Genomic DNA, 57,671 nt, shown 5'->3' on the forward strand with positions numbered 1-57,671 from the left:
CATCGTCGCAGTTGAACTGTACAAGCCAGGCTTGGCAAAGCTCATGGGCTCCGTAGTCCGCAACGAAATCAACAATGTCCGCATGGTTCGCGGCGACGGCATTGAAGTACTCAACCGCATGATCAAAGATGAATCCCTTGATGGCATCCGCGTGTACTTCCCTGATCCTTGGCCAAAGGCTCGTCACAACAAGCGTCGCATCATCCAATCTGGCCCATTGAACCTTTTCGCTAAAAAGCTCAAGCCAGGCGGAGTGCTCCATGTTGCCACCGACCACGCTGATTACGCAGAATGGATCAATGAGCTTGTTCAAGTTGAGCCACTTCTGGAGTACAAGGGTTGGCCATGGGAAGAATGCCCACAGCTGACAGACCGCCAGGTGATCACCAAGTTCGAAGGCAAGGGCCTCGAAAAAGATCACGTAATCAATGAATACTTGTGGCAGAAGGTGCAAGGCTAATGTCTGATGTGCATGAAGTCATCCACAGTTACCACCCCACTGATAAAGAGGGGCCAGAAAGCATTCTTCTAGTGTGGGATGCTCCCAACCTAGATATGGGTTTGGGCGCCATCCTCGGCGGTCGACCAACTGCCGCCTATCGCCCTCGCTTTGATGCAATTGGCCGTTGGCTTCTTGCACGTGCAGGACGTCGTGCACACGAACTTGGCCGCCACATTGAGCCTGAAGCTACCGTGTTCGCCAACATCACCCCAGGTGGTTCTGATGTTGTGCGCCCATGGGTAGAAGCACTGAGAAATGTTGGTTTCGCAGTGTTCGCCAAGCCAAAAATTGGTGAGTCTTCCGATGTCGATCCTGACATGATTGACCACATCCGCAGGCGCTATGAAGAAGGCGTCCTGCGAGGTGTCATCGTTGCTAGTGCTGATGGGCAAAACTTCCGAGAAACCCTTGAGCAGCTAGTTGCAGAAGGCATTCCTGCCACTGTCATTGGCTTCCACGAGCATGCTTCATGGGCTGTTGCCCACAGCACGATTGAGTTCGTCGATCTGGAAGAAATCCCCGGAGTCTTCCGTGAGCCACTTCCTCGTGTCAGCCTGGATAATCTGCCAGATGGTGGCGCATGGCTGCAGCCATTCCGCCCTCTGACTGCTCTGTTGTCCAACCGCCACAATTCCCAGGAGTAATCCACCCGTGTTTTCTAAATGGGGCCATTTTGCATACACCTATAGGCGTATTGTTCCGTTAGTTGTCATCGCCGCCATTTTGGCGTTGTTTGTCGTTTTCGGCCCCAAATTGGGCGAGCGCATGAGCCAGGAAGGCTGGGATGACCCTGGCTCTTCCTCGACCGCTGCGGCAACCATTGAGATGGAAAACTTTGGGCGTGACAACGATGGCGATGTGATCATGTTGTTCACAGCACCTGAGGGAACTTCCTTTGATGATCCGGAAGTGTTTAGCAATATTTCCGGTTTCCTTGATGGAGTTCTGAACAGCAATCCTGATGAAGTTAGTCATATCAACAGCTACTTTGATACCAGGAATCAAAATCTTCTCAGTGCAGATCGCACCCAGACTTTCGCAGCTTTGGGGCTGAAAGGCGACGGTGAGCAAACGCTTAAAGATTTCCGCACCATTGAAGATCAGCTCACTCCCGAGAACCTTGCCAGCGGCATCACCGTTAAAGTTGGTGGAGCAACTGCGGTAGCCGATGCTCTTGATGAAGGTATGGCTGGTGACATTGCACGCGCAGAAGTCTTTGCGCTGCCATTCGTTGCGATCTTGTTGCTCATCGTCTTCGGCTCAGTTGTCGCTGCAGCAATGCCACTGATCGTGGGCATTTTGTCCATTCTGGGTTCTTTGGGCATCCTCGCTATTCTTGCTGGATTCTTCCAGGTCAACGTCTTTGCACAATCAGTTGTCACCTTGCTGGGTTTGGGTCTGGCCATTGACTATGGCCTGTTTATGGTCTCGCGTTTCCGTGAGGAAATGGACAAGGGCACACCGATCGAACAAGCTGTTGCTACTACCACTGCTACTGCAGGAAAAACCGTAGTGTTTTCTGCTGCCATGGTTGCAGTAGCGCTGTCCGGACTGTTTGTATTCCCACAGGCTTTCCTCAAATCAGTTGCCTTCGGTGCGATCTCTGCTGTTGCTTTAGCAGCGCTGATGTCAGTGACTGTTCTGCCTTCCCTGTTCGGATTATTGGGCAAGAATATTGATAAGTGGAGCCTGCGTCGCACAGCACGTACAGCTCGCCGTTTGGAAGACACCATTTGGTACCGAGTACCAGCGTGGGCAATGCGCCATTCAAAGGCTGTCACTGTCGGCGTTGTACTGCTGCTGCTTGCTCTCACAGTGCCACTGACCGGAGTGAAATTCGGCGGCATCAACGAGACTTATCTGCCACCAAATAATGACACGCGTGTCGCACAAGAAAGCTTCGACGACGCTTTCCCGTCCTTCCGCACCGAACCAATCAAGCTTGTAGTCACCGGGGCAACAAACAACGATCTGATCGATATCTACGTCCAAGCTAACGAGGTCGAAGGACTCACCGATCGCTTTACTGCCGGCGCCACCACCGAAGATGGCACCACGGTATTATCCGCAGGCATTCAAGATCGCTCCCTCAATGAGCAGGTCGTTGAACAGCTTCGTGCAATCTCCGTGCCAGAAGGCGTGGAGGTACACATTGGTGGCACTCCAGCCATGGAGATCGAATCCATCGAAGCACTCTTCGACAAGTTGCCGTGGATGGCTATCTACATTGTGTTGGCAACATTTATCCTCATGGCGTTGGTATTTGGTTCCGTGATTTTGCCAGCAAAGGCCATCATCATGACCATCTTGGGTATGGGAGCCACACTTGGCATCCTCACCTTGATGTTCGTTGATGGATTTGGTGCCAGCGCGTTGAACTTCTCCCCTGGCCCATTGATGAGCCCAGTCCTCGTGCTGATCATGGCTATTATTTACGGCCTGTCCACCGACTATGAAGTATTCCTAGTTTCTCGCATGGTGGAAGCCCGCGATAAGGGCGACTCAACAGATGACGCCATCAAATACGGCACTGCCCACACCGGTTCTATCATTACCGCTGCTGCGTTGATTATGATTGTGGTCTGTGGTGCCTTCGGTTTCTCTGAAATTGTGATGATGAAATACATCGCCTTCGGAATGATCGCAGCGTTGATCCTCGATGCAACCATCATCCGCATGCTGCTGGTTCCAGCAGTTATGCATCTGCTGCGCGAAGATAACTGGTGGGCACCTGGCTTTATCAAGAAGGCTTATTCAGTAATGGGCCATGGTTCTGAAGTTACTGAAGCACCTGCTGTTACTCCAGTTCCTGCTCATGCTGCAGCGTCTGTGCCAGCACCAACCACAACGCCTTCAGCTCATACTGCAGCACCTGCATTTGCTGCGGTTCCTGAAGCAGAAGAAGCTCCAAAGCCGACCACACGTCGCCTTAATGATGATGAGGAAGTTACCGTGCATGAAGCTGTCGTCGCAGGCGATACTATTGCTTCCCGCGGTGGCATGAGCACTCAGGAGAACCGGGATCTCGTGTCCTTTGTGGAGCTCAAGGCCCGCATTGAACAGCGCAAGCTTAAGGATCTCGACTAAATCCATGCGAGGATTTTTCAAAAACCCCTGGGTTCGCTGGACTTTGTCCCTAGCGATTCTAGGGGTGATCCTGTTTTTTCTGCGGGATCAACTGGAATTCCTCAAAATGGGCATCCAACAAATCCGCAATGTCAGCCCCGTCGGCATCGTGTTGACCATGTTGGCTCTCATCTTTTCTTTTGTCGCCATGGCGAAAGTCATGCAAATTATGCTCAGAGCTGGTGATACTCCAGCCATGCTCAAGGCCACCACTGCTTTGACATTCGCATCTAATTCCTGGTCTGCAACACTTCCTGGCGGACCTGCATTTTCGGCAATTTTGACCTACAAAGTGCAGCGCAGCTGGGGTGCAAGCACAATGCTGTGTTCTTGGTTTTTCTTGCTGTCCAGTGCGCTATCCACTGTTTGGCTCGTCGCACTCGGTGTAATCGCGGTGTTTTTTATGGGTGCTTCGCTTAATTTATGGTCCCTTATCGCTACTTTCGCCCTCATGGTTGGTCTGTCTGGAACGGTGTATTGGGCAGCCAATCACCCTGATGTCTTGAACGGCTGGGTGCGCAAGCTGGCTAAAAACCGGGAGGGGGGAATCGTCGAAAAGCTGCTTGAAAATATTGAGCAACTCCGCTCAGTCACCCTCAGCGGGCCGCAATTCGCGGCCAGCGCGGCGTGGTCCTTGGGCAATAGGCTTTTCGACGCTTTCTCCCTCTGGTTATGCATCTGGGCCGTGACGGGCACCGCCCCACTTTTGGAAGCCACACCCAACAACACCACCATCGCAGGTGTGTTGTTGGCGTATACAACCGCAAAAATCGCAGGCTCACTCCAAGCCACACCAGGTGGCATTGGCCCCATCGAAGCCGCCTATATCGCAGCTTTAGTAGCCACCGGCATGACTGCAGTCGAGGCCTCCGGAGCGGTCATTATTTACCGATTGTGCTCATTTATCATCATGGCGATTGTCGGATGGGTCATCTATTTTATCTACTTCACCCCCAAGGGCCTCAAGGCCAATGAATCCTTGGATGAAGAACACGATACGATTAAGTCAGACTCTAACCGTTAAGTCCGCAATCGAAAGGCCAGATACGTGAACCGCTGGATGTCCTTGCTGTGTGATTCCATCGCCATCGGCCTCTTCGCACTTTTTGCCCGCATTGCGCACCAAAGCGCAGATATGCCTTTAACTGTGCAGGGCTGGTTTTTCACATGGCTGCCATTCCTCGCTGGTGTGTTCATCGCCTACTTGGTTGTTATTCTTCCGGCAAAGCTTCCCAGTGAACGTATCCGACCAGCAGGTCTCATCGTGTGGGCGCTAGCTGTAGTTGTTGGCCTTATTATTTGGGGTTTCAACAACGGCGAGGTTCCGCATTGGTCCTTCATGATTGTTGCGACCACTGCTTCTGCTATTTTGCTGTTGGGCTGGCGTGCACTGGTCAAAGTAACCATGCGTTAGCGCACTAACCAAACCACAGTGCCCACGGAGCTCGAAATAGCGCTCCGTGGGCACTCTCATTTGGTTATCCGGCTTCAAAACCGGTCACAGGTGCCCACGGATCAGGTTTTCAGCTGCCGTGGGCACTGTCATTTGGTTTGGTTAAAAACCTCACTCAAAGCCCGAAAAAAGTACCCTTCAAGAATCGCTCCTAAGCGATCTCCAGCACTGCACCTATAATAAACACTCATTCTGAAAATCTGAGGCCTTAAACAACCATATACAAAAGAGTGCCACCAGAACTTAAATCAGCTCTAGTGGCACTTAGTTATCCTTAAGCTTTAGTAGCTTAAAAGGCCCTGCAGGTAAGGAAGAATCACACCGAAAATTTCAACGCCTAGCAAAATTGAAATGACAGTTTCCATTGTTGTCTCCTCTAATAAATGATTGAACGGCTATTACATTGGCATAATGGTGTGCTTCTTGCCCAGGTCTTTCACTGACTTTGTTTCCAGCTGGCGGACTGCACGGCGAAGCACCAAACGGGTTTCTGCAGGCTCAATCATGGCATCGATATAACCACGTTCCGCAGCAACATAAGGGCTGGTCATGTTTTCATCATAGAAATCCATGAACAACTTCTTCATGTATTCACGCTGCTCTGGTGGAGCTGCTTCGAGCTGCTTGCCTTGGATCATGACAACTGCAGCAGCTGCACCCATCACGGCGATCTGTGCAGTTGGCCATGCGAAGTTGAGGTCACCGGTGAGGTTCTTAGAACCCATCACTGCATATGCTCCGCCGTAGGCCTTGCGCACGATCAGGGAAATCTTCGGAACTGTTGATTCAACCACAGCAAAGGCAAGCTTTGCACCGCGGTGGATCAAGCCAGCCTTTTCTTGGTCTACTCCTGGGAGGTAGCCCGGGGTATCCACGATGAAGATGATTGGAATATTGTAAGCATCGCAGATACGGATGAAGCGAGCACCCTTGTCTGCGGCATCGGCATCGATGCAGCCTGCTTTGTCCATTGGCTGGTTGGCCACCACGCCTACTGATTTACCATCGACGCGAGCGAAAGTGGTGATGAGGTTTGGTGCGAACTCAGCTTGGATTTCCAGGAGGTTGGCATCATCGAAAAGTTTGGACAGCAGATCAAGCATGTCGTAGCCCTGGTTGGTGTCATCCGGCATGAAGGAGTTCAGCGCTTCATCATAAGCGATCTCTTCATCAGTCGGTGCAGCGAACACTGGAGCTGGATCATTGCAGGTCAATGGTAAGAAATCGAGCAGATCCTTGACCATGTTCAAGGCCTCTTCTTCGGAAGAAGCCAAGTAGGAGATGTTGCCGTTTTGCATCTGCTGTGCGCCGCCACCGAGATCAGCAGAAGTAATCTGCTCGCCGGTAACTTCCTTAATCACGGCAGGTCCGGTGACATACATTTCAGTTTCACCATCAACGCCAATGACAAAGTCAGTGGTCACAGGAGCGTACACGGCGCCGCCTGCAGATTTACCAAGCATGATGGAAATCTGTGGGCTGCGGCCAGATAGCGGCAGCTGACGGCGCGCAATCTCCGAGTACATTGCCAAAGAAGTCACGGCGTCTTGGATGCGAGCTCCGCCAGAATCCTGAATACCGATGACTGGGCAACCAATACGGATCGCCATGTCCATGACTTCACTGACTTTACGGCCGAAAGTCTGGCCCACGGAACCGCCATAGACAGACTTATCGTGAGCATAGATGGCAACCGGACGGCCTTCGATACGTCCGTAACCAGTCACCACACCGTCAGAATAAGGTGCATCAGGTTCATCAGGGGTGCGACCCAAAGCGCCGATTTCCACGAAGGTTCCGGCATCAAGCAGCGCGTCGATACGCTGGCGAGGAGTGGTTCTACCTTCCTCGTCGCGTTTCTTACGTGAGCGCTCACTACCTGGATCTTTCGCAATTTCCAGGCGTGCGCGCAGGTCCGCAAGCTTCTCTGCAGTAGTGGTGTTACTCAACTTCCGTCAGCTCTCCGTTACTAATTCTTCCGAGAAATCTCATCAATGCGGCGGCTCAAGTGAGCGCCAACTGTGCCAATTTCTGGTTCATCGACAACTGCCAGGTGATCGCCATTCAGTTGAACAACTTCCAAATTGTTGACAATTCCAGACCATCCACCATCTGGATCAATCTTGGCATAGTTTGGTTCAAGTTCGATAGCTCCATCATGCATGCGCTCTGCGCGGAACAAAATAACAGGAGATTCGACGTTGGCCCAATCAGCAAAATTAAGTTTAGCCAGGATACGGTTGTCTACAAAAGAGGCACGTTGGTGTTCCAGCACGCCAGCGGACAATCCATGCTCAGAGGCATCGGTGTTGGCCAGGAAATCAGTCATCATGGACAGCATTCCGTCTTCACCAATGGTATCGAGGATTTCAAAAGGAACCTCGAAATCAAGACCATAGGTCTTCTTGGCGAAATCTGCGTAGCGGGTCCAACGAGCGCGGGTTTCCTCTGCAGTATCAGGAGCTGGCTCAGATGGCTGCACGGTATCAAGAAGAGCCACAGTGGCAACCTCTACTTCAGAGCCAACCAACTGGTGTGCAACTTCGAAAGCAACTGCGCCGCCGAAGCTCCAACCGCCCAACACAACTGGGAATCCATCGGAGTACTGCTTGATGTCATCAACATACGCTGCAGCACGGTCCGCCAGATCGCCTTCGAGGCGCTCGACACCGAATACAGGAACATCCTGTGGAAGTCGGCGCATCAGTGGCTGGTACACCACGGAGGATCCACCTGCTGGGTGGAACATGAACACAGCTGGCTTGGTGGAGCCTGCTTCACGTGCACGCAGCACACGAATGTTGCCCTGCACTTCAGTTTCCAGACCTTCACGCACCATGTCAGATAGTGGCTCTAGGGTCTCTGCTGCCAGCACCTGTTCCGTGCTGATTGCAATGCCAGAGCGCCCAGTCAAGCGCTCCGCAATAGCAGTTGCGGTATCGACATCGATTTTTGGCAGCTTGCTGGTGATGCCAGCAGCGGCAGCACCGGTCAAGCCTGCCCAAGTACCAAAGACCATGCGCTCGGATGCATCGCGTGGAGCAATGCCAACGCCCTGAGCTTCTACGACTTGTTCCGAAGAAGCCTGCTCAGAAGCAGCCTGCGCAGCAGGAGCCTTATCCGAAGAAACCGCAGCTTCCACTGCCGCCTCGACTGGCTGCTGTGGGGTGGCGTCGATAAGCGTCTCAGTGGAACGTTCTGCAACGAGATCCTGCACCAGGATCACAACATCAGCAACGGATGCATCGCGGAGTGCTTGCACCTGAAGTGGTGGGATCTGGAAATCATTCTCGATGCGGTTTTTGATACGCATACCCATGAGGGAGTCGAGGCCGAGATCGATCAGTGGGAGTTCGCGTGGCAGGTCATCCACGTCGTAGCCCATTGCTTCAGAGACGATGGCACGCATGCGCTCTTCCACAGTTTCCACGGCAGGATCCCAGCGGACTGCTTCCACATCAAGTGGCAGGTCGGAACGAGGATCTGGCTGATCGCCGAAATCTTGGGAGCCATAACCTGGTCCCTCGAATGCAGGGGTGGCAGCGAAACCTGGGTTGGCTGCGAAACCTTCAGCAACAAGAATGCTGGTGGTTCCGATGATCTTGTAGACGGACAAGCTCAAACCGCCCAAGCTGCGCGTAACGATCGTGGTGATCTCACCGCTTGGTGGCAACATATCGCGTTCATCAACAGCATCAACAGATGCACCTGGGGTGACAGCCATGGCGGCTGCTTCCATGATCGCAACGGCAGATGGAGCCAATTCTGCTGCGGTGCTAAATGCCACAGTGTTATTTGGCAGGTTCACGCGGAAGCCTGGCAGATCCAAGGATGCGCCAGAAGATGGACGTGCGGAAGTCCAGAAACGCTGATGCTTCCAGGTGATGTGTGGCGGATCGATGGTTTCGCCCTCGCCATACAGCTTGGAGAAATCAACTGTTTCGCCGTTCACGTACAGCTTGGCCATGAGATCGCGAAGAGATTCCGCTTCAGAGACCTTGCGCTTGAGGCTAAACAGCAACTGCGCATCTGGCTTGCCCACGGTAAACGCCGTGTTCATCATGCCCATCAGTGCGACAGGGTTCGGGGAGATTTCCACCAAGGTGTTGTGGCCCGCTGCGAAAGCAGCTTCGGTGGAGTCCTGGAAGAACACAGACTGGCGGGTGCAGCGCAGCATATAGTCAGCATCATGCACGACAGAGCCAACTGGGTAGGTAACGCCCTTGTCCACAGAGCTGAACAGTGGGATCTGCAGTGGCTGTGGCTCGATACCTGCGATTTCTCCGGCGAGTTCACCGAGCAGTGGTTCCACGGCTGAGGTGTGGCCAGCGCCCTTGACGTTAAGCAGGCGGGCGAATTTCTCTTCTGCTTCCAGCTTTTCGACGAACTGCACCACAGCATCGCGTGGTCCGCCGACGGTGGTCATGCCTGGGCCTGCATAAACAGCAGGCTCAATGCCCTGGTACTCAGGGTTTTCTGCAATGAACTTGTCCAGATCAGCTGCAGCGAACTCCACCACTGCCATCGCACCCAGTTGATCTTCTGGCAGGGACTTTTCGCCCTCGCCCATCAAACGAGAACGGTGGCTGGCGATCAGCATGGTGTCCCGGTCGCTGAGACCACCTGCTGCGTAGGCAGCTGCAATTTCGCCCATGGACATGCCCATGACAGCAGCTGGCTTCACGCCGAAGCTGGCCAAAAGATCAGTGAGAGCAATCTGGATGGCGGTGATTGCTACCTGAGCGGTCTCGGTGTCATAGGTCTGCTCATCGTCCAAAACCAGATCCATGATGGACCAGCCGGACTCAAACTTGACCATTTCATCGAGTTCTTCAATGCGCTCACGGAATTGTGGCGAGATGGAGCACAGCTCCTTGATCATGAGGCGGTGCTGGGAGCCAAATCCAGAGTAGACGAAGACAGGACCGAGTGCGGCTGGGGAATCAGCTGCGGAAATACCGATGCTGACCTTGCCTTCTGCCACTTGGCGAAGGCGCTTGACAGCTTCTTCGATGGTGTTTGCGAGCACCACGGCGCGGGAGCGACCATGGTTGCGGCCTGCGAGCGCGCGGGCCACTGGGGTCAGATCCGCATCTTTGCGGCCTTCCAAGAAGTCAGCCAAATCGGCAGCTGCTTGTCGACGCCTGGATGGCAGGTGTCCGGAGATAGGCAGGACAACCTGCTGGTCTGGAAGCTGCGCAGCCTGTGGCGCACGAGTGTCATAATCATCCGCGTTGAACTCAGAAACCACCACGTGTGCATTGGTTCCGCCGAAGCCGAAACCGGAGACACCAGCGACCGGGCGACCATTGTATTCTGGCCATTCGCGTGGATCTTCCACAACTTCCAAACGCTCTGCATCGAAATCGATATAGCGGTTTGGTCCCGCGAAGTTCACGGTTGGTGGAAGGGTCTTGTTTTTGATAGACAGCAGCACCTTGATGATGCCGGCAATACCTGCAGCAGATTCGGTGTGACCGAAGTTGGTCTTTGCAGAACCTAACAGAGTTGGCGTTGCTTCATCTCGGCCATAACCAAGAACAGCACCCAATGCGGTTGCTTCGATTGGATCACCCAGGATGGTGCCGGTGCCGTGGGCCTCGACATAATCCACAGTGGTCGGATCAACCTGTGCATCTGCATAAGCGCGCTGCAACACATCGATCTGTGCTTCAGGGTTTGGTGCAGTCAGGCCATTGGAGTGTCCATCAGAGTTCACTGCGGAACCCTTGATTACGCCAAGGATATTGTCGCCGTCACGGACAGCATCATCAACGCGCTTCAGCACAATGACGCCAGCTCCATCGGAACGCACAAAGCCGTCTGCATCATCAGAGAACGCGTGGATCTTGCCGGTTGGGCTGATCACGCCGAGTTCAGCGAACGCGGTGGTCACAAATGGGGACGCCAAAATATTGACACCACCGGCGATAGCATGATCGGCTTCACCGTTGCGCAAAGCGCGCACAGCCTGGTGTACTGCGACAAGAGAAGAAGAACATGCAGTATCGACGTTGACGGAAGGTCCGCGGAAATCGAAAGCATAGTTGATGCGGTTAGCCACGATCGCGCTGGAGGTACCAGTTAGGGCATAAGGGTGAGCTTCTGCTGGATCAGCGGCGATCATCATGCCGTAATCGCTGTTTGAAGAACCAATAAAAACGCCTACGGATTCACCACGCAAAGCACTTGGTGCGATACGAGCGTATTCCAAAGCTTCCCAGGTCAGCTCCAGCAAAATACGCTGCTGCGGATCCATGTTGGCAGCCTCAAGTGGAGACAAGCCGAAGAATTCTGCGTCAAAGCTCGCGATATCTGAAAGGTAGCCACCGATGGTAGAAAACTCTTCCATCTTGCGTGACATAATTTCATCGCCTGAGTACTCAGACCAACGACCGATTGGAAGATCGGAGATGCCGTCCCTGCCTTCAACAAGCAGTTTCCACATCTCATCCAGGTTTTCGGCACCTGGGAATCGAGCTGCCATACCGACAACGGCAATATCGTGGGTTCCAGGTGCATCGCTAAGCGCAGTGAAGTTCACGTTGCGTTGCACTGGTGCACGGCGTGGCTCGCCATCGATGAGGCGCTGCGCCAAACCACGAATCGTAGGGTATTCGTATGCAATGGTGGCATCCAGAGTGATATCTAGAAGGTTTTCTAGTTCACCTGAGAGCACAACCACATCGCGGGAGGAGAGGCCAAAGGTCTCCATGGCCTTGTCGTCCGTCACTTCTTCTACAGGAAGACCAGTGGTGCGGACAACCCAATCACGGAGCCAGGTGCGAACCTGTTCAACGGTCATTTTCTGATCCGACGATTGGCTCTGTTCCATATTTAGGCCTCAGCCTTTCAGCTCGATTAATTCTTCAACTTAAACTCTTAAACTATTTTCCCTAACTCACAAGTGTTTACACTGCAAGAAATAGAAAAATAGACATCCAGACGTCTATCGCCGCTTGGCTTAAGAATGTTTCATCCCCAGCCCAGAGGCTATATTTATCCGGCTATTAGGCACACCTTTTGTGCTTATAGTTAAGTGCACTAGCTTACAAGGCAAAAGCCCCTGATGGAATTCATCAAGGGCTTAAGCTGACACATGTTTAACTTATTGCGCTAATTCTTGAATGTAATTGCGCTGGTTCACACGTCGTGCAATCTTTCCGGAAGAAGATCGTGCGATCTCATCTGGTGCCAAAATGCGAATTTCTTCTGGTACAACACCATGAGCAGTTCCCACTGCGCTGCGGATTGTTTCCACAGCAGCAGCATCGTCTGCTACATCAGCAGTACTATCGCGCTCTGCCAAAATGATGAGCTTTTCAATATCATCACCAGGAATAGCAAATGCAGCTACGGAATCCGCACGGATATGCGCCGATGCATCCTGCACGGTGTATTCAATGTCCTGTGGGTAGTGGTTACGTCCAGCGACAACGATGAGATCCTTCAGACGGCCGGTGATGTAGAGCTCGTTGTCCACGATTACCCCGAGGTCACCGGTAGCCATCCAGTAGTTATCATCAGCAGCACCTTCGGCGCGGGAGTTCTCTTCCAAACGGTTCTTCAAGCGGTTACGGAAGGTCTCAGCGGTATCTTCTTCACGGTCGAGGTAACCAGCAGCGGTGTTTTCACCGTGTGTCCAGATCTCACCGATCTGGCCATCAGCAAGCTCTGATCCACTTTCAGCATCCACAATAACCATCTGCTGAGGGGTGACAACCTGGCCGTTGGACACAAATGCCACAGCGCTCTCAGCACCCTTTTCTACAAACGAGACGCGGTTTTCAGCCAAAGCTTCGCGGTCGAAGTAGGAGATCAAAGGACGGTTCTCAGTCTGAGGGGTAGAAACCAGAAGGGATGCTTCTGCCAGACCATAAGAAGGACGCAAGGTCTGAACCGGCAACCCGTATGGCTCGAAAGCTTCACGGAATGTGGTCAGTGCCTTTTCAGTAACAGGCTCGGAACCAATGATGATGGCATCCAGTGCAGAAAGATCCAGAGTCTCTTCTTCTGTTGGCTTTGCGTAACGTGCAGCAAGCTCAAGTGCGAAGTTAGGGACAACGGTATAAACATTGACGTCTTCTTCACGGCGGTTCAGCTGCTTAATCCAACGGGAAGGCTGCTGTACGAAATCACGTGGGTTCATGAACTCATTGTCCAAGCCCAGCATGGTGACAAAGGCAGCCAAGATGATGCCCATATCGTGGTGCAGTGGCAACCAAGAAACCAGACGCATCGGAGTCTTGAGCTGTGCGCCGCTGAAGATCTGAAGCACATTGGTGAGGATGGAACGGTTGGTCAGCACCACACCGGCTGGGGTTCGGGTGGAACCGGAGGTGTACTGAAGGAAAGCAGTCAGATCGATCGGTGCAGACTGACGCAGGGCAGCTAGACGCCTACCAGCCTCAGACAGCATCGGGTTCTCATAAGAATCCGCAAGGGAATCCGGCAAAGAATCTACAGAGAGAATACGTGGGCGCTGCGCAGCAGGAAGGCTAGAGAAGTGCTTGCGCACAGCGCCTGCGGACTTCGCGTTGGTAAGCACAACAACTGGCTCGCTGTCTGCGAAAACAGCGTTGAGGTGGTCTGCGTGGCCTGGCTCATTTGGATCGTACAGTGGCACAGGAACCATGCCAGCGTAGATGGCGCCGAGGAAGCTGAAGATGTACTCCGGGCTGTTGTTAGCCAAAATAGCAGCGCGATCACCGATGGTGGCTACCTGTTGCAAGCGACCAGCGACAGACTTAATTCGAGTATCAATCTCATTGCGGGTGTACTGAATCAGCTTGCCTTCACGGTCTTCTGAGTAATCCCAGAAGTGCATGCGTGGCTCATCTCCACCACCTTCTGCAATGTCAGCCTGGTACATAAACTCACCCATGGCCGCCAAGGTGAGGAATGGAGGAAGGTTAATCTCTCCATTTTCATCAAAGAATGAACCAATCGCCTTATCTAAATCCATGTGAACCCCTCTTTTTTCGTTAATGACTACCCTGCCCATCGCCGAAGATGAACATTTTATTACTTTTGCAAACTAACACTACTTGAGCATCTAGCTCTTACTCCAACAAAACCTTAAGGGGCATCGCCGTTTAGGCGAGCCCCTCGGGCTGAATATCCGCCCTTTAAACCGCAACCTGAAAAGTTCAGGTTGCGGGAGGGAGACGTCGAAAAGCGAAAAAAGATTAGCCGTTGTCGATGAGATCGATCGCCCAGTCCACAATCCACGCATTGGTGGTTGTACCTGGGAAAACATCTGGGTTGGTGGCATATTGCGCATGCACACCATTGGCAGAAACCATAGCCAATGCACGGTCTAGAGCATTGCCCACATTCACCGGCGCATCACAGATGGCATCATTGGGCGCGCAAATATCTTGCACGCGATCATTAAGCTCACCAAAACCACCGACACGTCCGCCACGCATGGTTGCGCCTGGAACAATCGGCTGGACCAGCAAATTCAGCGGCTGCAGTGCAACTTCAGCACCAATGCCATCGACAAAGGTGCCCGGATACTGGCCCACACCAGGTTCCCGGCGGCCGTCTGCAACCAGGGCGACACCCCTGATGCGATCAGCCGGAATCGCTCCCTGACCTGAGCCAATCTGCGCAGCCAAATCACCGGCGATCACAGCACCCTGGGAAAAACCAACGATAATGAACTCCGTAGCAGGGCACTCATTGTGCATGCTCACAAGCTCATTAGTCATCTTCGAGATGCCCTCATTGCGCGAATCATCATAGGACATTTCATGCTGCGCATTGATATTGCGGAACTGTGCGGTATACGGCAATGTCCACACCTTGACATCATCGGCGGGGTAACGCTCCTGCAGTGGCTGCGTGATCGACAACATGAACGACCACGGATTCGCGGTCGGATTGATCGGATCATCATTGGCTGCTGATTCCCAGGTACCCGGCGCGGATAAGAACTCCACGGCTGGGCACCAATCAGGCTGCGCAGGCGGCTCCGTAGTTCCAGTTGGCTCGCCAGGCTTGCCAATGAAATCGGAATCATCTGATGTGTTCACATACTGCACAACGCCCACGCCAATTAAGACAAGGACGATCAATACAGCAATAACGGTGATGGTTTTCCTCATCGGTTAACAATACGTCCGATCCGCGGATTCCTTTAGCAGCGTCGAAATCTCTGCAGCCTGTTCTTCCTTCACAGTTGTGCGCCCTTGCACGATGAGCTGGCCTGCAACCGCATCGACGGTGACGTTTTGGTCCTTGTTTTCCGAAGCGCAATAGTTCTGCGCCGTCGCAATCAGTTGGTCCTCCACGCCTGCGATGTCAATCTTTTGCTCCCGCACCGCATCTAGGAACGCTTGCGCTTCCGCGCTGCGTTCCACATTTGCCTCAGGTAGGCCGTCGATTTCCTCGGCCGCCCCGTCCCGGGCTGTGCTGCCATTGCTTTGCGACGCATGACTGCTGCGTTCGGAAGACCTTGCGGTACTAGTTGACTCTGTAGTTTTTACCTCAGAGGGAACAGTTGTGCGTTCAGTGCTATCACCTTCAACGGTGACACCTCCGCACGCGGCAAGGCTAAAACACAGCAGTCCGGAAGCAAGAGCTGCATAGATGCGCTTCACTATTAGCGAGACTCCTCAATACGGCCATTGACCTGACGGATGGTGCCGTGCTGGAAATCAATGGTCTGTCCGCCAGCCCTGATCGCAGACTGGTCTGATGTTGGGTAGCCGTACTCGCCCTGTTCCCAGCCCTTTGCGCCCCACGCGTTGAAGATATCGCCGTGCAGGATCAAATGAGCTCCGGTGGAACCGGACCAGTAGATGTTGCCCTTTTCAAATTCCTGGAATGCACCACCATTGATGAGCTTTTCATTGCCAGTTGGGAAGCCAAGCTGAGCGAAGACGCCGTCTTCTGCCAACTTCTTGGAGATCTCACCACGAACCCAGTAGGACTTCTGATCAGAGGTACGGAAGACGTAGCCGCCCTGGAACTGCTGACGCAATCCACCGTTGTATTCAACCGCTGCACCGGTTGGGTAACCGAGGCTGCCGTTTTCGAAGTTCTGGGTGCCCCACGCTGCGATCATATCGCCTGGGATCTCCCAAGGGCCGGTGGTAGCAGTCCAGTAGATGGAGCCGTTCTCGAAGGTGACAAAGCGTCCCTTGCCGTCTGCGGTCTTCATCTCCTTGGAGGTTGGATAACCCAACCAGGAGTCAGGTCCGCCCAGCTCAGAGTAACGAGCGTTGATGCGACCAACCAGGCCATGAGCACCAGTGTTAGCGGACCAGTATGCGCGACCATTAGCAAAGTCCTGAGCCTTACCACCGGTAACATCGTATTCGTTAGTCAGGCAATTACCCATTGCGCCATCAGCAACGGCAGCAGCAATCGCACCGATTGGAGCACACTCAGTGCCACGATCTTCGGTGCTCATGCCCAAGGAATTCGCAATATGAGGGAATGCCTGGGTCATTTCAAACTGCCAATACTCCCATGAGTGCACACCAGATGGGCGGAAGCTGGACACAACATCCACGCCTGCCTGGTTTGCAGAGTTCACGAAAGTCTGGGAGGTCATGCGGGAAATAACTTCCAGGCCAACACCTGCAGCATTCGCAGGTCCGATGGCAAGGGAACCCTCCTTACCGAAATCATCTGCGCCGTTACCAGCAGAGACATAGACAGTCTTGCCCTTGAGCTTGCCGACATTGCCCTTCGGATCATTTTCGTGCCAACGCTCAGAACCAGCAGGTCCCCACATGGAGTTCACGTTGTATCCACCCGCATCTGCCAAAGCTGCAGAAATAGCGATTGGCATACCAGTTGAAGTGGTATCCAAGTAGCCGGAGAAGGAGCCCACAAACTTAAACATCTCTGGGTAGTGAGTTGCGATATTAACCGCAGCAGTACCGCCCATGGAGATACCAGTGATGGCACGATCCGTGTTAGAGCGGAAGCCCTTGTCCAGGATTGGTGCGAGTTCCTTAGTTAGGAAGCTCTCCCACTTGTAGTTCTTACCGTTATCTGGCTCGTTCCAATCAGAGTAGAAGGAGCTTTCGCCACCAACCGGCAAAACAACGATGGCGTTCTTGTCTGCATAGTACTGCTCAATGTTGGTCTCAATGGTCCAACCGCTCTGCTGTTCAATAGCACGCAGACCATCAAGTGCCCAGATCTCAGGGAATTCACGGTTTGGAGCGGAGTACCAATCACGAGGAAGCAGCAGCTGCACCTTGATTGGCTTTTCTGGCATCGCTGCAGACTGGATGGTCAAGATGACATGCTTGGAAGTTGCCCACTCAGCGCTGATCACGCGCACGCCCTCAGGCAGTCCGCTGATCTCTGGGTAGGTGACCTCTCCTGCAGGGAGCTCTTCAACGCGAGGCTTCAGGTAGTCAGTGAGTCCATCGGTGATGCCACCAATGATGGCATCCGAAGACATGTTGCTGGACTGTGCCATTGCCACGGGTGCAGCAAGGGACATGCTCAATGCAATTGCTGTTGGAACGGCGCCAGCTGCAATCCAGAGGGAACGGCGCCTGGACTTAGCCCTGGCCTTGGTGGAACGAGATGCGGTGTCGCGCATGAAGTTTTCCTTCTCATTTTGATTTTTTCAGATATTACGCAAAGCCCACCATGCATCAAGTCCGTTCCGAAAGTTCCCCGCTTCCGGCCCTGACAAACGCAACCTGGGCTATGCCTTGAGAGTCTTCAGTTCTTTACAGTCTGTCGCGATCTTAGACCAGAAAGTTACACAAGTGGGCATGTAATTCTTCTGATGCAGGTGACAACTCCAGAATGCCCTCAATCTTAAGTACAACTTTAGGGTTTTTTCAATGCCACACCGGGACTACTGGGGGTTATTTGGGGTCATTGAGGGGGCTAGTGGCGATATCTGCCCAGATTGGCGCATATTGGCGCGTTAAATCTGGAAAAACATCCTGAATTTAACTAACTACTAAAATCTGGGCGACTAAAAACCGGCGCTCAGCTTTAGGGTGTTTCGGAAAATATTGAGGTGATGCGGGCGCTCGGTTTCGAGCCAGGGTTCTGCCGGTTTGAGCTATGAGATTAAGACAATAGGCCACCTGCAAGACCCCTGTAACAGATGCTCATTTACCTGTCATGCGCTGGTCAATTATTGTGCAATCTCCAAAAATTAATGAGATGAAATGTGGCCTATTACCCCCATTTTGCCCCTATTGGTATCCCCATTAAAGTCTTTAGATAGCACTTACATATCCGTTCGAACCGTTAGGAAAACACTTAATGGATATCCTCCATCTCTTATGGGTGGTCCTCGGCATTGGCCTCATGTTGTTGTTAAACATCAAGTGGAAAATCAATGCCATGCTGGCCCTTCTGCTAGCAGCACTGCTCATTGGTGTCCTTGAAGGCTTCCCACTCATGGACCTGCTAGACACCATCCAAACAGGTTTCGGATCTACGCTCGGTTCACTAGCCATCATTGTTGTCTTCGGCGCAGTGATCGGAAAGCTCCTTGTGGATTCCGGCGCAGCTGCACAAATCGCAGACACCTTGATCAGAAAAATGGGCGTCGGCAAAGTAAAAATTGCCATGGTCATTGCAGGTACCGTCTTCGGTCTTGCCATGTTCTACGAAGTTGCCTTCATCATCTTGGCACCACTGATCATTGCTGTTGCAGTGGAAGCCAAGGTTCCGTTCATGAAGATTGCCATCCCGGCAGTCGCAGCAACCACCACCGCGCACTCACTCTTCCCACCTCAACCAGGCCCAGTGGCATTGGTTGATTCTTATGGTGCCGACATCGGAATGGTCTACATCCTCGGTATCATCGTTGCGATCCCAACCATCGCTGTTACCGGCTGGCTGCTTCCACGCTTCCTCGGAAACCTCGATTACCCAGTGCCAAAACTGCTGCGCACCGAAGATCCAGTTCCTGAAGAAGAGCGCCCTTCCTTCGCTATCTCCATGTTCGTTCCTTTGATTCCTGCAATCCTCATGATTGCCGCAACCATCTTGAACATCTGGCTGACTGAAGGCAGCCTGGCGTACTCAATCGTGAACTTCCTCGGATCTTCCGTGGTATCTGTCTCTGTTGCAATGCTTGCCGCTTTCTACTTCTTTGCTATCCGCCCTAAGCGCGGAATCGACTGGGCAATGGAAAACTTCGAAGGTGCCATCAAATCTATCGCCATGGTGGTCCTCATTATTGGTGCTGGTGGAGCACTCAAGCAGGTCATCATTGACACCGGCATTGGTGATTACATCGGCAGCCTCATGAGCGCTACATCCCTATCTCCATACCTCATGGCATGGCTTATTACTGTGCTGATTCGCTTGGCTACCGGCCAGGGTGTTGTTTCTGCGATTACAGCTGCCGGCATCATCTCTGGTGCGCTCATGGATCCATCCGGAGTACTTGTGGGCGTCAACCCAGCACTCCTTGTCCTTGCTACCGCTGCGGGTTCCAACACCCTCACCCACGTCAATGACGCTTCCTTCTGGCTGTTCAAGGGCTACTTTGATCTTTCTGTCAAGGACACCCTCAAGACATGGGGCCTCCTTCAGCTCTGTAACTCTCTAGTTGGCCTCGCCGTCATCATGCTGCTCAGCATCTTCATCGGCTAGTTTTAGGCTATTTGCCAAACCTTTTCAAGGCACCCTCTAGTTCTCTGTGGATAACTGCGTGACTTACGCAGTGAATCTGTGGATAACCCAGGGGGTGCCTTGTGTTATTTCCAGAACCGCGATTATCTGGAATTCAGACAACCGAGGGGAGACACGCTATGCAGGAGATTCACTCCATCATGGATGAGCTCATCGCTGACCCCTCCGCCGCTGCCTTCAAAAAGACACTCCCCTTCGCCCAACTCTTAGAACAACTGCTCAACAAAAAAGCACTTTTCGACGCCGCCCTCGCCAAATCCGCCGAGCGCGCAGATGCCGGACGCATCATCGGCAAAACATCCGCCCTCGACGCACTGGCAAAATTACTAGATATCTCAAAATCCGAAGCCTATAAACGCGTTCAACGAGGCGAAGAGCATTACGGAAATCCCAGCCCAGAGCTTTCTGAAGAAGAACTAGAAAAAGAAACTCCTGCGCAGAAAGAAGCCCGAGAAACACGAGAACAACAAGACAAAGTTGAGCAAGCTGAAGCCAATCGCATTGCCCACAATCATGTGATCTCAGCTGAAAAACAAGACGCCATCCGCTATGAACTAGAAAAACTCAATGACAACACCTCGCTGTCCAAAGCGACCCTACGCAAACTCGCCATGAAGGAAGCCACCACAAGATCTGTGGAAGATCTCAGGAATTGGACACGCAACAAAGTAATCCGCATCAATCCAAGCGCCAAGGATCCCCTAGCAGCTGTGAAGAAACGTTCTTTAAGCATCGGACGCCAAGACCACGATGGCGGTGCTCGCGCTTCCCTCTATCTCGATGGCAAAGGCCTAGCTTTACTGAAATCACTCATGGCCAAAGCCAAACCAGGACATTTACTGAACGATCCAGACAAAGAAGATATAAGAACCAAACAACAGCGCCAATACGATGCGTTCGCCGAAATTCTCCACCGCGCCCATGCAGATCTTCTTCCCGGGCGCGCAGGAGTGGGAACGATCCTAGTGTCGCTCTCGGCAAAAGACATCGCAAACATCGAAGCTTCTGTCCCTGATCACCGCTACCCCACCAATACCGGAATAAAACTGACTCCCACAGAAATTCTCCGGTTGGGCTCAGCAAAATATGACTTTGGTGCAGTCCTAGATGCTGATTCTGGGCGCCCGCTCCACTTAGCCCGCACCCAACGCACCGCATCCCTCTACCAACGTCTTGCACTCTTCGCCTCTGAGCTTGTGTGCACACGCGAGGGCTGCGACTCCCCTTTTTCAGAAAACGAAATACACCACATTAGATCCTGGTTAGAAGGCGGGCCAACGGATATAGAAAATATCACCAATATCTGTTTCCACGATCATGGCAGTAACAATGATCAACGAGACGGAAAAGACAATATGGGATATATGGACATTGATCCGGTGACTGGGAGAGTGGGCTACCAGCCTGGTGATAGGCGAAAACCCATGCGCTTTAATAATTCTGCTGCCGCAGCAGAATCAGGAGGAGCCCAGGCCCGAGTCTAACTCCCAGAACTAGTCCTGCCATAAATAAAAGCCCGCTGCTTTGTGAGCAGCGGGCTTAAATATGTGGTTTTACCAAGCGTTCATAACGTTAAGAACACGATCCTTGGTCTTATGCAGCTGAGAGTTGAACTGGCCCCAACCGTGAATACCATAAGCAGGATAATCCACAGCTGGATTCAGGCCCTGGAGACGAGCCTTCATTTCCCAAGTTCTGGTGGACGTCATTGCTACGAATTCCAGTACAGAACCAGTCATGCGGTGGTCAATGCGAACACCATCGTCTTGTGGGCTCCACAGGCCGGAAGCTGCAGAGACATAGACGTCAGAGTTAGCCAAGCCACCCATGTTCCAGAATGGATCATTTTCGAAACGGCGTGGATTAATAATCGATCCGTACATGGCGTTCACATTGAAACCACCAGTGTCCAGCATGGCTAGACGCAGCATTGTCTGCATACCTGGCGCCGTGGTGTTCAAGTAGCCGGACCAAGACATAGCCTGGCGGAACTGGCCTGGGTGCTTTGCGCCGAGGTTCAACGCAGCGGTGCCGCCCATGGACAGACCAGCAACGGAGTTGTTATTACGAGCAACACCGAAATGGTGCTCTAGGTAGGCAGGGAGTTCCTGAGTCAGGAAAGTCTCCCACATGTAGGTAACAGGATTCGAGGAGGACAGTGATGCCTGTGAATTCCAGTCCGCGTAGAAAGAACCTGCTCCACCAACTGGCATCACCAAAGTGATGTTGTGTGGTGCGTAGAGCGCAGCCGCGTTAGTATCGACGAGCCATGCGCTTGAATGATCAGTCGCACGCATGCCATCAAGCAAGTACAAAGCGGCGTTGCCACCACGCTGCGCAGGCTGAATCTGCACAGGAATGTTGCGGCCCATTGCTGCAGACCACACATCACAGCGCTGAACCCAGTACCCAGCGCCATCCCAGTCACATGCTCCGGAGTTGTCCGGGCGCAGCCAATCGCGGTTAGCGGCTTCGGCGGTGCCTGTGCCAACAACCATGAGGGCTGCCGCGGTGGCAAGTGCCACTACAAGGGCGACGAGTTTACGGCTTACCTCGCCAGCTCGTGTAAATACGGACATAATTCTCCTCCGGCAAACATTAATATAAATCCAGCTGCGGCACAGACCGCTGATACCTTCTAGATGCGTATCTTATTTTTCCGCCCATACGTTACCAAGTCGTGATCCTCTTGGGTAGTTATCAAAGGCCAATGATTTATGAATACGCGTTTACTGAGAGCTATATAAGGGTTCCCCGCGAGGTTCATCAAGGTTAATTTCCCCTGGCCACGCAATAGTTTGCAAGCCATCTTGAAACTCTGCCGGAGTGGCATCAAATTCTTTCAAAAGATCTTCAGGATCATCAGAAATTTCCAATGTACGACCGGTAGTAAGCGCATATTTAATATTGTCAACAAAGCGATGGTAAGTCATTGGCTCACGATATGTTTGGAAAAGATGAACCAATTCCGGATGCCTCAACGCTTGGCGTGCTTGATAGGTTTTCTCTGCATCAAGCCAACCTGGAGTAAAAGCTAATGGTGTGGCAGATTCTGCAACTTGCCATTCCAAATCCATTAATTTGTCATGGCCGATCCTGCCGCCTTCAATGCGTGGCTGTCGAGCAGCAAGTGGGGTTGCCAAACCAATAAGGTCAGTCACTCGCACATTAAGTGGCGCATTCATTGAAGTCATGCCGAGATTAACGTGGAATACCGTGGCCGGAATATTGACCAGATCTCCGGAATCAATTCCTTCCACTCGGGGAGTTGTGATCCACGAATAAGCATCGCCATCGGCAGTCAAAATATTCAATTGCTGCCCTGTGGGAGCGGCCAAGGTCTGATCACGCATTACTTCTGCATAATCATTCATTGAGTCCACGGTCAGAAAATCTTCTGCGTATAGCGGAGGATGGTCTTTGTCGCGGTTGGTGAAATCAATCCAGAAATCGCGTTCATCGACAACATGCTGTCCGGTATTTTCCCACTGGTGGCCTTGTACGAAAATTACGGTTGACCAAATCCATGTGGAAAACACAAGGGCCAGTGCGACGAAATCCTGCCATCCGCGGTCAACCACGCTGATAGGAACCACTGACACAGGCAACAATATTGCAAACAGTGGAAGCAACAACATGCGTCCGTGCATGAAGTCTCCACCAACTCGGATGACATACAGGAAATGTACTAATGCGCAGATCACGAGCAGCGTAATCGCCATACCAGGGGTGCGCAGCCCCAGCCTTCCTTGAGGAAAAGCCAGGTGCTTATCCATTTTCCATACAACCAACGCGCCCGCTGCCAACAATAAAGCTAAACCGAGCCACAAGTTATACGGACCAGTGAAGTCTTCGACATACTCCCAGCCGGTTCCCCACACTGCATCAGAAGCGGACTTAGCCACTGCAGTATGAGGCACCAGCAGCCCGTAATAGCCCATGCGGAAAATTTGATACGCAGCTGGGACAGGCAAAGCTACAGCAAGAATTCCAAAAGCTACACGCCACTTTGCGGCTGTAAGCAACAATAAAATTCCGGTTAGGCCACCATACATTGCCAACTCAGGGCGAATGAGCCAGCTTAATCCTGACCAAAAAGCCAGCACGTAGGTGATGGCTCCTGCATTAAACCGATCTTTCGATTGCGGTCCGGAGGTAGCCCACAGAACCAAGAGCAGCCATTGAATCGCGATCCACATCAACGATAAGCCCCACTCCAAGCCAGAAGTGGAGAAATCGCGTGCGGGAGAAAGGCTGAAATATCCAATTACGCCGGCGGGAAGCAGAACAACCATACGTTTGCGATATAAATGCGCAGTGCCCAAGACACCAATGATGGAGGCGGCAGTAGTAAACAGGAGAGCAAGCCACAGTGCGATATCTTCTAGCCTATAGTCAGTCACCAGTGCAACGAGATAGATACAGTACTGCCACAAGGTGGAAGTATTTGCTTCGACTCGTTCGCCGGCATTGAATACTGGGCCATTTCCGGCAAGCAAATTCCGCACAGTGCGAAGAACAATTAAGCCATCATCGCTGATCCATTTACGTGTCCAACCTGCCCAAAAAGCGAAAATACCAGCAGTAAGTGCCGCTAAAAACGTGGTAATTAGAGTGTAATTAGGACCAGTTTTTTTACCGGTAGTTCCACCGGTTGTTCCAGTTGTTTGACGAGGTGGTTCCATTGTGTCTACAGACTCTGGATCAGGATGATTACCGGGTTCAAACTCCGGACGCTGGGGGCTAAACGTCATGAGGCCACATGGTATCACCGCATGTGGCCTCAAACGTTAATGGACATGCTGGTCAGAGCATGTCCATTAGGAAATAATTAAAACATTGGCATGATGTACACAGCCATCACGATGCAGAATACCCACGCTAGTGCGAGTACCTGCAAAACCTTATCGCTCAGGGCTACTTCATCAGGGGCGCCACCGTCACCGGTATCCACGCCTGCGGCATAGCGCAAGATAGCAATGGTGAACGGAACCATAGAGATTTGGTACCACGGTCCGGCATCGGTGGACTGCTGGGAAAGATCAAATCCCCAAAGTGCATAAGACATAACTACGGCAGTCGCGGCCAGGGTCCATACGAAGCGCAAGTACGTCGGAGTGTAGCTTTCCAACGATTTACGAATCTTCGCTCCAGTACGCTCGTGCAGGAGAATTTCTGCATAGCGTTTGCCAGATGCCATGAATAGTGAGCCGAAGGCTGCAACCAGAAGGAACCACTGCGACAATTCGATTCCTGCTGCCACGCCACCGGCCATTGCACGAAGCATGAAGCCGGAAGACACCAGCGCAATATCGATCACAGGCATGTGCTTCCAACCGAAGCAATAGCCCAGCTGCAGCACAATATAGACACCGATGACAGAAGCAAGCGCAACACCATCAGTGGCAAGGAAAGATAATCCAATTGCCAGCGCAATGAGCACAACGGCCATGCCGTATGCCATTCCTACTGGCAGCACTCCGGCAGCAATAGGGCGGAATCGCTTCGTCGGGTGTGCCCTATCGGCTTCCACGTCACGGGCATCGTTGACCAAATAAATAGCAGATGCACCGAAGCAGAAAACAACGAATGCAAGAACGACATCGATAAGCGTGCGCTCATTAAAGATTGCGTCAGCGCCGGCAGCAAGCGGTGCTGCCAGAACTAGAACGTTTTTAACCCACTGTTTAGGACGCAATGCCTTGATCATGCCATCGCCAAGGTTCTTTGGCGGCTGGCGCTTCTTATTATCTTCAATCGCCGCGGTGTGTGGCTCTGATGTTAAGAAGTTTTGGGTATCGCGGTGATGGTCAGCGGCGTGTTCGCTCACTTCGTAGCCCTTTCAATCTTATGGACGGCCTCTGCTGTTGCAGCACCCAGTAATGCGCCAGCAAGCACATCAGTTGGGTAATGCACGCCAAGCACCATTCGGGATAATGCCATGATAGGAATTCCTAGCAATGGCAGGGGTGACTTGGTGATGTGTGCAAGATAAACCATGGTGGCGGTTGTTGAGGTCGCATGTGAAGAAGGAAAGCTTAGCTTCGAGGGAGTGCCCACACCAATCCTGATGGCATCATCATGTGGCCGTGCTCGACGGATAATGCGCTTGATGATCACAGATGCTGCGTGACTGGCCAAAGCTGCAATGAACAATCCAGACCAAGAACGGCGTCGCTTTTTATCCAATACTGCGCCACTTGCACCAAGTGCCATCCAACCGGCAGCGTGTTCGCCCACAAGGCTCAAGCTCCGCGCCGTAGGCAAAATACCTGGCGCATCCATAAGTTGACCCTGGATGTTAACCAGAATCTGAACTTCTTTACTGCTCATCAAAGACCTTTCCCCAGGCTTCTCGGCTGACAAGCTCAGAATGGGCATTGCGGTAGGTGTGACTGAGCTCGTCGAAACGCTCTGCTACTTGCTTCTGCAGCGCGCGTGCTTCTTTGCCCAGTTCTTTAGCTTTATCGCGGTCGCGCTTACGATAAACCACGCCACGTCCATCGGCGGTGGTGACAGTTGCACCATCAACTCGAGACAGGCTAAACCAACGTGCTTCAATCGGTGCGAAGTTCGCCTGTGGAACCTCGTGGTGGGAAGAATCCTCCTTGGACAGTGAGTGCTTCAAGCCCTTTGCCAGCCACAGCGCCTTTTTCAGAGGAGCGAGACGTCCACCGATGTCCTTAGTTGGCACACCTGGAGTGCCAGTAGCGCTAGGCAACTCAGTAGCGCTAGGCAACACAACAGCATCTGAGTAAGTTTTACGGATCGCTGCAATGCGTGGCAATGAGGTATCCAGAATAGAGAAGAGCTGATCTGGACCTGCAAGGAAGTCCTTCATTGCTTCGTTTTGAATTGCCACAGTGGAATATTCCAGGCACAGGAGATGCTTAAACGTAGCCTTCTGCATTGAGCGAACAATGCCATCGGCGTTTCCTTGGTGATACATTGCTGCAACTACAAGGCGGTTACGCAGGTGGAAATATGCCTGCCAATCAATGGCATCATCTTTGTCAGACCAGGCCATATGCCAAATCGCAATTCCAGGCCAGGTGGCAGTTGGGAAACCTGCTTTGCGTGCACGCAGGCCGTATTCAGCATCGTCCCACTTAATAAAGAGTGGAAGTGGCTGTCCAATTTGTTCTGCAACCACGCGTGGGATCATGCACATCCACCAGCCGTTGAAATCAACGTCGATGCGGCGGTGCAGGTCGCGGGAGTTTGGCGCATCTGGCTTATCGTCAAACTGTCCACGGTCATGCAGTGGGTGTGCGGAGAAATCATGGTCGTAGTGCACATGAGGTGCAGCTGTCCACATGAAATCATGTCCGCCAACAACTTCACCCATGGTGTGTAGGTGGCTGCGTTCTTGCAGGTTCAGCATCTGTCCACCCACCAGGATGGGTGATTTCGCATAACGCGCAACTTGAAGCGCACGCAAGACTGAGTCTGGTTCGATAGCGATATCATCATCCATATAAAGGATGTATGGGCTCTTTGCAGCACCAGCTGCGCCATTTCCATCGACACCACCGAGTGCTTCAAACATGATGCGTGAATAGCCGCCGGATCCACCAAGGTTGCCTTGACGGAACTCGAAGAAGCGGTCACCAAAATGCTCTACTGCAGCCTTGTAACCAGGCTCATCAGCAGGGTGCTTATTGCCCTGATCAGGCATGATCAAGGTATCAATGACAGCATCAACTGCTGGGTCAGAAGCAAGTGCTTCCAACGCAGCAACGGCATCTGCAGGACGGTTAAAGGTTGGGATGCCAACTGTCGCGCGCGCTTCAAATGGCCCCACTTCAGTGCCATCTGGCATGATCTGGGCCTTTGGTGCACATGGTGCGTACCAGCCTGCTTCTTCGACAGTTGCTTCGGTTTCAGCGGTGAGGTCGAACCAGATCCAGCCACCGTCTTCGAATGGTGCCAGTGAGACTTCAAATTCAATGAAGTCATCTTTCACAACGGAACCGGTAATTCCGATACGTGCACCGTCGATCTTGGATCGGTACAGGTCCACGCGGGCTTCACCGGAAACCTTCAATTTCAAAACAACTGAATCTAGCTGCGACCAGCGTCGCCAGTAGCTTGCAGGAAATGCATTGAAGTAGGTCTGAAAAGACACTTCGGCGCCTGCGGGGACGGCTACGCTAAAACGATCGTTCCACTCCAGGCGTTCCTTATTGCTTTCAGCTTCCAGCAGGTACAAGGACCTGACATCTGCTGGCTCGCCGCGCCTCGGCAGGAGCACGCGCTGTAGCTGCTCAACCGCCAGGTTTGTTGCGCTCATTGACGTATCTTCACCCTTCATTGAACTCACAATTTATCTTGCTTAAGCGTAGTATCCGGACCCCACATTCACAGAACTTACGCGCCGAAACCCGCCATAGAAGATCCTGGCAATTGCATAAAATGCTCGTTTATCAGCAAAGTCTTTAAAAGATCTGGCTTATCGACGCCCCTTTCCGTCGATATTGAGATCTGGTTACAATGTCAGTTTTTTATGGAATTCTCCCTAAATCGGCACGTATGGTGGCGGGTATGCGACTTCTTTCACTGCCAAAAACCAACAGCGCCATTGCTGGGCTTGCAGCGGGAACCATGCTCTTTCTGACACTTCCGCTTGCTCAAGCCCAAGACACACTCCAGGACTCTCTGGAAATTACTGTGCTGGACATGGCTGATGAGCTTGCTCCAGAGGATGAAGATTTCTTAGCTACGGAGACTCCAAAAGTTGATTTCCCCGATGAGGTGTCTGCTGTTCGGTACATCACTTTTGCGGATAACTCCAGCAACCTCAATGATGATCTCGAGCAGTATTTTCGCGCTGAGCACCCTGAGTGGATTCAATCTAATGCTTTCGCTCCTGGTGAGGTCATTATTGTGGCTGGCTTTGATCCTCATCAAATGGGCGCTTATGCCGGTAATGATGTAGCGGCTGCCACTGGAATCGCAGAGCAGGATCGTATCGATGGCATTAATGATTCTATGCGGCCACTCCTGCAGGATGGCCGTGTTGCCCTGGCAATGCTGGAGGGCGCAAAATCCGTTGCTGATACTTCAGTAGTCAGGGCAGAAGATGACAGCAATGTAGGAGGAATCCTGCTTGTTATTTTTGGTGGAATCGCGGCCTTGTTTGTAGTAATTGTTGGTTGGGCTGTGGGCCACGAGCGGAAGAAGAAAGCTGAACAAGCTCGGGAACAATTTGATTATGCGCAGCGTCATTATGGTGAGGTAGCCCAGCAGCTTGATGGTATTAATGTCCGCGCGCATTCTTTAACATCTCCGCTGGCCGATGATGAACTCCGCCGTCAGTGGGAGGACGTTCATACTCAATTCTTGGAAGTAAATGATATTTTTGGCCGTTTAGAAGGACTGAAGTCTTCTGCAGATAATAAGGCCTTCCGCAAAGCTGCTTCTGATATCGAGAAAGCACATACAGCGGTAACTCATATGGAAATTGCGCAGAAGAATATCGATACTCTCTATGAGATGGAGCATGGTCATGAGAGCACTCGTCGCCGTGAGTTGAGCAGACTACGTGCAGATATGCAGGAGGCACGCCAAGATATCAACGATAAAGACACAGTGGTCGATGATGTTCTTCGCACGCTCATCGAGCGCACTGAAACCATCTTCCCTACTGAGCCCGATTTCATGGATCACTACGCTCGCCTCATCCGTGATTATGCTGTTGCGCTTCGTGGTGTGGAAAAGAACCTCGAGGCAGTGGAACAGACGACAAACCGCACCGCACCTGCAATTTATGAGGATAATTGGCGCGTAGGAACTGGCTATAACGCATGGGTTCCGTACTACATGATTAGCACTTGGCATGCTGCGGATGTCAGTGCAGCTTCTTCGGCTGCGTCTTCTTCCACTTCTTCTAACACCACATTCAGCAGTGGTTTCAGCGGTGCCGGAGGTAGTTCCAGCTGGTAAACACAGTTACTGAGATAAGTGCACCGATGGCCCAGCCTGCCACTACATCGCTAGGCCAATGCACTCCGATATATAGCCTGGACAGCCCAACAAACAAAGCAATAACCCACAGCACAATCTTCCACCAGCGCGAGAGGAAGTAGCCTAAGGCCACTGCACAGGCTGCAGCGCCAACAGCATGTCCTGAGGGGAAAGAGAAATTGGTCTCTTGGACTAAATGCTGTGTTGCACTTGGCCTAGGGCGTTCAAATACCTTTTTAAGAATGTGGCTAGTGAGGTTGGCAAGGCCTACAGCTACGGGAGCTGTGAGGTTTTTCCGCACAATGCCCCAGATCAATGCATAAACAAACATCAAAGTCGGACCTGTCAGCTGTGTAAACAGAATGATGGATGGACTCAGCCATGCGACGCGCAGGCTAATAAATGCATCAAGAATTTGCTGATCCATACCTACGCCCTAGGTAAGGATGAAGAGATAACACAGCACTGTGGCGACAGCACCGGATACGGCACCTGCACAGATTTCAGGCAAGGTGTGGTGTTTAATACGCATCCTGGCCCATGCGGTCACTGGGGTGAAGAACAGCCCGACAAACCACCAGGCAGAGATCGTCAATCCCAAAAATGTCACGAGACAAACCCACAAGCCGACATGAACCGATGCTTTGATTTTCACCGTAACTGCAGCAAATAATGCCAAGAAAACCAATGCCGAAAAAACACCAGCCCAAATTATCTGTGGGGTCTCAAGAGTTCTTAACACAAGCAGCAAGGCAATAACGCAGATAATAATCCCTGCGAATACTATGCCGCGTTGAGAACGCGTGGTGACATGGTGGTTACCTACTCGACCGAGCTTCATGAGCCCCAAAATCAACATCATCGGGACTACGCCAGTTCCTAGGGCTGCCACGATTCCAGGTTGCCAAGCATTTATGGTGCCACCCAAAATTAGGAAAAATACGATATTGAGTATCCACGGGGCACAGAGCTCGCTGATGATACGCGCAAACATTTCGCTTCGATTTTTGTAATTCACTTCAGTTGACACGGTGTCCAACCCTAGCCTGTTGATTTTTGCCGCTTTGCAGACTGTGGTTCAACCACACGCTCCATTTCGAGGGGGTAGCTATCTGCTGTTAGGTTTTGTCAATTTTATTCAGTAATCCTCGGGTTAAGTAACCTCACGACAGTTTGCAAGAATCGCAAATGGGGGCAATTGAAATGCTTCACATCACTAAATTAGGTACAAAGTGAATTAGAACACTTTTCAAGGAGGATGCTTTGCCCGAACAAGATTTAACCATTTTGGCCAACAGCTGGCTCCAGGCTTTCGAAAAGGCCACAGCCAGTTCCACCGCCGATGATGCCGCCAAGGCTGTAGTAGAGCTTTTTGAAGAGGACAGCTACTGGCGAGACCTATTGGGTTTCACATGGACTCTCACCACTGCCGAAGGTCCTGAGCAAATAGCTAACATGATCCGAAGCACATGGCCTTCGAGCACCTTATGCAATGTCACCCTCAAGGACGAACCTGTCGATGAGGGAAATGGTGTTACTCGAGTTCAGTTCTCCTGCGAATCAGCAGACTTCACGTGCACAGGCATTGTTCGTCTCCGCAACGGCAAAGCATGGACCCTTCTCACTTCCGCTCGAGAGCTGTTGGCACACCCAGAGCCAAAAGGTCGCAAACGTGAAATAGGCGTTGAACATGGCAACTCAGGCGATACCCGCAACTGGACTGATCACAAAAATGAACGCCAAGCCTCATTGGGTGTTACCGAACAACCTTATGTGTTGATTGTCGGTGGCGGTCAAGGTGGCATTGCACTTGGTGCCAGACTCAAACGCCTCGGAGTTCCTGCGCTGATCATCGACAAAGCTTCCCGCCCTGGCGACCAATGGCGCAGCCGATACCATTCCCTTTGCCTTCACGATCCAGTCTGGTACGACCACCTGCCCTACGTTCCGTTCCCGGATCATTGGCCCGTATTTACACCCAAGGATAAGATGGGCGACTGGCTTGAGCATTACGTCGGCATCATGGATCTAGATTATTGGACCAATACCGAATGCATACAGGCCTCCTACAATAAAGACACCAAGCAATGGGACGTCTCGCTTAACCGCGATGACACGCAAACCACCATTCACCCCACCCAGCTAGTCATAGCAACCGGCATGTCCGGCAGCCCGAATCGCCCTACTCTACCTGGTCAAGATAATTTTAAGGGTGAAATCCGACACTCTTCAGAGCATCCTGGTGGCGATGTAGATCGTGGCAAGAATGTTGTAGTCCTGGGTGCCAATAACTCAGCGCATGATATTTGCGCTGATCTTTATTCAAATGGCGCCAGCCCAGTAATGATCCAGCGTTCTTCAACACATATCGTGCGTTCCGAATCCTTGATGCGAGAAGTTTTTGGGCCACTGTATTCAGAAGATGCCCTCGAAGCTGGGATTGATACAGATACCGCAGATCTCTTGTTCGCCTCGTGGCCGTACAAAGTGTTGCCAGGTGTCCAGAAACAGGCCTTCGATAAGATCCGTGAAGATGATAAGGAATTCTACGACAAGCTTGAAGATGCGGGATTCCTTCTCGACTTCGGCGACGATGATTCCGGCCTTTTCCTCAAGTACCTCCGCCGAGGTTCCGGTTATTACATTGATGTCGGTGCATCTGGACTGGTGGCAGATGGAAAAATTCCGGTGCGTTCCAACGTCCATATCGAAGATGTCCGCGAAAACTCCGTGGTCCTTTCAGATGGCTCCGAGCTTCCCGCTGATGTGATCGTATTGGCCACCGGCTACGGAAACATGAACAACTGGGTAGCTCAGTTGGTGGACCAGGAAACAGCTGACAAGGTTGGCCCGTGTTGGGGACTGGGTTCAGAAACCACCAAGGATCCCGGCCCGTGGGAAGGTGAACTCCGTAATATGTGGAAACCAACCAGTGTGGATGCCTTGTGGTTCCATGGTGGCAACTTACACCAGTCACGCCACTACTCACGCTATTTGTCCATGCAGCTCAAAGCTCGATATGAGGGGATGGATACCCCGGTATATAGCAAATAGATAAAAGCGGGGTAGTCCTTCTCTAACAATGAAGGACTACCCCACTACCACAAGACACCAATATTTTAGCGTCCGCGCTCCTGCTCCAACGGAGTGCCATCTTGGAAGAATGGCATTAGCTTATTATCAAACATGCTCAGGGCAGCACCGATCGCCATGTGCATGTCGAGGTACTGATAGGTGCCTAGCCGGCCACCAAAAAGCACTTTATTATTAGCAGCTTCCTCGGCAGCTAGCAGGCGGTACTGCTTCAACATCTCCCGGTCATCTGGGGTGTTGATTGGGTAGTACGGCTCATCTGTGTCTTCTGCAAAGCGGGAGAATTCCCTCATAATGACAGTTTTGTCTTTAGGATACTTTTCTTCCCGTTCAGGGTGGAAGTGGCGGAACTCGTGGATGCGGGTAAATGGAACATCTGCATCGTTGTAGTTCATCACTGGAGTTCCCTGGAAGTCACCTGTTTCGACTACTTCGGTTTCGAAATCAAGGGTGCGCCAGCCAAGCTTGCCTGCTGAATAATCGAAGTAGCTATCAAGTGGTCCGGTGTAGACAACTGGTGCGTCCGGGTTTTCTGCACGGATCTCTTCGCGGACTTCAAACCAATCAGCATCAAGGCGCACATCAATCAGGTCGTGCTCTGCCATGCGCTCAAGCCACGCTGCATAGCCATCGACTGGGAGGCCTTCATAGGTGTCGTTGAAGTAGCGGTTGTTGAAGTTGTATCGAACCGGCAGGCGAGTGATGTTTCCTGCTGGAAGGTTCTTCGGATCAGTTTGCCACTGCTTTGCGGTGTAATCGCGGATGAAGGCTTCGTAGAGTGGTCGGCCGATCAAAGAGATGGCCTTTTCCTCGAGGTTGGTGGCGTCAGCGGAATCGATTTCTGCAGACTGCTCTTTGATGAGTTCACGGGCTTCATCTGGGCTGTAGTACTTACCGAAGAACTGGTTGATCATGCCGAGTCCCATAGGAAACTGGTAAGCGGTGCCATTATGCATCGCGAAAACACGGTGTTGGTAGCCGGTGAAGCTGGTGAATTGGTTGACATATTCCCACACGCGAGTGTTAGAGGTGTGGAAAAGGTGTGCACCGTATTTATGGATCTCAATGCCGGTTTCCGGCTCGGCTTCGGAGTAAGCGTTGCCGCCGAGGTGGGTGCGGCGTTCCACGATAAGAACTTTCTTACCCAGTTGGCTAGCTGCTCGCTCTGCCACGGTGAGGCCGAAGAGGCCTGAGCCTACAACGATTAAGTCGTAATTTTTCGATTCCGTCATGCATTCGACCCTAACCCACATTGCCCTTGGCCGAAATCTCAGACACCCATTTCATCTGAGTTTCTGCAGTTAGAGCAACATCTAGCTTTTCAGCTATTTTTGTAGTTTTCACAGATACCTAACAACTTCAAACTCACCCCACGAAACTTGAGTCACATAGGTACCATTATCCCCAGAAGTGCACTAGGCTTCTCAATTGTTTCATTTAGTCTCAGCCGCACCAATATCATCAGGGAGAAAATCGTGCAGCAACGACGCCGCATCAGCGAGGCTCGGAGAAAGCCGATGCTCGCTATCATCTTGACCGCCGTACTGGGCACATCAGGCCTCGTGGCCGTCGGCACCCAATACCTGAACACACAGAGCGAAGGTATCGGACCTGTCTCCGTACAAAATGAGAGTGTGTCTTTCAGCTCTGGTTCCAACACGCTTGTCGACGATCCAGCCGTCACCGCGCAGGGAATCAACGACGGTCCTCGTACCGTCAAAGAATTCCAGCGCGACCAGGAATTCTCCAGCTTTGCGCTTACTTGGACTGGCATAAAAGATGTCACAGCTTTTGTTCGCGCAGAACAAGCTGACGGCACCTGGTCACAGTGGTACGACATGGAGCCTCTGTCCAATGAAGACAGTGGCACCAACGGCACTGAGCTAATTTGGCATGGCCCCACCACCAAGGTTCAGGTATCTACTCTCAACGTGGATATTTTCGGGCAAGGCGAAGCCGTCTCTGGAGCCGATGAAAGTGGCCAAGAAGTTCCGGCAGCGAATGCACCAGCAGAAGCTCCCGTAGAAGCTCCAGCGGCTCCTGAAGAACTACCTGCGGAAGCCCCAGTAGAGGCACCCGCCGAGACCCCAGCGGAAGCTCCAGTAGCAGAACCAGCTGTTGCAGAACCAGTCGCTGATTACTCTGCCAACGATGGCCTTGCTCCGCTTCCATCTAACTACGGCGATATTCAGCCTGTGGCAAATACTGATGATGGCTTCAACGCTGTCTTTATCGATGGCAATGCTGATGCTGGAGTAGGTATCGACAACGTAGCTGATACCGATGGCATGCCAAAGGTGATTTCTCGTGCAGGATGGGGCGCAGATGAAAGCTTGCGCTGCTCCCGCCCTACCATTGATGATGGCGTTTCAGCTATCACGATTCACCACACTGCGGGCTCCAATAATTACACTCAGGCGCAGGCTGCCGGTCAGGTTCGTGGTGCTTACAGCTACCATGCATCTACCCTCGGATGGTGCGATATTGGATACCAGTCTTTGGTGGATAAGTTCGGCAATATCTATGAAGGCCGTGCCGGTGGCATGACTAACGCTGTTCAGGGCGCACACGCTGGTGGTTTCAACCAAAACACATGGGCTATTTCCATGATGGGAGATTACTCTACGGTAACCCCTTCTGATGCCACCCTCAAGTCTGTCGGTGAGCTCGCTGGTTGGCGTGCAAAGGTAGCTGGATTTGATCCAACTGGTCGCGATACTCATTACTCTGAGGGCACTTCCTACTCAAAGTATTCCTACGGAACTCCCGTAAATTTGCCTAATATTTTCGCTCACCGTGATGTTGGCACTACTTCTTGCCCAGGTCCTGCAGGTTATGCGCAGATGGATCGTATCCGTGATATCGCCAAGCAGAAGTACACTAGCCTGCAAAATGGTGATCTCGGTGGGACTCCAACAACCACTGACCCAACGTCAACAAGCACTACTCCGACAGCCACAAACAAGCCGGAAACCCCGGCTGAACCTGATGCACCGGCTGAGCAATCCAGCGAAGAAGATATTCTAGCTACGCTACTTACTGGCGGTTCTTCCAGCGGAACAGACCTACTCAATGGCGCGGACACCAACCAGATTCTCACTGGTCTGGGCTCTATCGCAGCAGTGCTTATTGCAGCGTCTCTTGCAGATGGTGGCTTAAACAACATCATCGGCAATATTGGGAGCAACAACGGCGTGCCAGTGCTCAACGATATTAAGCTCGATGAGATCATTCCGATTATTGATACCGTGATTAACCTGACTGGCGATAATAAGTACTCTCAGGGCTGGAACAACCTTAATAACACGATCGGCCCTGTTCTAGGCGCTGCAGTCGGTGGCGAGACCACTGTGAAGTACGCAAGCGATCAAAACTCTGAAGTCTCTTTCGTGCCTTTTGAAAATGGCATCATGGTCTCTTCCCCTGAGGCTGGAACTCACGGCCTGTGGGGTGCCATCGGTGATACGTGGGCTCAGCAAGGCGCAGACCTTGGCCCACTGGGTCTGCCGGTCAGCAATGAATACCAATCAGGAGATCAGCTGCGCGTTGATTTCCAGAACGGCTATATCACGTTCTCCCCTGCAACTGGCCAGGCTAATATTCACCTGAACTAGTCGCAAAATAGCTAAACCCCGCTGCTTTCCCTGAGGCAGCGGGGTTTTCTTTTGTTTACAGCTCCAAGCTATGCCTGACCATAAGAATGCTCTACAGCCCTATTCCAAGAAGCGTAGCGGCGTTCGCGTTCTGCTTCATCCATGTCTGGACTCCACACTTTCTTCACTGCGATGAGCTTTTCAATCTCTTCGGTTGATGTAAAGAAGCCAGAGCCAAGCCCAGCGGCAAAGGCGACACCTACTGCGGTAGTTTCTACGTCTTCGAGGCGTTGGACATCGATGCCGAGGAAATCCGCCTGCATCTGCATGAGGAGATCATTTTCCACCATTGCACCATCGACGCGGAGGGAGTCAAGGGATTTTCCGGCGTCTTTCGCCATGGCATCCACTACTTCGCGAGTTTGGAAGGCATTGGCTTCCAGCACTGCGCGAGCAATGTGTTTGCGGTTGGCAAATCGGGTGAGTCCTGTGATGACACCGCGGGCGTCGGGACGCCAGCGTGGTGCAAACAGTCCGGTGAATGCAGGAACTACATGCACTCCACCGTTGTCTTCGACTTCGCGGGCAAGGTTTTCAATTGCTGGTGCATTGGGAATCAACTGCAGGTTATCGCGCAGCCATTGGACTAGCGAACCGCCCATGGAAACTGAGCCTTCCAGCGCATAAAACGGCTCTTCGCCTTCTTTTTGATAAGCGATGGTGGACAACAAACCATGCTCGGAGATCTTGAGGGATTTTCCGGTGTTCATCAAGAGGAAAAGGCCGGTGCCGTAGGTATTTTTGGCAGCACCTTCATGAAAACCGCCCTGGCCAAAAAGTGCAGCTTGTTGGTCGCCGAGCACGCCGGTGATGGGCACATCGGCGAGGGTTCCGCGGTGGCGCACGGAGCGGAAATTTCCCACTGAGGGTTTAATTTCCGGAAGCATGGACATCGGAATATCCAAGGCTTCGCAGAGTTCTGGATCCCACTGTTGCGTGCGGATATCCATGAGCAAGGTGCGGGATGCGTTGGTGACATCGGTGACATGCATGGCTTCATTGCCGTCATCGCCGCGTACCCCGCCGGTGAGGTTCCAAAGGATCCAGCTATCCATGGTGCCGAAGAGCAGTTCGCCCTTTTCTGCGCGTTTCCGAGTGCCCTCGACGTTGTCCAGGATCCATTTCACTTTGGGTCCTGCGGGGTAGGAATTAATCAGCAGCCCAGTACGATCGAGCCATTTTTCTTGGCCGTCTGCACCTGCGATTTCTTGGCAGATTTCAGAGGTGCGGGTATCTTGCCACACAATTGCGTTGTAGACGGGAACGCCGGTATTTTTGTCCCACACCACGGTGGTTTCGCGCTGGTTGGTGACACCAAGCGAGGCAATTTCATGTGGTGTGATGTCAATGGACACCATTGCTTGGCTGACTACGGATCGGACATTGTCCCAGATTTCTTCTGGGTCATGTTCCACCCAGCCTTGTTGTGGAAAGATCTGTTGGTGCTCTTTAGAAGCAGAAGACACCACATTTCCTTGGGCATCAATGAAGATGCACCGAGTGGATGTGGTTCCTTGGTCAATCGCTGCAACATACGCATTGGCCTTTGAGGTTCTCATGGGCTTATTTTTGCATGTATTAAGCAATCAGGCAGGCTTTTAAAACCACCATTCCAAAATGTCAGCAACGCCAGCGTCATCGTTGGTGCCGGTGATGTGATCAGCAACTGCTTTCACTTCTGGCCGTGCATTGCCCATGGCTATTCCCCTGCCGGCCCATTGGAGCATTTCAATGTCATTGGGCATATCACCAAACGTTATAACATCTTCGCGGGCAATATTGAGCTGTTCTGCCAGCATGGAAACGCCCAATGCTTTTGTAACTCCAGGTGCTGCGATCTCAATAAGTCCGCCAGACATGGAAAATGTCACGTGCACTTGGTCCACGGGAACGGCAGCGCGCACGATATCGAATAGCTCTTTGGATTCTAGGTGGTCGCTGCGCAGCAATAGTTTGGTTGCGGGTTCAGCTAGCACTTCGTCTTCAGAGACAATGCCGTGCTCGTCTGAGGGCCAGGCGTGGCTGTATTCCGGTGTCACAAGGAAAAGTTCTTCGGCTGCGTCGTAGGCGGATTTACCTGCGCGCTCCACCGCGATGCTCATGCCACCATGGGATTCCAATGCGACACGAGCAGCCATGACCGTATTTTTCATGACTGCTGAGCTAAGCGTGTGGGCTGCAATTATTTCGTCTTTTGCAGAATCATAAAGCACCGCACCGTTGGCGCAGACACAGATCGGCTGCACGCTGAGCTGGTCTAAGACGAGGTGAATCCACCGTGGTGGACGGCCGGTGGACAGCGCCAACGTCACGCCCTGAGCAGTCATACGTGTGATTACTTCGCGCAGGCGCTGCGGCACGCGCTCTGAACTATTAATGAGGGTGCCATCAACATCAGTGGCTACCAATTTGGGTGCTGAACCCGGATTAATCATTTTTTAAAGAGTTTCTTTATCAAGGAGGGCCGCTTCTTAGCGGCTTTTTTGGCTTCGCGTTTTGCTTGTCGACGTTCCCGTTCGGCGATTTCCAAAGTTTTCGCCTGCTCCAATGTTGGTGCGCCGCCGCCAAGGGAGACTGGACGCCACAATTCTCCACCTTCGAAAGGTCCAAACTTTTGTTCATAGGCGGTGCGGGTCTCGTCGAGAAGCTCTTTCATAGCCTCGTAGAGGCGTGCTGTTGCTTCTTCGGGATCGCCGCTGGAGTCGACTGGGGTGCCGACACTGACGAATACTGGGATATGTGAACGTCCGAGATCGCGCTTGGTGTCTTTGGTGATGATCCGCTGTCCACCCCAAATAATTACTGGCAGCAGTGGAACCTGCGCGTCCTCTGCAATGCGTACGGCGCCGGTTTTTAGTTCCTTAATTTCAAAGGACCTCGACACGGTCGCCTCTGGGAAAATGCCCACCAGGCCGCCGTCGTCGAGACGCTTTCGAGCATCTTCCATCGAACCGGAACCAGCTGCGCGATTAACGGAGACGTGTTTCATGCCGCGCATCAACGCGCCCACTATTGGGGTATCGAAGATTTCTTTCTTCGCCATGAAACGAACCAGGCGTTTACCGTGTGTATACGCTGGAATGCCGCCCAAAATGAAGTCATAGTAACCGGTGTGATTGATGGCCAAAAGGGCGCCGCCAGTGGTTGGAAGATTCTCCTGACCAAAGACGAACACCTGCACATCCTGGGCTTTCAGCGTCAGCCGAATAGCGTTGATGATGGTGCGCCCGTACAACAGCTCCCGTGATTCTGTGGGATGTAGCGGAACCTTGGGCGAAGATTCTGCTACATGAAAGCCATACCTTTTGACCAGTGCGTCCATGTTATGTCCGCCTATTTGACTGGCTTCAGCACATCTTTGCCCACGAATGGACGCAGTGCCTCAGGAACAATCACAGAGCCATCTTCTTGCTGGTTGTTCTCCAAGATAGCGACGAGCCAGCGAGTGGTAGCCAAGGTGCCGTTCAGGGTAGCGGCGATCTGTGGCTTGCCATTTTCATCGCGGTAACGAGTCTGCAGGCGACGTGCCTGGAAGGTGGTGCAGTTGGAGGTAGAGGTGAGCTCGCGGTAAGTCTCTTGGGTTGGCACCCATGCCTCGGTGTCGAATTTACGGGATGCAGAAGCACCCAAATCGCCACCGGCAACATCGATGACGCGGTAAGGAACCTCGATGGCTGCCAGCATCTCCTTTTCCAGGTTCAGCAATTGCTGGTGCACGCCTTCAGCCTCTTCAGGCTTGCAGTAGACAAACATCTCTACCTTGTCGAACTGGTGCACGCGCAAAATTCCACGGGTGTCCTTGCCATAAGAACCGGCCTCGCGGCGGAAGCAGGAGCTCCAACCGGCGTACTTCACAGGACCATCCTGGAGATCAATGATTTCATCTTTGTGGTAGCCCGCAAGAGCCACCTCGGAAGTACCAACCAGGTACATATCATCGCGCTCAAGATAGTAGATCTCTTCAGAGTGATCACCCAAGAAGCCGGTGCCAGCCATGATTTCAGGGCGGACTAGAACTGGTGGGATCATCATGCTAAATCCTGCTTCGCGAGCCTTTTGTGCCGCAAGCATCAGCATGCCCAGCTGCAGCATTGCGCCGTCGCCGGTGAGGTAGTAGAAACGTGCACCAGATACCTTGGTGCCGCGCTTCATATCAATGAGTCCGAGGGATTCACCAAGCTCGAGGTGATCCTTTGGCTCGAAATCAAAGGTGCGTGGCTCGCCGATGGTCTCTAGAACTACGAAGTCCTCTTCGCCGCCGGCAGGTGCACCGGAAACAACGTTGGACAGCTTCATCTGCAGCTCATTGACCTTGGCTTCAGCAACATCCTGCGCTGCTTCGGCTTCTTTTACCGTGGCTTTGAGCTCATTGGAGCCCTGCAGCAGTGCTGGACGATCCTCAGGAGAAGCTTGTCCGATCTTCTTTCCAAATGCCTTCTGCTCAGCGCGTAGATCATCGGCAGCTTTGATTGCTTCGCGACGAGATTCATCAGCACTAATCAGTTCGTCCACAAGCGCGGGGTCTTCGCCGCGAGTGATCTGGGAGGCACGAACAATGTCCGGGTTATCACGGAGGAATTTCAGATCGATCATAAGTAACAATCTACCGTGATCGTTAGACAAATGATCACTTAGGGCAAAACTGGGTTCTGAACAGCGCTAATAGATGTGTCTACATCTGATCACTTCATGCAGTTTTGGGCTGATTTTTAAAAATTCTTTAAAAAGAAAAATCCTGCACCAGCCCCAGCAACTCTGCCCCCGTCAATGCAGCACAACCCACACACCAACTCCACACCTGGTTATGACCAGATGAGATAGAGTAAACACTATGCCTCACGAACCCCTCAACCAGGATGGACTCCCCGCCGCATCCATCGGGGTTGAACCTGAAAGCTCACACGTAGATACACTTCCCAACCGCGTCCTTATTGATGGCTTGAAACCTAAGCACCAGCAGCTTCGTGAAATCCTAGAGGAGATCTGCACAACCCAGCTCCAGCCTGGAGATATGCTGCCAGGTGAACGTATTTTGGAAGAAAAATACGGAGTCAGCCGCATCACGGTGCGTCGTGCGATCGGCGATTTGGTAGCTTCTGGCAGGCTGAAAAGAGCCCGCGGCAAAGGCACATTCGTGGCTCATTCCCCACTGATTTCCCGCTTGCATCTGGCCTCGTTTTCCGCAGAAATGGCAGCTCAAAACCTGTCGGCAACCAGCCGAATCTTAAGCTCGTCCCGTGGCGCTGCGCCTGATGATATTGCAGATTTCTTTGGCACTGACCGAACTGTCCAACACATCACGTTGAGGCGTCTGCGCTTAGGCAACGGCCGTCCCTATGCCATTGATCATGGTTGGTACAACTCTGTTTATGCCCCTGACCTGCTGGAAAATGATGTGTATAACTCGGTGTATTCCATTTTGGACCGGGTTTATGAAGTGCCAGTCACCCAGGCCGAGCAAACGGTTACAGCCGTAGCGGCCGATGAGGACACCGCAAAGCTTCTCGACGTCACCCCCGGTGCCCCACTGTTGAGGATTCTGCGACAGTCACTTTCGGGCGATAAGCCCCTGGAATGGTGTGTTTCCTTATACCGAACTGACCGCTATTCCTTAAAAACATTAGTCACACGCTCCGAAGATCTCTGACTTCAAGGCACTTTGGTGGCATGATGGTGTCAATTATGAGTACAAACTTTGACACATCGAAGTCTCTGGAGCGTGGTTCCAAGAAGAGTTCTTCTTTCCGTACCGCAGCCTCCGTGCAAACTATGCTTGTTGCAGCATTAGCGGCAACAGCTGCTGTTGGCGTGTACTCCTACAATATGAATACTTCAGCCAGCGAAGGCGATACTCCTTCAGGAACAGAACAAACGACAGTCTCTACTCCGGCACTTGTCACATCATTCACCACAGCTGATGTGGGGCAATGCGCAACATGGGATGTCAATGCTGAAGGCTTAGTGTCTGGTTTTGAGCAAGCAAGCTGTGATCAAGAACATCGTTTTGAAATCTCGACAAGAGAAAACCTGGCCACCTACCCAAGTTCTGAGTTCGGCCCTGATGCAGCGCCACCAAACTTAACTAGGCAGGCGCAATTGCGTGAAGAGCTCTGCCAGGCTCCCACGCTTGCTTATCTAAACAACCGTTTTGATCCTTCTGGTCGCTACACCATCGCACCGATTCTGCCCCCTGCAGAAGCCTGGGCTGCGGGAGACCGCACAATGCTGTGTGGTTTGCAGGCAACAGATCCTTCCGGCACCCCGCAGCTGACAGTCGGCCCGGTCTCTGCAAACGATCAGGCACGAGTATTTGGGGCTGGCTCATGCGTGAAGGTGGAATCTTCAGCTGAATTCCGTCAGGTTGATTGTGCAGAAGACCACCACTTGGAAACCGTGCTGACTGTCAATCTTGGCGTGCCTTTCCCACAAGGCGTTCCTAGCACCGATGAGCAAAATGGTTTCCTCGGAAACACCTGCACCCAAGCTGCTATTGATTATTTAGGATCTGAAGAAGCGGTTTATCAGTCCACGTTGCAGATGTTCTGGCCAACCATTACGTCTAATTCTTGGTTTGGTGGCTCCCACAGTGTGAATTGTTTCCTCATGTCACCTTCTGCCGGTGGCGATGCAACATTTAATACGTTGAATGGATCCGCGACTGGACCATTTACTGTCAACGGTGAAGTTCCACCACCTCAGCCAGCGCGCGATCCACTACGCGAGCATGCAGAAACAGCAGGCTCCGCTGAGGTAGGAATGCCTGTGGAGGAGAATGCTCCGTGATTGAGGTCAGCGATGAGCGGTTTGAAGAACTGGTGGATTTAGCTTTCGATAAAGTACCCCAACAGTTCCTTGATCACATGCGCAATGTTGTGCTGCTCATCGATGATTTTCACCCAGATTCCCCCTATATTCTGGGCTTATATCATGGGGTGGCTCTGACTGAACGCACCTTTAATCACGGTGGATTGCCTGATTCCATCACCATTTATAAAGGTGCTTTGCAAAACTACTGCAATTCAGAGGAACAATTGGTGGAGCAGGTACGAGTGACCGTGCTCCATGAGATTGGGCATTATTTTGGGCTTGGCGAAGAGGACCTGCACAGACTCGGATACGCCTAAATTGCCTTATTAAGAGCACAGATCATGCCCCCCCATAAAGTGGGCATCCTTGGTTTGATTCGATGCCATTGGAGCGCAAAAACCGCCATTTCAGACCAAAGGACGCTTAAAAATCCGAGCCTTTGGCCCCAATTACTCCTGCCACGGAAGTGGGCTGTCAGTCCAGCGCACAACGTCCCATTGGCCGAATTTCTTACCATTTGGCTCCAGCACCACAAAGCGGCAGTTGCCTAGGTAGGTGTTGAACGCAAAGTTGGGATCCACACCAGTTGCGTGTGTTGCCACGATGCGGATGACGGCGCCGTGGCTGACAACGGCAACATCGCGGTCGTCGTCAAGGTCGTGGCTGTCCATGATTCGATCAAGAGTCGGCTGGTAGCGGTTCAACACGTCTTTGTAGGTCTCACCGCCGGGAAGACCAGCGGCAGGATCCCCGTTAAGCCAACCGTTGAGTGCGCGGGAGTAATTCATGTGGGCTTCTTCATCGCCGCGCATTTCAAAGTCGCCGACGTTGATTTCCTGAATGCCCTCTACAACATCCAAAGGAACCGCACCGGCCTGCATGTCGCGGGCTTTTTCAAAGGTGGAGGTTGCCAGCACTGCGGTTTGTTGGGCGCGCAGCACGATGGAGCTATACACATGGGAAAGTCGTTCGCCGGAGTATGTTGCCAGTTCATGGCCCACTTCTAAGGCTTGTTTGCGGCCTAAGTCTGTGAGTTCTGCACCTGGTGGGCGGGTGTCCAAGAGGTGTTTAACGTTGTTGTGGGTTTGCCCGTGTCGTAGCAAAATAATCCGGCCAGCCATGTTTAGTTCAGTTCCCTTCCTGACGCTGCTGCGCGAACCCATTCGTCCGCTTGTTGCAGCTTAGCTAGTTGCTCGGTTTGTGGCGTGCTGTCTTCCACACGGTTGGACGGCCAGGAGCCAAGAAATACTAGATCTTCGGCTTGGAGGTGCAGTGCGCGGAGTGCTTCTGTAACGGGAATATCGCGGATGTGGCCGGCGAGATCAAGGTGGAAGCGGTAGGTACCGAATACTTTTCGGGTGGGCCGTGATTCAATCCGGGTGAGGTCAACGCCGCGGATAGCGAATTCATTGAGTGCGCGCACGAGGCTGCCTGGCACATTCGGTAGGGAGAAAATGACGGAGGTGCGGTCGTGGCCGGTCGGTTCGGAAACGGCTGCTTGGGCTTGGACAGCAACGAAGCGGGTGCGGGCGCCGCGGACGTCGGCGACATCATCAACAAGGCGTTCCAGTCCGAAGAGTTCGGCTGCGCGGGAGGGCGCTGCGGCTGCGTCGGCGGTTCCTTCGGCAACCATTTGTGCGCCGGCGCCGTTGGAGCTTGCTGAAAGATACATGGCGTCCGGAATGGTGGTTGCCATCCAATTTTTCACTTGTTGGTACCCAACCGGGTGGGTGGCGAGGGTTTTGACGTCGGCAAGCGAAGTCCCTGGCCGAACCATGATGGAAAAGGCAATGTCGAGTTCTTCTTCGGCGATGATTTGCACGTTGGAGCCCTGGTCAAGGGCGTCGAAGGTGGGGGTGACGGGGCCGTCGACGAAGTTTTCGATAGCGACCACCGCGAACTGGGCGGTGCCGTGGCGGACGGCGTCGACAGCTTCTTGTGGCGATTTGGCTGGCAGCTGCTCGATCTCACCGTCGCCGAATACGCCGGCGTCGGCAAATTTGTAGAGGGCTTCTTCGGTGAAGGTTCCGGCAGGCCCCAAATAGGCCACAACAATTGGTGCGTCGCTCATGGTTACACAGCTTAACCCGCCGAACTAAGGTGGGTGTCCATGTCTGTTGCTCAATTAGCCGATCGCTTAGCCCAGCTCTCGCCCTCCGAGCATGGTTTTGCATGGTTCGACCCTGAGATCACCGCTGGCCATGGTGTCGGACCGTTGCATGGCATGGTGATTCCAGCCAAGGACCTCAACGATGTCGCAGGCATGCCCACCGCGTTCGGAAATGCATCCCGGCGCGCGATCGCAACAGAAACCGATCTGTTTATCCAAAATCTCATCGACCGCGGCGCGATCATCGCTGGCAAAACCCAAACCAGCGAGCTCGGCATGACGGCGTATTGCGAGCCCATCGACATGGACGCACCCAGCAACCCAGTTTTGCCTGGTCACACGCCCGGCGGTTCGTCCGGTGGTGCGGCGGTTGCTGTTGCCAGGTCGCTTGTCGACGCCGCCCACGCCTCAGATGGTGGCGGTTCGATCCGGATTCCAGCCGCCGCGTGCGGGCTGGTTGGGTTTAAACCCGCCCACGATTCCCGCGGTGGAAACCCCTCCACGCAGGGGTTTATCACCCGTGATGTGGCCACCCAAGTGCGTTTGCACGCACTTCAACCACGCACCAGGCGCCTGCGCATCGGCGTTCTCGCTGAGCCCATCCATGCCAATTCGCTTGTCGACGCCTCCTTCCTGAGCATCCTCGAATCCACCGCCCACCTGCTTGAGAAAGCCGGCCACGAGATTGTGTCCGTACCCCTCCCTTATGGCGCTTGGGCGTTTGAAGCTTATACAGAAGTGTTCATGATGAAATCCGCTGGACTAACCAACCTGGGCAGCCCCCTTACAAGGTGGTTGAGTGAACAAGGCCGAACGCTTTCCCCCTCCGCAAGACAGTCGTGTGTTGGTGCTTTTGATTCCGTGGCTGAGACTGTACACGGAGCATGGGACATCGATGTTTTATTGACTCCTACCTTGGCTTTTACCCCTCCGAAGATCGGCTACTTTTCTTCCATGCCACCCGAGGAAGACTTCCGTGCGCAGACGCAATGGACACCGTGGGCAACACTATTCAACATGACCGGAGGGGCAGCCATCAGCGTGCCTGTTGAAGGAATAGGAATTCATCTTGGCGGGGTGCGCGTAGGAAACGAAGACATCCTTGGGCTGGCAGCATTTGTAGAGGGAGCTGTGGCATGAGTGATTCAGTAATGTCACCGCGTCGAATAAAGGCGGAAATACTGATCGTTTTAGCCATCACCTTTGGCATGAGCGGCCTGCGATCATTCCTTAGGCTCATCGACGATCTCCTCGCACCGGTTGCGCTCAACGACCAGCAAGTTGCCCTGAATGCCTCAATGGCAAACTCCGCATGGCTGGATCTCGCCTTGCAATTGTGTTCCGCCGGTGTGCTGTTTTCCTGGGGAGCGCTAGCGATCTATCTGCTTGGCGAACGATTCCGCTGGATCAAACCCAAAGATTGGGCATGGGGTGCAGGCCTTGCAACGCTCATCGGCATTCCCGGGCTGATCTTCTATGCGAGTGCCGTTCATCTGGGTCTTTCCAAACAGGTCGTGCCCACCACTTTGGAAACCTGGTGGGAAATCCCAGTGCTGCTTATATGGTCAGCCGCCAACGCATTTGGTGAAGAGATCGTGGTGGTCATGTGGTTCTTCACCAGACTGCGCCAACTGAAGTGGAGTGTGCCCGCCATGATCATCGCCTCCTCGGTACTACGGGGCTCCTACCACCTGTACCAGGGGGTATCAGCCGGCTTCGGCAACATCATCATGGGTGTCATCTTCGCCTGGTTCTACCACCGCACCGGCAGGGTGTGGCCCTTGGTGATCGCCCACTTCCTCATCGACGCCGTGGCGTTCGTCGGATACACGGCCCTGGGTGGGGATCTCAGCTGGCTGGGGTTGTAGAAGTTCACGGGTATCTAAGATCTCAATGGTTAATACACTATCCCCAGATTGTCCCCTCTTCCCGGAGATCTCCCCTGCCACAGCAGCAGCCCGGGGCGTGATACTTCACTGGGAAAAACCATCCATATAATCCGAAAATGATGAATTTCCCTTCCCCTTCCCCACTTTTTCCAGTGGTCCAGCCCCCAAAAGGAAGGGATATCTCATCTTTAGCACCCCCCTATATGCCACTTTTGTTGAATAATTTTCCCAGCTCAAGATAAGTGTCCGGAGTTTGGTCGCAAACTATGGGATATAAATCATGTGATTGACAGCCAGTTCCAATATTGAACTTTTCAGCACAGCTGATAATGTTAAGCCGGATCGTCAAATCTGATAGCCGACCGGTCACTTCGATGTCAGGGCATTAAAAGGTGTTCACACCCTGCAAGAATTGCCGCGGCTCTCCCCTAGCAAGAATCGGGAATTCAATGAACAAGAACCATAAGCGGATCTCCGCAGCCGTCCTCGCCCTGGCACTGGGCTTCTCCACCGCAGGTGCGGGTATCTTCGCACCGGTCGCTGGCGCCCAGATCGAATCCACGATCATCGACGACATCAACGAGATCCAGCCGACCCTGACCATCGAGAAGTACATCGGTATGCCGGTCGGTGACCCCGGCGAGTACAACCCCGAGATCCAGACTGCGCTGAACACGCTTGAGAAGGGTTACGGCGCCGAGTTCACGATCGAGCGTCTCAACATCGACCTCACCACGGTTAAGGGATGGAACGACGTCAAGGCCCTCACCCCATCGACCCTCAATGCCGCAGCAAAGGATTCCACCTTCACCGATCGGACCGTCACAACCGGCAAAGAGGGAACCCCGAACCCAGGAACCGTGAAGGTCAACCTACCCGTCGGTGTCTACCGCGTCACCGAGACCGGAGCCCCGACCAACGTCGATGGTGTCACCTACCAGGAGGCCGCACCTTTCTTCGTGACCCTGCCGTTTACCGATCCCGCCACCGGCAAGTGGAGCTACTCTCAGACCGTTCGCCCGAAGAACCAGGCTGCCGTCGAGATCAACAAGGACGTCAGAGATGAGAACGTCACTGCTGATAGCAAGATCAGCTACACCATCTCCGCACCGGTCCCGGCAGGTAACCTCACGCAGCTGGTCATCACCGATAACCTGCCGGCATCCCTGACCGATGCCACCAACGTGAAGGTCGGCACGAACACCGGCACGGACGGCGCTTTCGCCGCGCTTCCGGCCGGGTCCATCGACCCCATCACGGATTACCGAAACCTGACCATCTCCCTGACTGAGGCTGGTCTCACCGAGCTGCAGGCCCGGCGTGCAACTAACCCGGACCTGCAGATTCTGGTCACCTTCGACACCACGGTCGTTGAGGTTCCGGAGAACGGCGCCATCAGGAACGACGCTTCCATTGATCTCGGTGGCGGCCTCACCTACTCCACCCAGAACAACGGTAACCACGCCGAAACCCGTTTCGGTGACCTGACCATAGAAAAGGTCGATACCGCCGGTGAACTAATCACGACCGGCTCCGCAGCGTTCGACCTCTACCGCTGCGACAGCTACGGTGCCACAACAACCCCGAGCTACACCACCGTGGGCGACAAGCTGGCTGCGAACCTCACCACCACCGATGGCTCCGTGATCCTGCCGGACACTCAGGTCTGGAACTTCGTCAACGGCGAGCTGACCTCTTCCCCTGACTCCACCGTCGAGGGCGAACATCTCTGCGTCGTGGAGACCAAGGCTCCAACGGGTTACTCCCTCAACCCGGAGCCGCAGCCGGTGAAGTTCACCGAAGATGAGGACGACGGTTACGCCATGGTTGTCGATGTCACCAACCTCACCACCGATGAGGCCGGCGGAGGCCAGCTGCCGTCCACCGGTGGCATGGGCACCATGGCACTGATCGCTGGTGGCCTGGTTGTCGCTGCCGCAGGTGGAGCTGCCGCAGTCCGCGGCAATCGCGCTCGTAGCTAAGCATGTGGCCCTGCCCCTGTGACCGGTTCCCACCGGGCACGGGGCAGCACACATGAAAGAAGAAACAGAAGAATGGGTGTTCACACATTGCCGGCTCCCGGGACCGCCACTCCACCACGGAGAAGCCTCGGGTATGTCCTGCGCTATGTTGTGACACCCATTTTTCTCGTTCTCACCGGCATCGGCATCATGCTGGCACCGGTGATCTCCACCCAAATACACAACCTAGAACAGGCCAGTGCCGCGCGTGAATACACGGAGCAGACCTCACGTATGAACGCTGAGGTTCTCAAGCGGGAATGGGTTGAGGCGTGGGACTGGAATGCGTCGGCAAGCATGCCGGTGGCAGGCGACCCCTGGGCCGACGAGACCGACCACGACGACCCCGGGTACCAGGCCTACCTGCAGCAGCTCGATCTCACTCCGGTGATGGCGCGTATCCGGGTGCCGTCCGTGCAGCTCGATCTGCCGGTGTACCACGGCACGGATGAGCAGACCCTCGCCCACGGCGCGGGACACCTCTATGGAACGTCGCTGCCCATTGGTGGGCAGGGCAACCACGCGGTGATCACCGGCCACACCGGCATCACCACCGCCACTCTCTTCGACAACCTCATTGATGTCACCGACGGCGATCTCATGGCCGTCGATGTGCTGGGCGAGACACTGGTCTACCGGGTCACCCAGATTCAGACGGTGCTTCCCCACGAGCTTGAGGCCCTCCGCCCGGTGGCGGACCGGGACCTGCTCACGCTAATCACCTGCACACCCTATGGTGTGAACACACACCGCTTGCTCGTCACCGGCGAACGGGTGGAGACGATCGATCTACCCACCCCACACTCCGGCGTCCTCTGGCAACCGTGGATGCTGCTCGCCCTCGTGTTGAGCATTGCCCTCATACTTCTCATTATCTCGGTTTGGATCTACCGGCACAGAAAGGAGCGGAGATGACCTCACGGACGTCCCAGCCACTGATGCGGCTGCTGACCCTGTTGACCCTGCTACTCGTAGCCCTGGTCATGGCTCTGCCTGTCACCGCCTCTGCACAGACGCAGCTCGGTTCGGTGACCATTAAGAAGCTGCCCACCTCCCTCGACACCCCGGGGGTCCATCCCGTGCGTTTCGAGCTCACGGGCGGTGACCTCGCCGCTCCTCTCATCCTGTACAGCGACACCGACACCGTGCGTTTCGACGACCTCACCCCCGGCACCTACCACGCCCGGGAGCTCGCCACCCGCACCGGCGACGTCGCCCGTGCAACGTCCGCGGCGTTCACCGTCGCCATTCCCGACAACGAGGGGCGTGTCGACGTCACCGCCTTCCCCAAACCACAACCCCTCACCCTGCAGAAGTCTGCGGACGTGAGCACGGTCGTCCCGGGTTCGCGTGTCACCTACGTTCTCGACGGCTCGGTGCCGCTGCCGGACACCAACGGCCAGCTCCACCGCTACGTGCTTCACGACGCCCTCCCCGAGGGCCTCACCCCCACCGGCGACTCCTCCCTACGTATCCTCGTCGACGACCGGACCGTCCCCCTTGGGGCAGGCGTCGACTACACCGTCCGTACCGAGAACAACACCGTCACGGCCACCCTCACCCCGGCCGGCCTGGAGCGCCTGGCCGCCGAACGGGCCGAGCACGACGATGTCATCGTGCGGTTCGCCTTCGGTGTCCGCGTCTCCACAGCCCTCCAGCCGGGCACCACGTTGACGAACATCGGTCTCCTGTACCCCGATGGTTACCCCGAGGACGGGGACGATTCCGTCATCTCCAACGAGCATGTCCTGCCCGTCACCAGCCAGTCCGGTCTGGTTATTCCCATCCTCCCCATCTTCCCCGGTTCATTTTTCCCTGGCTCTTCCGGCAGCAGCACGCCGGGAGCGCCCGGCCCGACTGCCGGACCCACCCCCGGCGATGATTCTCTGAGCAAGGACTCCCCCACTGTCCCCGGGGTCCAGGCAACCCCTGAGCGTCCCGTGCGCAGTGATGCGCTGGCCTCCACCGGCGCCAGCATCCTTGGCACCGTCGCCCTGGGAGCGTTTCTATCCCTGATCGGTATCACTTTCTACATGCGAGGTCGCCGTGTTCACTAACCTGAAGAAAAAGCTGCATCGTCTACTGGCGATGGCACTCAGCGCACTCCTGGTGATCAATGTAGTGGTGCCGGTGCAGGCGAAGGCACAGGAGACACCCAATGACCCGATCCCCCTCGCCGAGTATCTCGAAGATACCTACTCATACGCCTACGGCGGGCTGCTCGATCTGAGACTGCTGAACGAATGGGTCCGAACTCCGGACGATCACAACCTCAGTGTGGCTGATCTCCCTGGGACGGACCAGCTCTGGAAAATCCTAGCTAACAATAATCAGACCGCAGATACCTCCAACATTGATCTAACGGCCTTGGGCCTCATCTACCTCAACCTGGGTTACCTTCCTTTGCCCCTGGTGGGTGAGGACGGTCTGCTGGAATTCGTACTAGGCGATGCCCAGGTTGGAGCCCTCCGCGAGTACGCTCACGCCCCCTCGGCCACCCAGGCACACGGTGCCGCCGGTGTGGTCAGCGACTCCGGTGGTCTTGAGCTAACTCACCCCGGCGAAGGATACAACGCCAAAGTGGATATCCTCAGCCTTTTGGATCTGGGTGGAATCAACGTCATCACCGAGAACGTCATCACCGAGGCCGCACTGGAGCTGGGTGCCGTCAGTGCCGTCGCCAAGGCGCCCGACATGTCCGACGTCCCGGAAGGGACTCCTCCGGTGTGCGACACCAACCTCACCGCCACCCCGGTGGGTGATCCGGCGGATGACACGTGGGTGTGCAGCGGATATCAGGTCGCAGACGCTCAACTGGTCCTCGATGCTCCCCTCGTCGGAGAGCTGGTCACCGATCTGCAGGATCGGTTGAACACTATCCTGGGTGGCCTAGATGACACCGTCAATTCTCTATTGGCTACTGACGACAGTTTGCTGGGCGTGATCTATGACATCCCGTTGCTGGGAGGCCTGCTGGGGGCAATCGCCCGGCCTACCGTAAAAGTCAAGATCCCCCTGCAGAATGTCACCCAGGCTTTAACGGGTACACCGATTGCCGACAGCAATGGTCTGGTGTTCATTGACCTGGAAAAAGGCGAGATCACCGTGGATCTCAAGCAATTACACGAAGGCGACCTTAATAAGCTCGATCCGAACACTCTCCTGGTCGATGCTACTCAGCTGGCAAAGATCACAAGTGCATTGACCAGTGCTCTCACGGAGGGGTCAGCGACCAACCCCAATGGACTGAACGCCCGTATTGAGGAGGTCCTCAAGGGGGATGATGAACGTACCGGGCTTTATGCAACCGAGGTTACTATCGGTTTGGAAGCGTTGATTGGTCTACTCAGACTTGACATCACCGCTACCCTAGGTGGCCTGCTTAACCCCGATATCGAGGGTACATCCGTGCGATCTTTGTATGAGTCCGACCCTTACAATTACTACTACCGGAAGGGTTCGCTCGGCCTGATTCCATTCACCGCGGACATTGCTGTAGCCCTGCTGAGCCAAGTGGGTGGAGTCCTCGAAACTGTGCTGTTTGGTTCCGGACCTGAAAGCAACGGTCTGTTGGGCAGCACAGTTCTCGGTGGTCTGCAAACGAGCGTAGTCAGCCCTCTGCTGAACATTCTGAATCCGGTCTTCCTCCAGATTCTGGCCCCTATCGCGAAAATCGTGATCAACCGTCAGAAACAACAACCGGTGGCCCACGGCACCGTGTTCACCGTGTCTGCACTTGAGCTCAGCCTCCTGGACTTGGGCACAGACGGTGAAGCCATTCACCTCCCGCTGGCCACTGCCTCAGTGATGGCGCAGCGCACGAGGCTGATCGATCTCAACCTCGATGTAGCGAAGATCGGTGACGGCCGTGGCCTTCACACCGGTGGGTACGTCTATGAATTGAGGTGTGAAGCTGAAGATGATTGGACTCTTACGAAGGAGGGTCTATCCTACGACGCGCTCAACGTCGGTAGCGGTTTCTCCTTCGCTGATAACCAACTGCACCTGACGGGTGCCACCGGTGGCCTTGCCGATCCTCTGCGGGTCAGGCCGGGTGCGGAGTGCACCGTAACGGCCAACCCCGCGCTGGCAATTCACAACGCGCTGCGTCCAACACCGACCGGTAACGACTCCACCGCTGCTCGTACGCCATACACCTATTTTCTGGATACGGACGGCACCGACGTCCTCGTCTCCGGTGACACCCCGGTTGACCAGCCGACCTCCATGTCCTCCACCGGTGTCACGCTGGATGAAAACCAGGTCAAGGTCGACGCCACCGAGGTTGGCGCTGAGTGGAAGACACACTCCTTCACGTTCCTCGTGCCAGAGGATGTCGACTCCCACCGGGTCAGCATCGTTCACGCCTACGACATCGACCGGCGTGATATCGAGATCACCAAGGCGGTCGCAGGTGCGTCGGTCGAGGACAAGTTCGCCTTCCAGTACTCCCTGGACGACGGTACAACCTGGATCAACGCCGACACGACAATCGGACACGAGGAGACCCTCACCATCAAGGATATCCCGGTGCTCAACGATAGCCTGGAGGAGGACACCACTGTCATGATCCGTGAGGACCTCGGTACCAATCCTGCAGGTCCGCTGGTCAGCTGGAAGCTCAACAACGCGGACCTCACCAACACCTATGGCGACGGCTACGCGACGACAGCCTCCTTCGTCTCCGGGCCGGTGCCCACTGTCCCCACCCCGAAGCAACAGATCAACATTACGAACTCCTATGCGGCGATCAGCGTCGATAAGCACATTGACGGCTTGCTCGACGGGATCGGGTCCACCACCCTCGTGCCTGCCGGCAACACGGAGATGACCATCCGTTACACGGTGGAGAACACCGGCGCGGTAGACCTGGACACCATCACCATCTACGATTCTTCGCTGATCAACGATCAATTCGCCCTCCCAACAGGTATCACCGTGGATTCCACCACCGGTGAAGTCAAGGGTTGCACGCTAACCTTTAACGAGGAGGGTGTCGCCACCTGTGAATTCACGGTAACCCTCAAGGAGGACTTCTCCCATTACGAGGCGAACGAGGAAGAGGCCACCATCGTGGCGACCGCTACCATCGACGGCCGTGAAGTCACAGCCACCGCTACCGACAAACATGGCGCGATGCGCCTGCCCGATCTGGTTGCGATGCTGCCAAATACCGGTGCCACCACCCTCGTATGGGTACTGGGATTGGGAGGGCTGGTTGCACTGGCTGCTCTGGCCAACTACATCCGGAGTCGGAGAAACTAAGTGGCCACGCACACGCTGGAGCACCGCAGGAAGGCGGACGGGGAGAAGGATCCGGGGCGCAGGTCCCGCCTGATCTCCCTGGTCCTGCTCCTGCTGAGCCTGGCCATCATGGCGTACCCTGTCGTGTCCACGGTGTGGAATGACTACCAGAACGTGGAGGTCGCCCGGAAATACGAGGAGGAGATGGCCAAGATCGAGACACCGGACACGTTGGCCGATGTACGCCGCCGGGCCGAGGAGTACAATGGCTACCTCGATATGGCCGGCCACCACTACCGCCGGGAGGACCCGGCCGACCCGGAGTACCAGGACTATCTCTCTCAGCTGTTGCCGTCGGAACGCACCTCGATCATGTCGCGCATCACCATCCCGGACATCAGTGTGGACCTGCCCGTCTATCACGGCACCACTGATAAGGTCCTCTACCGCGGTGCCGGGCACATGTACGGCAGCGACCTGCCCATCGGTGGTGACGGTAACACCGCGGTGATCACCGCCCACACGGGCATGGTCAATGCGAGTATGTTCGACAACCTCTACAAGCTGGAGGAGGGCGAGCCCGTCTACATCAGTGTGCTCGGTGAGAAGCTGCGGTACCGGATGACCGGATCTGAGGTCGTTAAGCCGGAGGACTACGACTCGGTGACCTACGAGGAGGGTGTGGATAAGCTCGTGCTCATCACCTGCACGCCGTACGGCATCAACTCCGACCGCCTGCTGGTCACCGCCGAACGTGACCACACCCCACTGACGGAGGACGAGCTGGACAGTGGATGGCAGCTTCAGCTGTCCTGGTGGATGAAGCTGGACCTGGCGCTCATGGCTCTCATCATCACCCTCGCCCTCTGGGCCACCCTGCGTCGGTGGCGCAGGCAGAAACAAGAAAATGAGATGACGGCAGAGACCTCCCTGTCCGATACTCCATCACACCGGGAGGTGTGACCACTGCCCTTCCAGCAGGTGAGGGCTACGAAGGATCTACCCCGATCCAGGTGCGTTGGTTTCCACCTATCCAGATAGGAGCCAACGGTGCACATGATGGCCCGCACCGGCACCCGCGTCGGCACCCCGATCAGTCCGGGTGATGCCACCGTCCGAGCACCGGAAACTGTTCCGGTGCTCTTGAAAAAATCCGGTGGCACTAGGGCTACTGTATAACCCATGGATTCACGTGGACAGGGCGATTTCGCCCGTGACAGCCAGGGTCGGCCCATCCTCGACCGCTATGGCAGGCCGGTTCGGGCGCGTCGACAAGCGGCGCAGCGACCGACCCCGCCACGTCGCACCTCCCCGCCGGCGGATTCCACCCGCATCTTCCCGGCGCAACCCGGACCGGCGGCACCCCGCCAGCAGTTCCCGCCGGCTGCCCCGCGGCAGCAATTTCCGCCACGCCCCCAGAACCAGCCCAGCCCGCAGGCCTATCAACATCCGGGTCACATAGGCCATGTTCCGCAGGAACTTCCCCAGGTGGTCAACACCCAGGGACCACCGCAGCGCCCGCGCCGTCGCCTGCCACGGATCCGCCTGCGCCCGCGGGGATGCCTGGGATCCCTGTTCACCATGTTCGCAGTCATCCTGGTGCTGGTCGGTGCGGTGACCCTGTGGGCCGACTCGCAGCTCAACCGGGTGGATGCCACCCCGGAAGCCCGGGTGTCCAACACCGCTGGGACGAACTGGTTGCTGGTGGGTTCAGATTCGCGTCAGGGCCTGAGCGAGGAGGACATCAATCGTCTGGGCACCGGTGGGGATATCGGTGTGGGACGCACCGACACCATCATGGTGCTGCACCTCCCCCGCAGCGGTGAGCCGACCCTGCTGTCGATCCCGCGTGATTCCTATGTCAACATCCCCGGGTGGGGCATGGACAAGATCAACGCGGCCTTCACTGTCGGTGGCCCGGAACTGTTGGCGCAGACCGTGGAGGAATCCACCGGCCTGCGCGTTGACCACTATGCGGAGATCGGCATGGGCGGGTTGGCCAACATGGTTGATGCCATCGGTGGTGTGGAGATGTGCCCGTCTGAACCCATCCAGGATCCGCTGGCCAACCTGGATATCCAGGCGGGTTGCCAGGAGTTCGATGGGGCCACCGCACTGGGTTATGTGCGCACCCGCGCCACCGCGATGGGTGATCTGGACCGTGTGGTGCGCCAACGGGAGTTCTTCTCCGCCCTGTTGAGCACCGCCACCTCCCCCGGCACGCTGCTCAACCCCTTCCGGGTCATCCCGATGATCGGTGATGCCGTGGGTACCTTCACCGTCGGCGAGGGCGATCATGTCTGGCACCTGGGGCGCCTGGCGCTGGCCATGCGTGGCGGCACCCAGACCGAGACCGTGCCCATTGCCACCTTTGCTGATTATGACGTGGGAAATGTTGTCATTTGGGATGATTACGCCGCCGAGGAGCTGTTCAGCTCTCTGCGTTAATACCCTGATCAGCATAAATGCCCTATCCGCCGATTCGGCTCGGAGGATAGGGCATTTTTTGTAATTACCGGTTAGCGGATGGTCACCTGGCGGGACTTGATGTTTTCCAGCTGACGGCGCTCATCGGCGTTGAGCTGGGCATCGTTATCCAGTTCAGCGACGATCTTCTCGTTGAGTGCAACCAAAACATCGGCGTAATCGGTGGATGGACGCTCAGGATCGAGATCCCACACTGGGACGACGATGCCGTGGGTGCGGAAAGCGCCAGCGAACTTAGTTTCTTCACCAAGATTCAGCTCGCCACGAGCAGCGATGCGTGCCAGAGCATTGAACAAAGCGGTTTCGTTTTCAGTGCGGACCCAACGGATATGAGCCTTGCCGCCTGGGTTAACCCACCACACAGCGCCTGGCACATCTACTTCAACCTTGTGGGAAGGGAGGATGGAATCATTTGCTGCCTGCATGTGCTGAGCAACCTCTGGTGAAAGGTTATCTTCTTCTGCAAGCCACCAGTTGAAGTCCTGGTGTGCGGTGATATCCAGAGTGTCAGACTCGCTGAGCAGGGACTTGAGCTCTGGCTGGGTGCCATCAGCGGTAGCAGTTGCTAGGGACTCGCCAGCGTTAGCGTTCTTGACCCAATGCAGTGCAAATGCCAGGTCTTTGCCTGGGTTATTGGAGCGGATAGTCTGCTGCATTGCAACGAATGCTTCGCCACCGAA

42 protein-coding genes and 1 pseudogene (2 of these 43 cut by a window edge) are annotated in these 57,671 nt (G+C 54.1%); 22 read left to right on the forward strand and 21 right to left on the reverse strand.

Annotated features, from left to right (window positions below; all coding sequences use genetic code 11):
• The 5 genes and pseudogenes from trmB to ccrud_RS13060 form a co-directional block, all read left to right on the forward strand.
• Positions 1-460, forward strand: the 3' portion of a protein-coding gene (trmB, locus tag ccrud_RS13040) for a tRNA (guanosine(46)-N7)-methyltransferase TrmB (protein ID WP_066568689.1). 308 nt of this gene lie to the left of the window's left edge; the window shows 460 of its 768 coding nt (coding positions 309-768); the start codon falls outside the window, past its left edge; the stop codon is at positions 458-460.
• Positions 460-1,146 (forward strand): NYN domain-containing protein, encoded by a 687-nt coding sequence (locus tag ccrud_RS13045; protein ID WP_066568692.1) that lies wholly within the window; start codon positions 460-462, stop codon positions 1,144-1,146. Before trmB ends, ccrud_RS13045 begins: the two co-directional genes overlap by 1 nt.
• 7 nt (positions 1,147-1,153) lie before the next feature.
• Positions 1,154-3,589 (forward strand): MMPL family transporter, encoded by a 2,436-nt coding sequence (locus tag ccrud_RS13050; protein ID WP_066568694.1) that lies wholly within the window; start codon positions 1,154-1,156, stop codon positions 3,587-3,589.
• A 4-nt stretch (positions 3,590-3,593) separates the two neighbouring features.
• A pseudogene (locus ccrud_RS13055) lies at positions 3,594-4,680 on the forward strand (lysylphosphatidylglycerol synthase transmembrane domain-containing protein).
• A complete protein-coding gene (locus ccrud_RS13060) occupies positions 4,677-5,042 on the forward strand; it encodes a DUF3054 domain-containing protein (protein WP_066568699.1) in 366 nt (121 codons plus the stop codon). Before ccrud_RS13055 ends, ccrud_RS13060 begins: the two are co-directional and overlap by 4 nt.
• Before the next feature lie 437 nt (positions 5,043-5,479).
• On the opposite strand, the gene ccrud_RS13065 is transcribed toward ccrud_RS13060, so the two are convergent.
• The 6 genes from ccrud_RS13065 to ccrud_RS13090 form a co-directional block, all read right to left on the reverse strand.
• On the reverse strand, positions 5,480-7,030 hold the full coding sequence (locus ccrud_RS13065; RefSeq protein WP_066568701.1) for an acyl-CoA carboxylase subunit beta: 1,551 nt from the start codon (positions 7,028-7,030) through the stop codon (positions 5,480-5,482).
• A 20-nt stretch (positions 7,031-7,050) separates the two neighbouring features.
• Positions 7,051-11,916 (reverse strand): polyketide synthase Pks13, encoded by a 4,866-nt coding sequence (gene pks13 / locus ccrud_RS13070; protein WP_066568703.1) that lies wholly within the window; start codon positions 11,914-11,916, stop codon positions 7,051-7,053.
• 273 nt (positions 11,917-12,189) lie between these two features.
• On the reverse strand, positions 12,190-14,046 hold the full coding sequence (locus ccrud_RS13075; RefSeq protein ID WP_066568704.1) for a FadD32-like long-chain-fatty-acid--AMP ligase: 1,857 nt from the start codon (positions 14,044-14,046) through the stop codon (positions 12,190-12,192).
• A gap of 223 nt (positions 14,047-14,269) precedes the next feature.
• Entirely contained in the window at positions 14,270-15,193 is a 924-nt protein-coding gene (locus tag ccrud_RS13080; protein WP_066568705.1) for a cutinase family protein, read from the reverse strand.
• Positions 15,194-15,196: 3 nt separating this feature from the next.
• The gene (locus tag ccrud_RS13085) at positions 15,197-15,688 is read right to left on the reverse strand and encodes a hypothetical protein (protein WP_066568706.1); all 492 of its coding nucleotides are present in this window, start codon (positions 15,686-15,688) and stop codon (positions 15,197-15,199) included.
• Between the two features lie 2 nt (positions 15,689-15,690).
• Positions 15,691-17,655: an alpha/beta hydrolase-fold protein gene (locus ccrud_RS13090; protein ID WP_066568711.1), complete on the reverse strand. Its 1,965-nt coding sequence runs from the start codon at positions 17,653-17,655 to the stop codon at positions 15,691-15,693.
• Positions 17,656-18,338: 683 nt separating this feature from the next.
• Here ccrud_RS13090 and gntP point away from each other — a divergent pair.
• A complete protein-coding gene (gntP, locus tag ccrud_RS13095; RefSeq protein ID WP_066568713.1) occupies positions 18,339-19,682 on the forward strand; it encodes a gluconate permease GntP in 1,344 nt (447 codons plus the stop codon).
• Between the two features lie 158 nt (positions 19,683-19,840).
• The gene (locus ccrud_RS13100; RefSeq protein WP_066568715.1) at positions 19,841-21,205 is read left to right on the forward strand and encodes an HNH endonuclease; all 1,365 of its coding nucleotides are present in this window, start codon (positions 19,841-19,843) and stop codon (positions 21,203-21,205) included.
• 69 nt (positions 21,206-21,274) lie between these two features.
• Here ccrud_RS13100 and ccrud_RS13105 read toward each other — a convergent pair whose 3' ends face one another.
• The 5 genes from ccrud_RS13105 to ccrud_RS13125 all read right to left on the reverse strand — a co-directional run bounded on the left by ccrud_RS13105 (position 21,275) and on the right by ccrud_RS13125 (position 28,014).
• Entirely contained in the window at positions 21,275-22,300 is a 1,026-nt protein-coding gene (locus ccrud_RS13105; RefSeq protein ID WP_066568722.1) for an alpha/beta hydrolase, read from the reverse strand.
• A 150-nt stretch (positions 22,301-22,450) separates the two neighbouring features.
• On the reverse strand, positions 22,451-24,406 hold the full coding sequence (locus ccrud_RS13110; protein ID WP_425394223.1) for an arabinofuranosyltransferase AftB family protein: 1,956 nt from the start codon (positions 24,404-24,406) through the stop codon (positions 22,451-22,453).
• Between the two features lie 146 nt (positions 24,407-24,552).
• On the reverse strand, positions 24,553-25,551 hold the full coding sequence (locus tag ccrud_RS13115) for a decaprenyl-phosphate phosphoribosyltransferase (protein ID WP_066568727.1): 999 nt from the start codon (positions 25,549-25,551) through the stop codon (positions 24,553-24,555).
• Positions 25,548-26,054 (reverse strand): phosphatase PAP2 family protein, encoded by a 507-nt coding sequence (locus tag ccrud_RS13120; protein WP_066568730.1) that lies wholly within the window; start codon positions 26,052-26,054, stop codon positions 25,548-25,550. Before ccrud_RS13120 ends, ccrud_RS13115 begins: the two co-directional genes overlap by 4 nt.
• Positions 26,044-28,014, reverse strand: coding sequence for a glycosyltransferase (locus tag ccrud_RS13125; RefSeq protein ID WP_066568735.1), 1,971 nt, complete (start codon positions 28,012-28,014; stop codon positions 26,044-26,046). Before ccrud_RS13125 ends, ccrud_RS13120 begins: the two co-directional genes overlap by 11 nt.
• Positions 28,015-28,265: 251 nt before the next feature.
• Between ccrud_RS13125 and ccrud_RS13130 the strand changes: the two genes are divergently transcribed.
• Positions 28,266-29,666: a DUF5129 domain-containing protein gene (locus ccrud_RS13130; RefSeq protein WP_066568736.1), complete on the forward strand. Its 1,401-nt coding sequence runs from the start codon at positions 28,266-28,268 to the stop codon at positions 29,664-29,666.
• Here ccrud_RS13130 and ccrud_RS13135 read toward each other — a convergent pair.
• Both ccrud_RS13135 and ccrud_RS13140 read right to left on the reverse strand, forming a co-directional pair.
• Positions 29,635-30,114: a phosphatase PAP2 family protein gene (locus ccrud_RS13135; RefSeq protein WP_066568739.1), complete on the reverse strand. Its 480-nt coding sequence runs from the start codon at positions 30,112-30,114 to the stop codon at positions 29,635-29,637. The two genes, ccrud_RS13130 and ccrud_RS13135, sit on opposite strands and share 32 nt — an antisense overlap.
• A 9-nt stretch (positions 30,115-30,123) precedes the next feature.
• Positions 30,124-30,717 (reverse strand): phosphoesterase, encoded by a 594-nt coding sequence (locus ccrud_RS13140; protein WP_245670287.1) that lies wholly within the window; start codon positions 30,715-30,717, stop codon positions 30,124-30,126.
• A 233-nt stretch (positions 30,718-30,950) separates the two neighbouring features.
• On the opposite strand from ccrud_RS13140, the gene ccrud_RS13145 reads away from it, so the two are divergent.
• Positions 30,951-32,741, forward strand: a complete 1,791-nt coding sequence (locus ccrud_RS13145; protein ID WP_066568742.1) for a flavin-containing monooxygenase — start codon at positions 30,951-30,953, stop codon at positions 32,739-32,741.
• A gap of 65 nt (positions 32,742-32,806) precedes the next feature.
• Here ccrud_RS13145 and glf read toward each other — a convergent pair whose 3' ends face one another.
• Complete coding sequence (glf, locus tag ccrud_RS13150; protein ID WP_066568745.1) at positions 32,807-34,012, reverse strand: UDP-galactopyranose mutase; 1,206 nt, start codon at positions 34,010-34,012, stop codon at positions 32,807-32,809.
• A 285-nt stretch (positions 34,013-34,297) separates the two neighbouring features.
• Between glf and ccrud_RS13155 the strand changes: the two genes are divergently transcribed.
• Positions 34,298-36,394, forward strand: coding sequence for an N-acetylmuramoyl-L-alanine amidase (locus ccrud_RS13155; RefSeq protein ID WP_066568748.1), 2,097 nt, complete (start codon positions 34,298-34,300; stop codon positions 36,392-36,394).
• A gap of 68 nt (positions 36,395-36,462) precedes the next feature.
• Here ccrud_RS13155 and glpK read toward each other — a convergent pair whose 3' ends face one another.
• The 4 genes from glpK to serS are packed head-to-tail and all read right to left on the reverse strand — an operon-like array spanning position 36,463 to position 41,026.
• Positions 36,463-37,992 carry a glycerol kinase GlpK gene (glpK, locus tag ccrud_RS13160; RefSeq protein ID WP_066568751.1) on the reverse strand — a complete coding sequence of 510 codons (1,530 nt, stop codon included), beginning with the start codon at positions 37,990-37,992 and terminating at the stop codon, positions 36,463-36,465.
• Positions 37,993-38,031: 39 nt separating this feature from the next.
• Positions 38,032-38,868 (reverse strand): Cof-type HAD-IIB family hydrolase, encoded by an 837-nt coding sequence (locus ccrud_RS13165; protein ID WP_066568754.1) that lies wholly within the window; start codon positions 38,866-38,868, stop codon positions 38,032-38,034.
• On the reverse strand, positions 38,865-39,755 hold the full coding sequence (locus ccrud_RS13170) for a lysophospholipid acyltransferase family protein (protein ID WP_066568763.1): 891 nt from the start codon (positions 39,753-39,755) through the stop codon (positions 38,865-38,867). The genes ccrud_RS13165 and ccrud_RS13170 overlap by 4 nt, the downstream gene beginning before the upstream one ends.
• Positions 39,756-39,766: 11 nt before the next feature.
• Complete coding sequence (serS, locus tag ccrud_RS13175; protein WP_066568767.1) at positions 39,767-41,026, reverse strand: serine--tRNA ligase; 1,260 nt, start codon at positions 41,024-41,026, stop codon at positions 39,767-39,769.
• Between the two features lie 238 nt (positions 41,027-41,264).
• Here serS and ccrud_RS13180 point away from each other — a divergent pair, with 238 nt between their 5' ends.
• From ccrud_RS13180 to ccrud_RS13190, 3 genes are read left to right on the forward strand one after another with little or no spacing between them, the layout of a single operon-like run.
• Positions 41,265-42,080, forward strand: a complete 816-nt coding sequence (locus ccrud_RS13180) for a GntR family transcriptional regulator (RefSeq protein WP_066568770.1) — start codon at positions 41,265-41,267, stop codon at positions 42,078-42,080.
• Between the two features lie 35 nt (positions 42,081-42,115).
• Entirely contained in the window at positions 42,116-43,216 is a 1,101-nt protein-coding gene (locus ccrud_RS13185; RefSeq protein WP_211271308.1) for a septum formation family protein, read from the forward strand.
• The gene (locus tag ccrud_RS13190) at positions 43,213-43,557 is read left to right on the forward strand and encodes a metallopeptidase family protein (protein ID WP_066568777.1); all 345 of its coding nucleotides are present in this window, start codon (positions 43,213-43,215) and stop codon (positions 43,555-43,557) included. Before ccrud_RS13185 ends, ccrud_RS13190 begins: the two co-directional genes overlap by 4 nt.
• Positions 43,558-43,689: 132 nt before the next feature.
• Here the strand turns inward: ccrud_RS13190 and ccrud_RS13195 are convergent, their stop codons facing one another.
• Positions 43,690-44,361 (reverse strand): histidine phosphatase family protein, encoded by a 672-nt coding sequence (locus ccrud_RS13195; protein ID WP_066568779.1) that lies wholly within the window; start codon positions 44,359-44,361, stop codon positions 43,690-43,692.
• 2 nt (positions 44,362-44,363) lie between these two features.
• Positions 44,364-45,311 (reverse strand): prephenate dehydratase, encoded by a 948-nt coding sequence (gene pheA / locus ccrud_RS13200; RefSeq protein ID WP_066568789.1) that lies wholly within the window; start codon positions 45,309-45,311, stop codon positions 44,364-44,366.
• A gap of 39 nt (positions 45,312-45,350) precedes the next feature.
• Here pheA and ccrud_RS13205 point away from each other — a divergent pair, with 39 nt between their 5' ends.
• The 9 genes from ccrud_RS13205 to ccrud_RS13240 all read left to right on the forward strand — a co-directional run bounded on the left by ccrud_RS13205 (position 45,351) and on the right by ccrud_RS13240 (position 56,952).
• Positions 45,351-46,490 carry an amidase gene (locus tag ccrud_RS13205; protein WP_066568791.1) on the forward strand — a complete coding sequence of 380 codons (1,140 nt, stop codon included), beginning with the start codon at positions 45,351-45,353 and terminating at the stop codon, positions 46,488-46,490.
• Entirely contained in the window at positions 46,487-47,218 is a 732-nt protein-coding gene (locus tag ccrud_RS13210; RefSeq protein ID WP_082868821.1) for a CPBP family intramembrane glutamic endopeptidase, read from the forward strand. The genes ccrud_RS13205 and ccrud_RS13210 overlap by 4 nt, the downstream gene beginning before the upstream one ends.
• A gap of 470 nt (positions 47,219-47,688) precedes the next feature.
• The gene (locus tag ccrud_RS13215; RefSeq protein ID WP_066568798.1) at positions 47,689-49,221 is read left to right on the forward strand and encodes a SpaH/EbpB family LPXTG-anchored major pilin; all 1,533 of its coding nucleotides are present in this window, start codon (positions 47,689-47,691) and stop codon (positions 49,219-49,221) included.
• Between the two features lie 150 nt (positions 49,222-49,371).
• Positions 49,372-50,175, forward strand: a complete 804-nt coding sequence (locus ccrud_RS13220; protein WP_245670288.1) for a class C sortase — start codon at positions 49,372-49,374, stop codon at positions 50,173-50,175.
• Complete coding sequence (locus ccrud_RS13225) at positions 50,172-51,317, forward strand: isopeptide-forming domain-containing fimbrial protein (protein ID WP_066568825.1); 1,146 nt, start codon at positions 50,172-50,174, stop codon at positions 51,315-51,317. Before ccrud_RS13220 ends, ccrud_RS13225 begins: the two co-directional genes overlap by 4 nt.
• Complete coding sequence (locus ccrud_RS13230; protein ID WP_066568833.1) at positions 51,307-54,525, forward strand: choice-of-anchor G family protein; 3,219 nt, start codon at positions 51,307-51,309, stop codon at positions 54,523-54,525. The genes ccrud_RS13225 and ccrud_RS13230 overlap by 11 nt, the downstream gene beginning before the upstream one ends.
• Positions 54,526-55,467, forward strand: coding sequence for a class C sortase (locus ccrud_RS13235; RefSeq protein WP_066568834.1), 942 nt, complete (start codon positions 54,526-54,528; stop codon positions 55,465-55,467).
• Between the two features lie 93 nt (positions 55,468-55,560).
• Positions 55,561-55,683 carry a hypothetical protein gene (locus ccrud_RS15825; protein ID WP_281181345.1) on the forward strand — a complete coding sequence of 41 codons (123 nt, stop codon included), beginning with the start codon at positions 55,561-55,563 and terminating at the stop codon, positions 55,681-55,683.
• Between the two features lie 3 nt (positions 55,684-55,686).
• Positions 55,687-56,952 carry an LCP family protein gene (locus tag ccrud_RS13240; protein WP_169816478.1) on the forward strand — a complete coding sequence of 422 codons (1,266 nt, stop codon included), beginning with the start codon at positions 55,687-55,689 and terminating at the stop codon, positions 56,950-56,952.
• A gap of 71 nt (positions 56,953-57,023) precedes the next feature.
• Here ccrud_RS13240 and ccrud_RS13245 read toward each other — a convergent pair whose 3' ends face one another.
• Positions 57,024-57,671: the 3' portion of a DUF5926 family protein gene (locus ccrud_RS13245; protein WP_066568835.1), read on the reverse strand. 267 nt of this gene lie beyond the right edge of the window; only the last 648 of its 915 coding nucleotides appear in the window; its start codon lies beyond the right edge, outside the window; it ends in the stop codon at positions 57,024-57,026.

The organism is Corynebacterium crudilactis (assembly GCF_001643015.1).
GTDB classification, from domain to species: domain Bacteria; phylum Actinomycetota; class Actinomycetes; order Mycobacteriales; family Mycobacteriaceae; genus Corynebacterium; species Corynebacterium crudilactis.

What these genes read in the sequence shown, in the direction of transcription:
- ccrud_RS13045 (WP_066568692.1), top strand. Translation starts at nt 460, where the DNA reads ATGTCTGATGTGCATGAAGTCATCCACAGTTACCACCCCACTGATAAA.
- pks13 (WP_066568703.1), bottom strand. Translation starts at nt 11,916, where the DNA reads ATGGAACAGAGCCAATCGTCGGATCAGAAAATGACCGTTGAACAGGTT.
- ccrud_RS13075 (WP_066568704.1), bottom strand. Translation starts at nt 14,046, where the DNA reads ATGGATTTAGATAAGGCGATTGGTTCATTCTTTGATGAAAATGGAGAG.
- ccrud_RS13080 (WP_066568705.1), bottom strand. Translation starts at nt 15,193, where the DNA reads ATGAGGAAAACCATCACCGTTATTGCTGTATTGATCGTCCTTGTCTTA.
- ccrud_RS13090 (WP_066568711.1), bottom strand. Translation starts at nt 17,655, where the DNA reads ATGCGCGACACCGCATCTCGTTCCACCAAGGCCAGGGCTAAGTCCAGG.
- gntP (WP_066568713.1), top strand. Translation starts at nt 18,339, where the DNA reads ATGGATATCCTCCATCTCTTATGGGTGGTCCTCGGCATTGGCCTCATG.
- ccrud_RS13100 (WP_066568715.1), top strand. Translation starts at nt 19,841, where the DNA reads ATGCAGGAGATTCACTCCATCATGGATGAGCTCATCGCTGACCCCTCC.
- ccrud_RS13105 (WP_066568722.1), bottom strand. Translation starts at nt 22,300, where the DNA reads ATGTCCGTATTTACACGAGCTGGCGAGGTAAGCCGTAAACTCGTCGCC.
- ccrud_RS13110 (WP_425394223.1), bottom strand. Translation starts at nt 24,406, where the DNA reads ATGGAACCACCTCGTCAAACAACTGGAACAACCGGTGGAACTACCGGT.
- ccrud_RS13120 (WP_066568730.1), bottom strand. Translation starts at nt 26,054, where the DNA reads ATGAGCAGTAAAGAAGTTCAGATTCTGGTTAACATCCAGGGTCAACTT.
- ccrud_RS13125 (WP_066568735.1), bottom strand. Translation starts at nt 28,014, where the DNA reads ATGAGCGCAACAAACCTGGCGGTTGAGCAGCTACAGCGCGTGCTCCTG.
- ccrud_RS13130 (WP_066568736.1), top strand. Translation starts at nt 28,266, where the DNA reads ATGCGACTTCTTTCACTGCCAAAAACCAACAGCGCCATTGCTGGGCTT.
- ccrud_RS13135 (WP_066568739.1), bottom strand. Translation starts at nt 30,114, where the DNA reads ATGGATCAGCAAATTCTTGATGCATTTATTAGCCTGCGCGTCGCATGG.
- glf (WP_066568745.1), bottom strand. Translation starts at nt 34,012, where the DNA reads ATGACGGAATCGAAAAATTACGACTTAATCGTTGTAGGCTCAGGCCTC.
- ccrud_RS13155 (WP_066568748.1), top strand. Translation starts at nt 34,298, where the DNA reads ATGCTCGCTATCATCTTGACCGCCGTACTGGGCACATCAGGCCTCGTG.
- glpK (WP_066568751.1), bottom strand. Translation starts at nt 37,992, where the DNA reads ATGAGAACCTCAAAGGCCAATGCGTATGTTGCAGCGATTGACCAAGGA.
- ccrud_RS13165 (WP_066568754.1), bottom strand. Translation starts at nt 38,868, where the DNA reads ATGATTAATCCGGGTTCAGCACCCAAATTGGTAGCCACTGATGTTGAT.
- ccrud_RS13170 (WP_066568763.1), bottom strand. Translation starts at nt 39,755, where the DNA reads ATGGACGCACTGGTCAAAAGGTATGGCTTTCATGTAGCAGAATCTTCG.
- serS (WP_066568767.1), bottom strand. Translation starts at nt 41,026, where the DNA reads ATGATCGATCTGAAATTCCTCCGTGATAACCCGGACATTGTTCGTGCC.
- ccrud_RS13180 (WP_066568770.1), top strand. Translation starts at nt 41,265, where the DNA reads ATGCCTCACGAACCCCTCAACCAGGATGGACTCCCCGCCGCATCCATC.
- ccrud_RS13185 (WP_211271308.1), top strand. Translation starts at nt 42,116, where the DNA reads ATGAGTACAAACTTTGACACATCGAAGTCTCTGGAGCGTGGTTCCAAG.
- ccrud_RS13195 (WP_066568779.1), bottom strand. Translation starts at nt 44,361, where the DNA reads ATGGCTGGCCGGATTATTTTGCTACGACACGGGCAAACCCACAACAAC.
- pheA (WP_066568789.1), bottom strand. Translation starts at nt 45,311, where the DNA reads ATGAGCGACGCACCAATTGTTGTGGCCTATTTGGGGCCTGCCGGAACC.
- ccrud_RS13205 (WP_066568791.1), top strand. Translation starts at nt 45,351, where the DNA reads ATGTCTGTTGCTCAATTAGCCGATCGCTTAGCCCAGCTCTCGCCCTCC.
- ccrud_RS13210 (WP_082868821.1), top strand. Translation starts at nt 46,487, where the DNA reads ATGAGTGATTCAGTAATGTCACCGCGTCGAATAAAGGCGGAAATACTG.
- ccrud_RS13215 (WP_066568798.1), top strand. Translation starts at nt 47,689, where the DNA reads ATGAACAAGAACCATAAGCGGATCTCCGCAGCCGTCCTCGCCCTGGCA.
- ccrud_RS13225 (WP_066568825.1), top strand. Translation starts at nt 50,172, where the DNA reads ATGACCTCACGGACGTCCCAGCCACTGATGCGGCTGCTGACCCTGTTG.
- ccrud_RS15825 (WP_281181345.1), top strand. Translation starts at nt 55,561, where the DNA reads ATGATGGCCCGCACCGGCACCCGCGTCGGCACCCCGATCAGTCCGGGT.
- ccrud_RS13240 (WP_169816478.1), top strand. Translation starts at nt 55,687, where the DNA reads ATGGATTCACGTGGACAGGGCGATTTCGCCCGTGACAGCCAGGGTCGG.